This is a genomic window from Hungatella sp. (assembly GCF_046966825.1).
In genome coordinates, this window is record NZ_JBKVCZ010000036.1 from 1 (window position 1) to 51,804 (window position 51,804).

Consider the following 51,804-nt stretch of genomic DNA (forward strand, 5'->3'; position numbering starts at 1 on the left):
GCCCGACCTACACCCTTAGCAGGGGCGCCTCTTCGGCCTCTTGAGTATTTCTCCGTAGTTCTTAAATTCCATATGATTGCTTCATAAAACATCTCTGTTTTCAGACGCATTGACAATTATACTAGAGAAAAATTGAAATGTCAACAAATATTTTATCAGAAATTAACCTAGATTGCTGTTAATTTTTTCCTGGATTCTGTTATGTACAATATCTGCTATCTCTTTCGTTTTTAACCCCATATATTGTTCCGGATAGATGGGGTCCAAATAATGGACCTGCACCTGTTCTTTCTTAATAGAAGAGATATCAAAGGGTTTGAAACTGTTAATCAGCGCCACCGGCACGATGGGACAGCGGGCATTGACTGCACTTTTAAAGGTGCCGGCTTTGAAATCCAGGATGTTATTCTCGTCACGGCTTCTGGTTCCTTCCGGAAATATGACAAAATTTCCGCCCAGCTTTACACGCTCCGACATCTGGTTGATAACTTTTAGCGAAGCTTTGATATCGGAACGGTCCATGGAGATTCCATCCAGAGCGGCCAGAACCTGTTTTACCAGCACCCAGTTTTCCGCTTCTTTCTTAATCACCACACTCATGGGCTTGGGACAGGTATCAATGATAGCTAGCATATCAAACAATCCCTGATGATTTGGAAACAGAATAAAGCCGTCTTCTTTTGGAAGATTCTCCGCTCCATATCCCCGGACATCCACCCTGCCCCCTACATTGATCTTCTTTACCATCTTTCTGATATAGTCATATCGCTCCTGTAACGAATAGCGTTCTTTCTGTTTTCCCATTTTATCAATGTGAAAGAACCATATGGGCGCCTGGAACAAATGCCTGATTACCATATATACAATTCGATTCATGATTTCCTCCATCCAATCCGTATTATCTAATCACCATTATTTTTGATATTCTAATATGGCTGTCTCATACAGATTATTGCCCTCGGTATCAATCACCACAATGACAGGAAAATCTTTTACCTGCATTTTGCGGATTGCCTCGGTTCCCAAATCATCATAGGCAATCACTTCACTGGAGAGAATTCTTTTTGACAGGATGGCTCCGGCTCCTCCTACCGCTGCGAAATACACACTTTTGTTTCTAATGATGGCTTCTATGACTTCCGGACTTCTCTTTCCCTTTCCCACCATTCCACGAAGTCCCAAATCCAGCAGCGCCGGCGTATACTTATCCATCCGGCTGGATGTGGTAGGCCCGGCGGAGCCGATAGGGCGTCCTTCTCTGGCCGGTGTGGGTCCGAGATAATAAATCACATTGTCTTTCAAATCAAAAGGCAGCTCTTCCCCCCTGTCCAGCGTCTCCTGCATTCTCTTGTGAGCCGCATCTCTTGCACTGTATATGGTACCTGTGAGATACACATAATCTCCGGCTCTTAAAGATTCTGCTTCTTCTCTGCTAAATGGTGTATTCATATATCTGTCCATAACCATTCCTTCTTTCCGCATTTTATCTCTAAATTTTGTCTCTATAATACTCTGTGAATATGACGATTGACATGACAGCAGATGTTGACGGCTACCGGAAGACCGGCTATATGGGTCGGATATGTCTCAATATTGACAGCAAGCGCTGTGACAGTTCCTCCAAGTCCTCCCGGTCCGATACCAAGACGGTTAATCTTTTCCAGCATTTCCTCTTCCAGTTCCCGGACATAAGGCACGGACGGCTTTTCTTCCAGATTTCTGGTCAGCGCATGCTTGGCCATGACTGCACATTTTTCAAAGGTCCCACCAATTCCCACTCCCACTATCATAGGCGGGCACGCGTTTGGACCTGCATCTTTTACCGCAGTCAAAATGGCTTCCTTCACACCTTCCAATCCATCCGCCGGTTTCAGCATGAATACGCGGCTCATATTTTCACTTCCAAATCCTTTGGGAGCCACAGTGATATCTACCTGGTCTCCCTCCACAATCTCATAATGTATCACAGCCGGTGTGTTGTCATTGGTATTGACTCTGTCAATCGGGTCACGCACTACGGATTTTCGAAGATAACCTTCCCGGTATCCCTGGCGGACTCCTTCATGAATGGCTTCGGATAAACTGCCACCTTCTATATGTACTTCCTGTCCCACTTTTATAAATACAACCGCCATTCCCGTATCCTGACAGATCGGTATCATATCTTCCCCGGCAATCGCCAGATTTTCTTTTAATTGTCCCAGGACCTGTCTTCCCAGCGGCGACTGTTCTTCCTCCACCGCCCGCTCAAATACACAGGCCATATCATCCGAGAGATAGTGATTGGCTTCGATACACATCTCTTTTATATTTGCCGTAATGTCTTCCGTACTGACTGCTCTCACCCTGTTCTCCTCCTTAGGTAATGCTCTTCTTTTCTTATCATAATGGATTCATCATATGAAAGCAAGTAAAAACCTTGACAAATCCTTTCCAATGGTATATAACTGTATTATAACAGTAATACAATAATACAGGAGGTGTAACATATGGCATGGCAGTTTGAGCACGACCGGCCAATTTATACCCAATTACTGGAGCAGATCCGCATGTTGATTATATCAGGTGTCTATCCGACTGGAAGCAGACTTCCATCCGTACGGGACCTGGCTGCCGAGGCGGCAGTGAATCCCAATACCATGCAGAAAGCACTCTCAGAATTGGAGCGAAGTGGCCTTATCTATTCACAACGAACATCTGGGCGATATATAACGGAGGATGCTGGGATGATACAAACATTAAAAGAAGATATTGCAAAAGAAAAGATTAAGGATTTATTGAAAGCCTTAGAGCAGCTTGGCTTTGAGCCTGAAGAGACAACTATATTACTACAAGAAACCATAAAGGAGATGAAATCATGACACCTGTTCTGGAATGTAACCATGTAAGCAAATGGTTCGGTTCTACCAAAGCACTATCTGATGTCAGTTTTCAAGTGGCGCCCGGAAGAATTATAGGGCTGTTAGGACCAAATGGAAGTGGAAAATCCACTTTAATCAAACTTGCCAATGGATTGCTGGTTCCGGATGAAGGAAATTTATCCGTTGCAGGACTGCCCATCGGCCCGGAATCAAAGGCAATTGTATCTTATCTGCCTGACAAAAATTATTTGAGCAACTGGATGAAGGTATCCCAGCTGATAGACTGTTTTAACGATTTCTATTCTGATTTTGACAAAAATAAGGCCTATGAGATGCTGGAGAGACTGGATATCAAGCCGGACACCAAGTTTAAGACCATGTCAAAAGGTACCAAAGAGAAGGTGCAGCTGGTTCTGGTCATGAGCCGCAAGGCCAGCCTATATCTTCTGGATGAACCAATTGGCGGGGTGGACCCGGCCGCCAGAGATTATATTCTCAACACCATACTGACCAACTATAATGAAGAAGGCTCCATTGTCATCTCAACCCACTTAATCTACGATATCGAGCAGGTTCTGGATGACGTTATCTTCTTAAAGAATGGAAAAGTTGAGATGATATCTTCTGTGGATGAAATCCGCACCCAGTATCAGAAATCCGTAGATGAATTATTCAGGGAGGTATTCAGATGTTAACAAAACTATTAAAGAAAGATTTTCAAGCGACAGCCAGAACCTTTCTCCCGATGATTTTAGGATTTGTGATTGTCAGTATTCTGGCTAAGATTTTATTTGAAGTTGGAATTATGTCGGCCCTTTACAATGACAGCTATGTCAGTGACACCAACGAATTTATGGTGGTTTCATCCGTAATATTTTTAGTACTCTATTTTATTTATATCGTGGCATTTTTTATCATGACCTTTGTGTTTATTGTCAGTGATTTTTATAAAACCATGGTCGGCGAACAGGCTTATTTGACCCATACACTGCCTGTCAAAGCCAATACACTGATTGCCTCCAAATTGATAATTGCTATCTTCTGGCAGTTAGTTGTCTATCTCCTGGTATTTTTATCATTCCTGTTATTCCTGGTAGGACATATGCCGCAGATACCATGGCCGGAAATGTTGACAGATTTTAATATGACACTTGGCATGACAATGGGTGAATATGCCTCCTTTATGATTGCCTGTATCATAATTGGTACCTTCAGCAGTCCATTGATGTTTTATGCATCGATTGCTATCGGTCATTTGTTTGGCAAACACAAAATCATGGGAGCTATCTTGTCCTATCTCGGCATCTATACGGTAATGCAGATTATCTGTACCGTGGTGATGATTGCTTTTGGATACTCCTTCACCAGCACACTGATTCGGACAAATGCTGTGAACACCAATTTTTACAGCTCGTTCCTCAGTTCCTATATGTGGTTTGCCATTATATTCTCAATTGTTACCAGTGTAATTTTCTATTTCATCACCAATTTTGTGATGAGCAAAAAGCTGAATCTGGAATAAAAGAAAGAGTCCCGGAGGAGAAATCAACAGTTTTTCTTCTCCGGGACTCTTTTATCCACAAATATGCTCATTATTTTAACAGTTTTCCCATCAACCATACACTGAGCATGATAATAATTAACGCGGCAAAAATTCCACTCATGCCTTTTCCCATGATCTCAAGAGAGATTAAAAAATTATTCCACATCATACATATCTCCTTTACCTGTCATATTTTCTACAAGAAACTGCTCACCAAACTGATAATCAATCCTCCTGCAACCACTGATGCTATCTGCCCAGATACGTTAGCTCCAACCGCATGCATCAAAATAATGTTTCCCGGCTTCTCCTTCTGAGCCATTTTCTGAACTACTCTGGCAGACATAGGGAAGGCGGAAATGCCGGCGGCGCCTATCATCGGGTTCATTTTTACTTTCAAAAACAAATTTAAGAACTTGGCGAACAGGACACCACCGATGGTATCAAATACAAACGCCAGCAGACCAATTGCCATAATCATCAGTGTATCCATCTCAACAAAGACATCAGCTCTCATGCTGAAAGATATGGTGATTCCAAGCAGCAGTGTAATCAGATTGGCCAGCGTGTGCTGGGCAGTGTCAGAGAGATTTTCCAGGACGCCGCATTCCCTGAGCAGGTTGCCGAACATCAGAAAACCGACAAGGGCAACGGACATGGGCGCTATCATCCCCACAATCATAGTCACTACAATTGGAAATGCGATTCTCATAGATTTTGATACATTGCCCGGTTTATACTCCATTGATATCTGACGCTCTTTTTTTGTAGTGACCAGCCGGATGGCAAATGGCTGCACAATCGGCACCAGCGCCATGTAGGAGTAAGCGGCTACCGCTATGGCTCCCACATATTTGGAGTGCAGTATCTGTGACACCAGAATAGAGGTAGGTCCATCGGCAGCGCCGATAATACCGATCGATGCGGCATCTGTCAAATCAAATCCCATCAAAGTCGCCGCACAGATAGCAAAAAAGATACCAAACTGAGCCGCGGCGCCAAATAGAAACATAACAGGCTGGGAAAGCAGCGGCCCAAAATCAATCATGGCCCCGATTCCGATAAATAACAAAATAGGCAGCGCTTCTGACGCCTCTATTCCAACATCAAACAGCCACTCAATGATTCCATTTACTTCTCCTACACCCGACAGTGTCTGATTGATAACACCTGTCAACGGTAAGTTCACCAATATCGCCCCGAACCCCATCGGCAGCAGTAAAGCCGGTTCATATTCTTTTTTCACAGCCAGCCATATTAACAAAATTCCAACTCCATACATCAATAACTGCTGCCAGGTCACTGACAAAATTCCATCCAACAAAAATTCCATCCCTTATCCTCCTTTTTAATCTATAAAAAAAGCAAGACTCCTATCACAGATGTTCTCTGCAATAAAAGTCTTGCCATTTCAATTCTCTGCGGATTATCTCTAATCGGGACTGTCGCATAAGAATCCACTTTTTGGTGGCTACTCCCTTTTACTTATAGTCTATATTATAAGGGATTTCTATCAATTATTCTGTTAAATTGTCGTTAATATTGTCTGCACCTGACTCTTCGGATGATTCCGCTTCCTCAGATTCCTCTTCGATGACCGGCTCGGACTCGCTGTTGTTGCTGCTTCCCCTTACCTTAGCAACGCTGGCAACGGAGATATCGGAATCATGGTCAATATTCATCAGTTTTACACCGGACGTGTTACGCCCAATCACGGAAATATCGCTGACAGACATCCGGATGATGATTCCTTCCGTGGTAATCAGCATGATATCATGGTCGTCATGAACCAGTTTTGCTCCTACCAGATCACCGGTCTTATCGACAATCTTGTAACAGCGCACGCCCTTACCACCACGGTACTGCGGGGTAAACTCTTCAATTGGTGTTCTCTTGCCCATACCGTTAGCTGAAACTACCAGCAGGCATTCGCCCTGGGAATCCATCTGCATGCCGATAACCTGGTCGCCCTCATCGAACTTCATACCGATAACACCCATGGAGACACGGCCTGTCACCCGGACATCCGTCTCATGGAAACGGATACACTGGCCTTTCTTTGTCACCAGGAAGATATCTTTTGTATTGTCGGTGGCTTTTACCTCGATTAACTCGTCGTCCTCTCTCAGCACAATGGCCTGAAGACCATTCTTGCGGACATTCTCATATTCCTTCATCGGGGTTTTCTTCACCATACCGTTCTTGGTCGCCATGAACAGATATTTATCCTCATGGTATTCCTTCATCGGAATGATGGCGGTTATCTTCTCACCAGGCAGCAACTGAAGCAGGTTGACGATAGCCGTTCCTCTTGCCGTTCTTCCGGCTTCCGGAATCATATAGGTCTTTAACCGGTATACACGTCCCGTATTCGTAAAGAACATGATATAGTGATGCGTGGTGGTCATAATCAAATCTTCGATGAAATCTTCCTCGATGGTCTGCATTCCCTTGATACCCTTGCCGCCGCGGTTCTGACTCTTAAAGTTATCCACAGACATTCTCTTGATATATCCAAGATTTGTCATAGCAACAATGGTGTCCTCGTCAGGAATCAAATCCTCCATGGACATGTCAAACTCGTCAAATCCGATGGCTGTTCTTCTGTCGTCACCGTATTTGTCGGATATCATGATGATTTCTTCTTTGATGACGCCTAACAGGCGGTGTTCATCTGCAAGAATTGCTTTCAAATCGGCAATTTTAATCTCCAGCTCTCTGTATTCGTTCTCCAGCTTCTCACGTTCCAGACCTGTCAACGCACGCAGACGCATATCTACAATGGCCTGGGCCTGGGCATCGGTGAGACCGAAGCGGTTAATCAATTCTTCCTTGGCCGCCTGTACATTCTTGGAACCACGGATAATCTTGATAACCTCATCAATATTGTCAAGGGCAATCAGCAAGCCTTTTAAGATATGAGCCCGCTCCTCCGCCTTATTTAAATCGTATTTGGTTCTTCTGGTGACAACTTCTTTCTGGTGCTCCAGATAATATTTGAGCATCTGGCAGATATTCAGCACCCGCGGCTCGTTGTTAACCAAAGCCAGCATGATGACACCAAAGGTATCCTGAAGCTGGGTATGTTTTAATAACTGATTTAAAATGACGTTGGCATTGACATCACGGCGGAGTTCAATGCAGATTCTCATACCGGTTCTGTCGGACTCGTCTCTCAAATCTGTGATACCGTCAATTCGTTTTTCCTTTACAAGCTCCGCGATCTTCTCGATCAGACGGGCTTTGTTCACCATGTAAGGAAGCTCCGTTACGATAATGCGGTTCTTGCCATTGGGCATCGCCTCAATATTGGTTACCGCACGCACACGGATTTTGCCGCGGCCTGTCCGGTATGCTTCCTCGATTCCCATCTTGCCAAGAATGGTGGCTCCTGTTGGGAAATCAGGTCCTTTGACAATCTCCAGGATTTCCTCGATGCTGGTCTCCCGGTTCTCTTCCACGTAATTGTCAATAATTTTGACAACGGCTTCTATCACTTCCCGCAGGTTATGTGGCGGAATGTTGGTTGCCATACCTACGGCGATACCGGAGGTTCCGTTGACAAGCAGGTTCGGGTATCTGGACGGGAGAACGGTTGGCTCCTTCTCCGTCTCATCAAAGTTGGGAACAAAATCTACGGTATCTTTTCCGATATCGGCCAACATTTCCATGGAAATCTTGCTCAAACGGGCCTCGGTATATCGCATGGCTGCCGCGCCGTCGCCGTCCACGGAACCGAAGTTGCCGTGACCATCCACAAGCGGATATCTGGTGGACCATTCCTGGGCCATGTTAACCAGAGCGCCATAGATAGAACTGTCGCCATGTGGATGGTATTTACCCATGGTATCACCGACGATACGGGCACACTTACGATGTGGCTTATCCGGACCGTTGTTCAACTCAATCATAGAAAACAGTACACGACGTTGCACCGGCTTCAAACCGTCTCTGACATCCGGCAGGGCGCGGGATGCAATTACACTCATGGCATAGTCAATGTAGGATTTCTCCATTGTTTTCTTCAAGTCTATGTCATGAACTTTATCAAAAATATTTGGTTCCATAGTTTCCTCCATTCAGTCACGCATTAAATATCCAGATTCTGTACATATTTCGCATTTGCCTCGATGAATTCACGTCTTGGCTCTACCTGGTCACCCATCAGGGTGGTGAAGGTTAAGTCAAGCTCTGAAGCTACATCTTCGTCCATATTCACGCGAAGCAGAATTCGGCGTTCCGGGTCCATGGTTGTCTCCCAGAGCTGTTCGGCATCCATCTCACCAAGTCCTTTGTACCGCTGAATCTTATTATTATTGTCACGTCCTATCTCTTTCAGGATGGAGTTTAATTCATCATCGCTGTACGCGTACCATACTTTTTTATTTCTTTCCAGCTTGTATAACGGCGGCTGGGCCAGATATACATATCCCTGTTTGATTAACTCCGGCATAAAACGATACAGGAAGGTCAAAAGCAGGGTGCTGATATGAGCGCCATCCACATCGGCATCGGTCATGATGATAATCTTGTGATAACGCAGTTTCGTAATATCAAAATCATCGTGAATACCGGTACCAAAAGCGGTAATCATGGCTTTAATCTCCGCATTGCCGTATATCCTGTCAAGTCTGGCCTTCTCCACATTCAGGATTTTACCACGAAGAGGAAGAATAGCCTGTGTCTCTCTGGAACGGGCTGTCTTGGCGGAACCACCGGCGGAATCTCCCTCAACGATATAGATTTCGCATTTTTCGGCATCCTTGCTGGAACAGTCTGCCAGTTTTCCAGGAAGTGCCATACCTTCCAAAGCTGTCTTTCTTCTCGTTAAATCTCTCGCCTTTCTGGCGGCCGCTCTGGCTCTCTGGGCCAGAATGGATTTTTCACACATGGCTTTCGCCACACTCGGATTCTGCTCCAGATAGTAGGTCAGCTGCTCGCTGACAATGTTGTCAACAGCAACTCTCGCTTCACTGGTTCCCAGCTTCTGTTTTGTCTGTCCCTCAAACTGCGGGTCCTCAATCTTGACACTGATAATCGCCGTGAGACCTTCCCGGATATCTTCGCCACTCAAACTTGACTCATTTTCTTTTAACAGTTTGTTGCTTCTTGCATAGTCGTTAAAAGTTTTCGTCAGTGCATTTTTAAAACCAGTCAGGTGAGTACCACCCTCCGGCGTATTAATGTTGTTTACAAAGGTATAAATATTTTCTGTATAGGAATCATTGTGCTGCATGGCTACTTCCACGTAGACACCTTCTTTTGTACCTTCACAGTAAATAACGCTGTCATAGAGCGGAGCTTTCCCCTTGTTTAAGTAGGACACAAACTCCTTGATACCGCCCTCATAGTGGAATGTCTTTTCTTTCTTCTCTTCCCTGTCATCTCTGAGGGTAATTTTCAGTGCCTTTGTAAGAAATGCGGTCTCACGAAGGCGCACTTTTAACACATCAAAATCATATTCCGTCTCTTCGAATATTTCTCTGTCCGGAAGGAAGGTCACTTCTGTTCCGTGTTTTGCCGGATCGCACTCCGCAATCACTTTCAGAGGATATTTTACTTTTCCTCTCTCATAGCGCTGCTGATATACTTTGCCGTCGGTATAAATTCTGACCTCCAGCCATTCTGACAGTGCATTTACAACGGATGCACCCACGCCGTGGAGGCCGCCGGATACCTTGTATCCCCCACCGCCAAACTTTCCACCGGCATGAAGAATCGTAAATACCACTTCTACCGCGGGAATTCCCGCTTTTTTCTGAATTCCAACCGGAATACCACGACCATTATCGTGAACGGTAATGGAATTATCCTCATTAATCTGAACATCAATCTCCGTACAGAATCCTGCCAGAGCCTCATCAACCGCATTATCGACAATCTCATATACTAAATGATGAAGACCTCTCGATGAGGTACTGCCGATATACATACCGGGTCTTTTCCGAACGGCCTCTAAGCCCTCTAATATTTGTATTTGGTCTGCTCCGTACTCAGCACTCATAAGTCTCCTCCTTGCATTTCCCTAAATTTAATTTTCATTGATTACCGTCCCGTCAATCACCCGGAATATCTTGTCAATCTGAAACCGGTGATTGACAAAATCATCCAGCCCCGTACAGGTAATCATGGTCTGTATATGATTAATTCCTGATAACAGGTGGTCTTGTCTGCTGCTGTCAAGCTCCGACAATACATCATCCAGTAAAAGTATGGGATAATCATGTACCAGTTTTTTAACCAGTTCTATCTCTGCCAGTTTCAGCGATAAAGCCGCTGTTCTCTGCTGTCCCTGGGAACCAAATTTGCGGATATCAATCTCGTTGATGATAAAACTGATATCATCCCGATGAGGTCCCACCAGTGTTGTCTTCTGTTTGATATCCTGATTACGGCTTTTCTTTAATGTGGCTTCAAAATCCTGAATCTGGGTATTCGGCTCATATACAAGATGCAGCTCTTCTTTATCACCTGATAGCTGTTTATGAATCTCCAAAAGCATGTCATTCAACTGATTGATAAATTCATAACGATAACGGATGATTTCTTTTCCATATTGGACCAGCTGCATATCCCATATATCGAGGGTTTCCTCATATTCAGGCCGGAACATCAATTCTTTTAACAACTTGTTTCTCTGCGCAATCACTTTGTTGTACTGCACCAGCGCGTGGACATATAACTTATTTAGTTGACATAACTCTAAATCAACAAATCGTCTTCTCTCTGCCGGTCCATTTTTAATCAGGTTCAAATCCTCCGGTGAAAAGAACACGACATTGACAATGCCAAACAACTCACTGGCCTTCCTGATGGGAATCCCATTGATGGCCACGCCTTTGGCTCTGCTTTTCTTTAAATGCATATCAATCCGGTAAGGAACGTCGTTCTTTCTGATAGTCAGCTTGATATGAGATTCATCCCGCTCAAACTGTATCATCTCCCTGTCCTTGCTGCCCCGGTGGGACTTGGTGGTGCAGCATACATAGATGGCTTCCAGGATATTGGTCTTTCCCTGGGCATTGTCCCCATACAGAATATTGGTTCCCTGATTAAAATCCATATGTAATTCGTCGTAATTTCTGTAATTCTTAAGCTCAATCGATTCAATAATCATGGATTTTATGATATCCTTCTTTACACGTTTATGACATCAGTCATGTTCATCATGATTTAATCTGGATACTTTCCCCATCAAAAGTCACAACATCGCCATCTCGTAATTTTTTACCTCTCTGGTATTCCACCTCACCGTTGACCTTTACCAGACCGTCTTCAATAGCAAACTTGGCATCGACCCCGGATTCCACCAGATTGGCAGCCTTCAGAGCCTGGCCAAGTTTGATATACTCATCTCTTAATTTGATTTCCTGCATGAAAATGTCCTTCTGTCTTTGACATATTTTATGTCAACTTATTATGTTAACTAGTTAAATTACCTGCTTTACACAGTGGCCGCGTTAAAGTTGACAGGAAGAATCAGATAAATGTACTGCTCCTCCGCATCCTTGATAAAGCATGGGGATTTTGGATTCATCATGTATAAATCAATTTCTTCATCGTCAATAATTCGAAGGGCATCGATGAGGAATTTGGGGTTGAATCCAATCATAATATCTTTTCCTGATTTATGAATCAGCACTTTCGCGTTCATGGAACCAAAGCTGGAATTTAATTTTAATTCCATCACATGGTCTAAAATATTGATAATGATAGGTTTTTTATCATTTTCCCGAATCAAAATGCTGGCTCTGTCGATACAGTCAAGGAATTCCCGCTTGTTTACGGTCACTTTCGTCTCATAATCACTGGATAACATCTGGTCAATGCGGAAATACTCTCCCTCAATCAGGCGGGAAACCACTACGGTGTTGTCAAATTCAAACAAAATGTGGTTCTTGCTGAAGAAGATGAGAACTTCTTTTTCATTGTCGCCACCCAGAATTTTACTGATTTCACCTAGAGTCTTGCCAGGAACGATGACTTTTATATCCTGATAATTATCTTTTAATATAATTTTTCTGATAGACATCCGGTGTCCGTCAAGGGAAACGACCTTTAATTCGTTGCCTTTCACTTCAAAAAGTTCACCGGTCATCATCTTGTTGCTGTCATTGACAGAGATGGAGAAGATCGTCTGTCTGATAACTTCTTTTAATGTAAACTGGGACAGACTGATATAGTTCTCTCTTTCAATGTAAGGAAGATAGGAAAATTCATCCCCATCTTTTCCCTGAATATGGAAGATAGAATTCTCACAAGTGATGGTAGTGTTGAATTTCTCGTCTGATTCAATCACAATCGGAGAATCTCCACCGGATAATTTACGGATAATCTCAGAGAGAAGTTTGGCATCCAGTGCGATTTTTCCTCTGGTTTCGATGGTTCCTTCTACGGTAGTTTCAATGCCAAGTTCCATATCATTGGCTGTTAATTTTATCTGATTGTCAGTAGCATTGATTAAGATACATTCCAGAATCGACATGGTGGTCTTAGATGGAACTGCTTTTAATACAATATTAATGCCATTCAATAAGTCGTCTTTTTTAAATAGTAGCTTCATAGTTGTTGATAACTCCTTTATGTTTTTTTGAGGGTTGCTTTAGATAAATATATAAGTAAATTCCGTAGCATTCGTAGTAGGGGCTGTTAATTTGTGTAAAAGCCTTGAAAAGCCCGAACCTGCAACGTGGAGCGCTTGTACAAAAGCATGTGGATAAGCCTCAGAATTATTTTGAATAACCGGAGTGTTATCCAAAATGTCAAATTGGCCTGAAATCGAGGGCTGATTATCCACATAAAACCAACACTTTGTCCACATAGTTTTCCGCAGTGGAAACATCAGACGCCGTTTTCTACTGCGGACTTATCTTTTTCTTTAAAATATCGATGGTGTTAGACAGGCTTTCATTGGTTTCCAGCTCGGCGGCAATCTTTTCGCGGCCGTGAATAATGGTAGTATGGTCGCGGCCTCCCAGATATTTGCCTATTACCTGAAGGGACGCGTCGGTCATGTTCTGGCAGAGATACATGACAATCTGTCTTGGGAATACCACTTCTTTGTTTCTCTTCTGGGAAGAGATGTCGAGAGGGGTGATTCCAAAATGGTCCGCTACCACCTGTATAATCAATTCCGGTGTTACTTCTTTTTTGCTGTCCGGTGAGATAATATCTTTTAGGGCTTCTTCGGCCAGCGCGATATTAATCTCCTTGTTGTTGTCAAGCTTGGAAAGAGCTACGATTTTCGTCAGGGCGCCTTCCAATTCACGGATGTTGGACTTGATGTTGGTGGCAATGTATTTGATTACTTCGTTGTCAATGTTGTAGCCTTCCAGTTCTTCTTTTTTGCGGAGAATGGCCATTCGGGTCTCGTAATTTGGAGACTGGATGTCCACCGTAAGGCCCCACTCGAAACGGGAACGGAGACGTTCTTCCAGAGTCTCAATCTCTTTCGGAGGTTTATCCGAGGAGATGATAATCTGCTTTTTGGCTTCATGCAGCGCGTTGAAGGTATGGAAAAATTCTTCCTGCGTACTCTCTTTACCGATGATAAACTGGATATCATCGATTAACAGAACATCGTTGTTGCGGTATTTTTCCCGGAATTCCGTGGTGGAAATATTGTTTTTGTTACGGATGGCGTCAATCAGCTCATTGGTGAATTTTTCGGAAGTAACGTATAAAATCTTCGCCGCCGGATTATTCTTTAATATAAAATGAGCGATGGAATGCATCAAATGGGTCTTGCCAAGTCCCACGCCTCCATAGATAAACAGCGGGTTGTAGATTTCACCAGGAGATTCCGCCACAGCAAGGGATGCCGCGTGTGCCAGATTGTTGTTGGCGCCTACGACGAAGGTATCAAAGGTATACCTTGGGTTTAAGTTCGCATTCTGCAAGGCCGTTGGACTGACATATTCCTGTTTCGTCTGAATCAGCTGTTTTGACTGTCTGGCTTTCGTGTCTTCCTCCAGAATGAAATTGACATCACAGGTGATTCCCGTTACTTCTTCTATGGATACTTTTAATAAAAGTGTATATTTTCTTTTCAGATAAGATAAGAAATTGGCGTCCGGAACGATGACTTCCAGGGTGTTGCCCTCCAGGGAAGAAACCTTGAGGGGAAGCAGCCAGGTGGTGAAGGACACATTGGAAATATCATGTTCTTCTTTTAAATAAAGAAGGATATCGTCCCATTTTTCTATCAATTGCTCGAGCATAATCAGTCTCCTAATCTTGTTAAATGGTTAACAGGCACATTAACCCAATCTAAATTCTATTTTATACTAATTCTAAGGAATTTTCAATGGCAATGTGGATAAGTATGTGAAAAACATGTGAAGAGAGACTGGATAACTGTGGAATAATCACAGTTGGGACTAGTTATTCACAGGTTAAGAATTTATGGAATACCAGTTATTCACAGGGGAAAAACTTTGAATTATAAATGTTTTTTTGCAGAAGGCTGTGGAAATGCACACGGTTTTCCATATAGTTATCCACAAGTTATCAACAAATTGGGGATAACATTATGTAAATTAACATTTTTGGTGATTTTTATTGACGCGGGCTGTTGATTTCTATATAATCCAAACGTAACGAATATTGCATTGTATCTTTTTTTAAAGAACAGTAGCAGGAGGTAGAAAAATGAATAAGAGAGTAAGGGACACTCGTTGGTTAACCAGTGTTGCACTTATGGCGGCCATTGTGATTTTATTGGCGAACACGCCGCTTGGCATGATTCAATTGCCGGTGATTAAGGCAACAACTGTACACATTCCCGTGATTTTGGGCGCTATTTTGCTGGGGCCATTGGCGGGGAGTATTCTGGGAGGAGTATTTGGCATCTGTTCCATGATAAGCAATACCACGGCTCCCACTTTGTTGTCGTTTGCGTTTTCCCCATTTATGAGTATGACGGGAATTCAGGGAGCGGCGAAGGCGGTATGGATTTCCGTGGGATGCAGAATTTTGATTGGACTGATATCCGGGTGGCTGTGGATACTTCTGAAAAAATGTAAGGTAAACACCATGATTGCGCTGCCGATTACGGGTTTTGCCGGTGCGATGACGAATACGGTGTTTGTCATGGGAAGTATTTATTTTCTTCTGGCAAAGGAGTATGCGGCGGCAAAGAGTGTGGCAATCGACGCAGTTTGGGGTCTGGTACTCGGAACAGTGACGGCATCGGGAATTCCGGAGGCCATTGCTGCGGCTGTTTTGGTGGCATTGATTGGAAAGGTTTTATTGAAGGTTGTAAAATAGCTGGTGATAAAATACTAAATATAGTTGTTAAATTTCATAAGACATACATATTATAGGGATGGCAAAAAAGCTGTCCCTATTTTTGCAAGTTTTCCTTGACTTCACAGGATTTTTTCTATATAATTGGGTGGATGTTTAATTAGAATAGTCTTAATATGCTTATGCAAATAAGTTATTATAAAAGAGGAGGTGCCCGCATTATGAAAATGACATTTCAGCCTAAGAAGAGACAGAGAGCGAGAGTTCATGGATTCAGAGCTAGAATGAGCAGCCCAGGCGGAAGAAAAGTGTTAGCCGCAAGAAGAGCAAAAGGAAGAGCGAAATTATCAGCTTAATGAATCAGGCCGCAAGTGATTGTGGCCTTTTTTATACGCTCCGTTTGTGCTCGGCGCAGGAATTTGCATTGGATAGGGAGCATGCATGAAACGTTTTCATTCGATTAAAAAAAACAGTGATTTTCAGGTGGTTTACAGGACCGGGAAATCTTACGCCAACAAATTGTTGGTGATGTATGTGATTCGCAGGGACGAGCAGGAGACGAGAATCGGAATATCCGTTAGTAAAAAAGTTGGAAACAGTGTTGTAAGACATCGTGTGACAAGATTGATAAGAGAGAGTTTTCGGTTAAACAGAGCAGAGATTGAGACTGGATTAGACATCGTAGTGGTTGCAAGACCGGCAGCCAGAGATTCGGATTACAAAATGATTGAAAGTGCATTTGTGCACTTGTGCGGACTGCATAACATTAAAAAAGAATTGAAGTGATAAGATGATTAAAAAATTTATGATTCTGCTTATCAGGGGGTATCAGATTTTTCTATCTCCATTAAAAGTAAGATATCACTGTATTTACACACCTACGTGTTCTCAATACGCCATTGAGGCACTGCAAAAGTATGGTGTGTTGAAAGGCACATGGCTGGCTGCAAGGAGGATACTGCGGTGTCATCCCTGGGCTGAAGGCGGTTATGACCCAGTTCCGTAAATGAGGAAAGTTCCCTTCGACTCTAACTTGGGGAACAGTTGAGGAGGTAGTACTTTGGAGTTTTTGGTTTTGACTAAAACAAGTGGTTTTTTAGGTCCGATTGCAGAACTTTTAGGACTTATTATGGAGGGGCTTTTTCGATTTACCAGTTCATTCGGTATTTTGAATATTGGTTTATGTATCATTCTGTTTACTCTGGTTACCAAGTTATTGATGTTCCCGCTTACGATTAAGCAGCAGAAATCAAGTAAATTGATGTCGGTAATGCAGCCGGAGATTCAGGCGATTCAGAAGAAATATAAGGGCAAACAGGACCAGGAATCTATGATGAAGATGAACGTGGAGACCAAGGCTGTCTATGAGAAGTACGGCACTTCCATGACTGGCGGCTGTCTTCCTATGCTGATTCAGCTTCCGATTATGTTTGCGTTGTACCGTGTGATGTACAATATTCCGGCGTATGTTTCCACTGTGCGCCATTACTTTGATTTGATTATTGCAAAACTGCCATCAGGATTTGCATCCACCGAAGTATTTACAGGTCTTGCGGAAACTCACAAGCTGGCCGGTATGGATTATTCCAATATGGACAAGGTGGTTGATCTTCTCTATAAGCTGACAGACCGTCAGTGGGGTGAGATGACAGCGGCGTTTCCTGATATTGCGACGGTTGTAACCCAGACAGGGGAAAATGCAATCGAGAGCATTAACAAGATGCAGCAGTTTTTTGGTATTAATATAGCTTATACACCACTGAATGTAATTCTTGATTTCTTTAAGGGTGGTTCGGATATCACAGTTTTTGCGATGATTACTGCGCTTTTGATTCCGATTCTTTCCGGTTTGACACAGTGGTACAGTACGAAGTTGATGACTTCCGCCCAGCCTCAGACAGCAGAAGATGCTCCTGGTGGAAATATGATGAAGACCATGAATACTACCATGCCTTTGATGTCAGTGGTATTCTGTTTCTCCTTCCCGGTTGGTATCGGTATCTACTGGGTAGCCAGCAGTGTGTTCCAGGTGATTCAGCAGGTTGGTGTAAATGCATATCTGAATAAGATTGATATTGATGATTTGATTAAGAAGAATGTGGAGAAGGCCAACAAGAAACGGGCGAAAAAAGGTCTTCCACCTACAAGGATTACCCAGAATGCTTCCGCTACTCTGAAGAGTATTCAGGCGGCAGAAGAGAAGGAAGAGGCGGCCAGAGCACAGAAAATCGAGAAGTCCAAACAGATTATGAAGGATTCCACGGAATACTATAATATGGATGCGAAACCCGGAAGTCTGGCTTCGAAAGCGGCTATGGTGCAGAAGTATAACGAGAAGCACAACAAATAGGAGGGGTGACCTATGAATACGATTACAGTTTCTGCTAAAACACTGGATGAGGCAATTACGAAAGCGTTAATAGAATTGGGAACCACCAGTGATAATTTGGATTACACTGTCATTGATGAGGGCAGCGCCGGATTTCTTGGCATTATTGGCGCCAAACCGGTAAAAATCAGTGCGAAGAAAAAGAGGGAGTTAGATACCCTCGATGATTTCCTGGACAAAGACCAGGAGGCAAAGAAACAGCAGGAAGCAGCGAAGAGAGAAGCAAAGGCAGCTCAGAAGGCGGCAAAACCGGTTGAGAAAAAACCGGCGAAGCCTGTTCGGGAAAATAAACCTGTCAAGGAAGAGAAGGTTTATAAAGAAGAGAAAGTTGTAAAAGAGGAAAAAGCTGCTCCGGTAGAAAATCAGGAGAAACCTGTGGTGTCCTCCAAAAAATCAGTGGATGGCACAGTCTATGAGGAGACAGCTAAAAAGTTCCTGGTGCAGATGTTTGCAGCTATGAATATGGAAGTGGAGATTACAGCTTCCTATCATGAGGGTGATAAAGAGTTGTATGTGGATATGTCCGGCGCCGATATGGGAATTCTGATTGGCAAGAGAGGACAGACACTGGATTCCTTACAGTATCTGGTAAGCCTTGTTGTGAATAAGGACTGCGACGGTTATGTTCGTGTGAAACTGGATACGGAGAATTACCGGGCAAGAAGAAAAGATACGCTGGAGACATTGGCAAAGAATATTGCTTATAAGGTGAAACGGACGAGACGTTCTGTTTCTCTGGAGCCTATGAATCCTTATGAGAGAAGAATCATTCATTCCGCGTTGCAGAATGATAAATTCGTGATTACCCGCAGTGAGGGGGAAGAGCCATTCAGACATGTGGTCGTTTCCTTAAAGAGAGAGAATCGGGAAAACAGGGATAAGAATAATTAACTGACATAGTAATATAGATTGGAAGGGGCTGTCACGGTGTGGCAACCCCTGAATCTCTTTTAGAGTTTGAGGGAGAAGCATGAAGACAGATACCATTGCAGCCATTGCCACGGCGATGAGCAGTTCGGGGATTGGAATTATACGAATCAGTGGGGAGCAGGCATTTTCGGTTCTTCAGGAAATATTTCGGACGAAGCAGGGGAAAAAACTGGATAAGATAGTTTCTCATCGGGTTCATTATGGACATATCTATGATGGGAATGAGATGATTGATGAGGTGCTGGTTCTGGTTATGAGAGGACCGCACAGCTACACGGCTGAAGATACGGTTGAGATTGACTGTCACGGCGGTGTATTGATGATGAAAAAAATACTGGAGACAGTAATTAAATATGGTGCAAGACCGGCGGAGCCGGGGGAATTTACCAAGAGAGCTTTTTTGAATGGAAGGATTGATTTGTCCCAGGCGGAAGCTGTGATAGGGGTTATCAATGCCAAAAACCAGTATGCATTAAAAAGTTCGGTAAGCCAATTGGCTGGGTCTGTGTCGGATAGAATTAAGAGATTAAGAGAACAGATTATCTATGAGATTGCATTTATTGAGTCGGCTTTGGATGACCCGGAGCATATTTCGTTAGATGGGTATGGGGAGAAGCTGCTTGGCAATCTGGAACCGATGATTCAGGAGATGGAGAAGCTGGTATCATCGGCAGATAACGGGAGAGTCATGACGGAAGGTGTCAGGACAGTGATTCTCGGAAAACCCAATGCAGGGAAATCCTCTCTTATGAATGTGCTGGTTGGGGAAGAGCGGGCCATAGTGACAGATGTGGCCGGGACAACCAGGGATACGCTGGAGGAACATATCAGGCTTCAGGGAATCAGTTTGAATATTATAGACACTGCGGGAATCCGGGAGACGGAGGATGTGGTGGAGAAAATCGGCGTATTGAAGGCCAGGAACATGGCGGATGAGGCGGATTTAATTATATTTGTCGTGGACGCGTCGATACCTCTTGATGAAAATGATGAGGAGATTATCGAGTTAATCAGGAATAAAAAGGCTGTTGTTTTGTTGAATAAGACAGATTTGGAAATGACGGTGACGAAGGAATATCTGGAGGAGAAAACCGGTCATGTGGTGATTCCTGTTTCGGCCAAGGAGGAGACAGGGATAGAGCTTTTGGAGCAGGAGATTAAGTCCATGTTTTATCAGGGTGAGATAGATTTTAATGATGAGGTTACTATCACCAATGTGAGACATAAGACAGCCCTGGTGGAAGCTCTGGCAAGTCTTCGGATGGTCAGACAGAGTGTGTGTGACGGGATGCCGGAGGACTTTTATTCGATTGATTTGATGAATGCTTATGAAGTGCTGGGCTCGGTGATTGGGGAAGCAGTGGAAGAGGACCTGGTCAATGAGATATTCAGCAAGTTTTGTACCGGTAAATAGATGGAGAGAAAGAGGGATGATGTCATGCCTAATTTAGAGGAGACATATGATATTGTAGTTGTCGGGGCGGGACATGCCGGCTGTGAGGCGGCCCTGGCTTGTGCGAGGCTGGGACTGGAGACGATTATGTTTACGGTCAGCGTGGACAGTATTGCTTTGATGCCCTGTAACCCTAATATTGGCGGCAGCTCTAAGGGACATCTGGTGCGGGAGCTGGATGCGCTGGGCGGAGAGATGGGAAAGAATATAGACAAGACCTTTATTCAATCCAAAATGCTGAATGAATCCAAAGGACCGGCGGTACACTCGCTGCGCGCCCAGGCGGACAAGCAGGAATATTCCAGGAATATGAGACAGGTGCTTGAGAACACGGACCATCTGACGGTGCGGCAGGCGGAAGTGTCGGAAATTCTTGTGGAGGATGGCAGGATACAGGGAGTGAGGACCTATTCCGGTGCGGTGTATCACAGTAAGGCAGTTATTCTTGCTACGGGGACTTATCTGAAGGCGAGATGTATTTACGGGGATGTGAGCAATGCGACAGGGCCAAATGGCCTTCAGGCGGCGAATCATCTGACGGATTCTCTGAAAGCTCATGGAGTTGAGATGTTCCGGTTTAAGACAGGGACACCGGCCCGTGTGGATAGGAGGAGTATTGATTTTTCGAAGATGGAGGAACAGTTTGGGGATGAGAGAGTGGTGCCATTTTCTTTCTCTACCGATCCGGAATCAATACAGAAGGAACAGGTATCCTGCTGGCTGACTTACACGAATTCCAATACTCACGAGATAATCCGTGCAAATCTGGATCGTTCTCCACTGTTTTCCGGAGCAATTGAAGGGACGGGGCCAAGATATTGTCCTTCTATCGAGGATAAGGTAGTGAAGTTCCCGGATAAGGACAGGCATCAGGTATTTGTAGAGCCGGAAGGGCTTTATACTAATGAAATGTATCTGGGCGGGATGTCCAGTTCTCTGCCGGAGGATGTGCAGTATGCCATGTATCGCACGGTGCCAGGATTGGAGCAAGTTAAAATTGTTCGAAATGCATATGCAATAGAGTATGATTGTATCAATGCCCTTCAGCTGAAACCGACGCTGGAATTTAAGAAAATTGAGGGATTGTTCAGCGGTGGTCAGTTTAACGGCAGTTCAGGGTATGAGGAGGCTGCAGTTCAGGGATTTATGGCGGGGGTGAATGCAAGTATGAAGATACTTGGAAGAGAGCCTTATGTACTGGACAGGTCACAGGCTTATATTGGAGTTCTGATTGACGATTTGGTGACGAAAGAAAATCATGAGCCATATCGGATGATGACGTCCAGGGCGGAATATCGCCTTCTTTTACGCCAGGATAATGCAGACTTGCGGTTGAGGAAAATCGGTTATGAGATTGGACTTGTCAGCAGGGAAGATTATGAGAAGCTGGTGGAGAAAGAGAAGAATATTGAGAGAGAAGTAGACAGGCTGGAACATACCAATATTGGAGCTAATAAGCAGGTACAGGAATTTTTAGAGAGCCATGGAAGTACGGCCTTGAAAACAGGGGCAACTTTGGCGGAACTTGTCCGCAGGCCGGAGTTAAATTATTTTATGTTAACTGAAATAGATTCGGAAAGGCCGGATTTATCAGCAGATACAGCAGAACAGGTTAACATAAATATAAAATATGAGGGATACATTAAACGGCAGCAACAGCAGGTATCACAGTTTAAAAAACTGGAGAGAAAGAAGTTGGATGAGAAGTTTGATTATAATTCGGTCAAGGGATTGAGGCGGGAAGCGATTCAGAAATTGAATGCTCATAAGCCGGTTTCTATTGGGCAGGCGTCCAGAATTTCGGGAGTATCACCGGCGGATATCTCGGTGCTTCTGGTATATCTGGAACAGCAGCGCCACCAGCATCAGGAATCGTGTACGGAATTGGAGGAGGAGAATGTTCGATAAATTTACAGAGTTGATGAGAGAAGAATTATCGGAGTTTTCTATTGAATTATCGGAGCATCAATTGCATCAATTTTATCAATATTTTGAATTGTTAGTGGAATGGAATAAAGTTATGAATTTGACGGCTATCACGGAGCTGGAGGATGTGGTGACAAAACATTTTGTAGATAGTCTTTCACTGGTAAAAGCTGTGTCGGATTTGAGTGATGAGAAGATTCTTGATATGGGAACGGGAGCCGGATTTCCGGGGATTCCTTTAAAGATTGCGTTTCCTGAATTGAAGATTACGTTGCTGGATTCTTTGAATAAAAGAATCAACTTTTTAAATGAAGTGATAGGACAACTGCAGTTAGGTGAGATTCAGGCCGTCCATGGACGAGCTGAGGATTATGGAAGAGATAAACTGTATCGGGAGCAGTATGATTATTGTGTATCCCGGGCGGTGGCAAATCTTTCTACCTTATCAGAGTATTGTATGCCTTATGTGAAGATAGGAGGAGCATTTATTCCTTATAAATCTGGAAAGATAGAAGAGGAGTTGAATCAGGCAAAAGGTGCTGTGAAACTGTTAGGTGGAAAGATAGAAGAAGTTGTAACTTTTGTACTTCCAAAAACGGATGTGGAGCGGTCGTTTGTTATTGTTAGAAAGACGGAAGGAACGTCAAAAAAATATCCTCGAAAAGCAGGGCTTCCTAGCAAGGAACCATTGAAATAAGTAGTTGATAGAAATAAGAGGTAAACTAAAAGGTAGCTGGAAATAATCAAATTTCCAGCTACCTTTTTTATGGAATGTTTCACGTGAAACATTATCACTTATGTTATTACTTATTTTTTTAAGAAAAGAACATTTTAACGGTTGATACAAACTCCGCAGGCTTTTCCAACTGTGGAAGATATTTTGTATCTGGTAACAATGTATATTCAATAGCTGGATTATAGATAGTATATTCATTTAGTAAATCTTTTATATTATCCATACCGGCGCCGCCTATAATATAGATACTGTTATCAATTTTCTTAATCGCGTTAACTATATTTGCCTTAGTGTAGTTACAATGAACACTGGCATATACTGACTTGGGTGACAGGTTTAAATGGGCTGCCTCATAGTAGGAATTGACATAGCTCTCTCTGACAGAATATGGGTTATAAAAATACTGAGTAATAAAACTTTCTCTGATGGCCTGCTTGCTGGTTGCGATATGATAGAGCAAAGTACCAATAACCGGAAGGTCCAAAAATCCTTTATATAACTTTGCATATTTACCCGGAATCTGGCTGCAAGTCAGGATGCTGTCTGGGTTAATCAATAATAACTTATCAAATAACTCAGGGTTATTATTGCATGCCATGATAGCCAGAGCAGAAGAGTGGCCCGTAGATATCACATCAGTCCGATGTCCAATTTCTGATTTGACAAAGTCAGCGATTAACTGAACATACAAATAGTTGGTATAGGTAAGGCAAGGTTTCTCCGAACGCCCACAGCCAAGCAAGTCCATCGTATAAACCGTATACTCTTTACTTAAAGAAGAAACTACTTGATTCCATTCATAACCACTGGATGCCGCGTCAAGATCATGAATCAACAGCAGAGGTTTCCCGCTGCCACTTTTTGTATAATGGATATTACCAAATCTCCATCGATAACAAAAAGATTCCGGTTCCTCCAGTATGTTTTTTGAAGTAGCAGAAATCTTAATACATTTATTAATAAGTGCCGTTGCCGCAACCGCACTGCTCGATAAAATCAGCATAGTCAGTAATTTATTTTTATTAGTCATATATGACCTCCTTAAAAATCAGAGTAGCATTCCTTCTATATATAATATATCCCTATTATAATATAATACCCATCTTGTTACAACGCCAAAACCTATTAAATTATTCTTAAACTTCCCAAAATGTTTCACGTGAAACATTTTCTAAAAAATTTATACTCTTTTTCATGGAAAGACATAGGAAAAGAATAAAAAATGTGATATACTCATATTTGAATTGGAAAGGGAACGTACAATGGGAAGAATAATAGCAATAGCAAATCAAAAAGGCGGAGTTGGAAAGACTACAACTACCATAAATCTATCTGCATGTCTGGCAGAGGCGGGCCAAAAAGTTTTGTTAGTTGACTTTGACCCACAAGGGAATGCGACCAGTGGCGTTGGACTGGAAAAAGGATATATCGATAAGACTGTCTACGAACTGTTGGTAGACGAATGTCAAATTGAAGAATGCCTCGTAAAAGAAGTTCAGGAAAATCTGGACGTTCTTCCATCGGATGTAAATCTGGCGGGAGCAGAGATTGAGCTGCTTGATTTGGAAGATAAAGAATTATTACTGAAACAACAGCTGGATAAAATAAAGGACGATTACGATTATATTCTTATTGACTGTCCGCCAGCCCTCAGCTTGTTGACAATCAATGCATTGACAGCGGCCAACACCGTATTAATCCCAATTCAGTGTGAATATTACGCATTGGAGGGATTGAATCAGGTATTGAAAACTGTGGGTCTGGTACATAAAAAATTGAATCCTAATCTGGAAACAGAGGGCGTTGTATTTACCATGTATGATGCCCGGACCAATCTTTCCCTGGAAGTAGTGGAAAGTGTTAAGAGTACATTGAATCAGAATATATATAAGACCATTATTCCGAGAAATGTGCGTTTGGCGGAGGCCCCTAGTCATGGAATACCTATCAATTTATATGATTCCCGGTCCACAGGCGCAGAAAGTTATCGGTTGTTGGCGGCAGAAGTGATGAGTAGAGGAGAAGATATCTGATGGCAAAACGAACAGGATTAGGGAAGGGGCTTGGAGCAATCTTTGGGGAAGATGTAATGGACAGCGCCCAGGCCGACCAATTAAAAGAGGAAAAAGGCGAGTATAAAACTGGAAGAGAGAAAACCGTCAAAGCAGGTTCCAAGGAGGAGGAAGAAACAGGGAAAGAAATAACCTTGAAACTTTCCCAGATAGAACCAAACACCGGACAGCCAAGAAAAGATTTTAATCCGGAAATGATACAGGAATTGGCTGGTTCCATTCGGCAATATGGAGTATTACAGCCTCTTCTGGTACAGAAAAAGGGCGACCACTACGAGATTATCGCCGGAGAGCGCCGCTGGAGAGCGGCAAAAGAGGCCGGTTTAAAAGAAATTCCAGTAGTTATTCGTGAATACACGAAACAGCAGACGATGGAAATTGCACTGATAGAGAATGTACAGCGGGAAGATTTAAATCCTATTGAGGAAGCACAGGCCTATCAGCAGTTGATGCAGGAGTTTGATTTGACTCAGGAAGAAATCGCCGCCAGAGTATCCAAAAACAGGGCTACCATCACCAATAGTATGCGTCTGTTAAAGCTGGACAAGAGAGTTCAGGAGATGCTGACACAGGGAATGATTTCCAGTGGACATGCCCGTGCTCTGCTGGCATTGGAGGATGGAGAACAGCAATATCAGGTGGCATTAAAGATTGCATCGGAAAGATTGAGTGTCCGTGATGTAGAAAAATTGGTGAAACAGCTGAGCAAACCGAAGAAAGCTAAGAAGGTGGAGGAAGAGGAGCGGGATTTGAGCTTTATTTTCAAAGACCTGGAAGAGCGGATGAAACAGATTATGGGCACAAAAGTTAATATAAATAAAAAAGACAGGAATAAAGGTAGAATAGAGATTGAATACTATTCAGAGGCGGAACTGGAGCGTCTGGTGGAATTAATCGAATCCATAAGATAGAACCTGGAAGTGAGGAAACAAGATGGAAAACAGCATGCTGAGCAGCTGGTCAATTGACCCGGCTTTTATCATTTTAGGATTGGGAGTTGTAACACTGATACTGTTGGTGATTACCATTGTATGTGTGGTGCAAATCAGAAAGTTATATCGAAGATATGATATCTTTATGAGAGGGAAAGATGCGGAAACATTGGAGGATACCATCTTTGGACTTATCGATGAGCTGAAGGAGATGAAGGCGGAGGACAAGGCGAATAAAGAGGCAATTCGGGTTCTTACTAGAAATGTGAGAGGAACTTATCAGAAATTCGGCATGGTGAAGTACAATGCATTTAAGGGAATGGGCGGCAATTTGAGTTTTGCGTTTGCCCTGCTTGATTTGAACAATACGGGATTTGTGTTGAATTCCGTACACAGCAGAGAGGGATGTTACCTGTATATCAAGATTGTGGAGAAAGGTGAGACGGAGGTACTTCTCGGCAGTGAAGAGAAAGAAGCGTTAGAGCAGGCACTTGGCTATTAATGTTATTAATTTATTGACAACAAAATAACGAAAAAAATAGTCTAGACTTCTTGACGTTAGCACATTAACTTGTTATAATTTTTTACAATGACACAAAAGGGTAATTAGAGTTCTGTTCCATGTCTTCAGATACAAAGGTCAGAACTCTTTTTCATTCACAGAGAGACCCACTCCGTGAGACAGTTGGTGCCAGAACATATAAAGTTGGAATAATTTTATAGGAAGAGGAGGACATGTAATATGTCATATGTTGATGAAATCTATGCAAGAGTTGTGGAACAGAATCCGGGAGAGAATGAGTTCCATCAGGCGGTAAAAGAGGTATTGGATTCATTAAAACTTGTCATTGATGCCAACGAGGAGAAATACAGAAAGGTAGCTCTGCTGGAGCGTCTGGTTGAGCCGGAGAGAGTGATCTCATTCCGTGTGCCGTGGGTAGATGACAATGGTCAGGTACAGGTGAACAAGGCATACCGCGTTCAGTTTAACAGCGCTATCGGACCATACAAGGGAGGTCTTCGTTTTCATCCATCCGTAAATCAGGGTATTCTGAAGTTCCTGGGATTTGAGCAGACATTTAAAAACTCACTCACCGGCCTTCCAATCGGCGGCGGTAAAGGCGGTTCCAACTTTGACCCGAAGGGCAAATCAGACAGAGAGGTGATGGCTTTCTGCCAGAGCCTTATGACAGAGCTTTACAAATATATCGGTAAGGACCAGGATGTGCCAGCTGGAGATATCGGTGTTGGCGCCAGAGAGATTGGTTATCTGTACGGAGAGTATAAGAGAATCACCGGTCTTTATGAGGGGGTTCTGACAGGCAAGGGCCTTACCTACGGCGGTTCCTTGATTCGTACCCAGGCTACCGGCTATGGCCTGGTATATATTCTGGACGAGATGTTAAAGAACAACGGAAAAGAATTGAGCGGCAAAACCGTACTTGTATCCGGTTCCGGAAATGTAGCAATCTATGCAGTAGAGAAGGTACACGAGCTGGGCGGAAAAGTAGTTGCCATGAGCGATTCCAACGGATATATCTATGATAAAGATGGCATCAAGCTTGATATTGTGAAAGATATCAAGGAAGTGCGCAGAGGCAGAATCAAGGAGTATGTGGATGCGGTTCCAACAGCTGTCTACACAGAAGGAAAAGGTATCTGGACCATCCCATGTGATATCGCCCTTCCATGTGCAACCCAGAATGAGTTGAATCTGGATGATGCGAAGGCCCTGTTTGAGAATGGCTGCTTCGCAGTAGCAGAGGGCGCCAACATGCCATCTACCAGAGAGGCAACAGATTTCTTCGTGGAGAAGAAAATGCTGTTCATGCCAGGTAAAGCAGCCAACGCCGGTGGCGTGGCAACATCCGCTCTGGAGCAGTCCCAGAACAGCCAGAGACTGAGCTGGACAGCAGAGGAAGTCGATGCCAAGTTAAAGGGTATTATGGTCAATATCTTTGCAAAAGCAGATGATGCTGCAAAACGCTACGGTGTGGCGGGCAACTATGTGGCCGGCGCCAATATTGCAGGTTTTGAGAAGGTTGTGGAAGCAATGATGGCACAGGGAGTTGTGTAGAAGTTGTTTTGTAAGTTATAAAATTAACAAATCATTTTTCTCTGGTAATCTACAAGGATATAGTATATAATAATAAGAGTTGTAAGGCGGAGGACTTTCTTTCGCCTTCTACTCGTTAAATTGCAGGTTATATCAGAAGGGGAAATCATGCATAAGTTTTTGCGCACAGTTGGTTTCAGTATGTATCAGAAAAAACGGGATATTGACAAGTTGATTCAGGGACTGGCAGAAGACAGGGATAAGATGAGAATTCTGCAGCTTGATTCGGAGGAGAGTCTTTGTGAGCTCCGTGTGGAGACCGCACCCGGGATGGGTATTGCTATTGTGGGGGGACTGGACGAGAGGGACCGTTTTGACGTAGAGTACTATTATCCATATTTTGTGAGTCATGAGAGGTCATCCATAGCGGACTGCTCCATTCAGCGTCATACGGAGAAGGAGACCTATGCGGGACTGTTGGATGATTACCGGGTAGGTATTTCCCTGATTTACTATGTGGAGAATATGATGGAATATCGGACACGGGAGCTGGCTCATGAGTCCGTCGATGTGGATTACGTAAGTCTCTCGGGACTCTGTGTCAATGGCAAGGTGCTGCTGCCCATCCAGAAGACACAGAAACAGATAGAGATGGCAAAGGTGGCGTCCAAGGACCGCAACAACTTGCTGGAAGCGGCGAAAAATGGAGATGAAGACGCCATGGAGACGCTGACTATCGAGGACATCGATTTATATTCCCAGGTTTCCAAGAGAATGATAAAAGAAGATATCTATTCAATTATAGACACCTGTTTCTTGCCATGCGGGATTGAGTGTGACCAGTATTCCGTGATTGGGGATATTCTTCATATTGATGTATTCAAGAACCGGATTACAGAGGAAGAGGTCTATGATTTTACACTGGACTGCAACGATATCATTTTCCATACGGCTATCAATAAGAAGGATTTGATTGGTGAACCGAAAGTAGGCCGCCGTTTCAAGGGCCAGATCTGGATGCAGGGAACCGCGAAATTCAAATCTTGACGAAAAGCCGGATTCTGTATATAATAGGTCTGTTACATTCTATACAAGTTTCTGTAGCTCAGCAGGATAGAGCGTCCGCCTCCTAAGAGAACTTAGAGCGCTCGCTTTTTGGGGATTCGCCCCACAAAATTTAATACGTGTTTCTGTAGCTCAGCAGGATAGAGCGTCCGCCTCCTAAGCGGAAGGCCAGCGGTTCGAATCCGCTCAGGAACACCAGACAGCCCGCCGAAAGCCTTGATTTTACTAGGTTTTCGGCTTTTTTGTTTTTGGTGAACCTTTTAAAATCTGCTAATAAAATTGTGTCCTTGCTAATAAATTCGGGTCTGCTAATACGAGGTGAACGGTTTTGGGCTGTTTTTACATGAAGTTCTGTTTGCTAATAAAATGGTCTTTTTTTGATCCCATGGTAAATATTTGGGGGCTGATTTGCTAATACGATTTTTCAGCCCCTAAAATTTTTTGCTAATAAGATTATTCTTTATTAGCAGACTGGACAGACTGGATGACTTGTATTAGCAAATCAGGGTTGGCCTGAAACAGGGTTTGCAGCGCCTGTTCTATCGCGCCGGGTTGGGCGATGACGGTTCCGCCATCGTTTCCGCTTGCTTCTTCCAGGCCATTGCCAAGGAAGTCATCCATCTTATGAGCAAGCTTTTCACGGTTGTCTTGGAAGGAATGTTTGCCGTAACGTCTGGTAAGCATCTCTAAGTTTGCCCAGCCTCCGGCCTGCATGACTGAATTAAAGTCTCCCTGGGATACAAACAGCTTTGCAGTGGCGCTTGTGTGACGAAGGCTGTGAAATACAATTTCTTCCGCTTTTATTTCCGGATCGTTCATTTCTACCAGAATCTCTTTAAAGCGCTTGTTTAAATGCTCAGTCATCATTGGGCGGCCGTTTGCCTGGCAGATTACCAGATTGTAGTCTATATATCCATCGGAGCCTAATTCTGCCTTTAATTTTTCCTGCATTTGTCTTAGTATTTGTAACGAATTGAGAACCATCTGCGGGACATCTACATCTCGCGCAGAATTATCAGTTTTAGGCTGCTTTAGGACAATACAGGTTTTCGCTCCGGGAATCAGATTGGGAAACTTGAACAGTATCCTTACTTTGGGCAGTTTCAAGTTTTTCTTACTGATCCGGTCAATGGCTCTGTCAATGTGAAATATCATTTTCTCATAATGGACACGGTCCCATTGCAGCCCGCCGATTTCGCCGCCGCGAATCGTGCAGCCTATGGCAATTAATACGGCGCAGTGAATCAGGTAGTAATCGTAATTGTCAGGGCGGCAGGTATATTTTAAAACCTTTAGGATTTGGTTAGGCTCCAGGACTACCCGCTCCTGTTCTTTATGCTCTGGAAGAGTTGCATTAAGGAACGGATTTTTCTTTCTGTAGTCCCAGCGCACGGCCAGATTAAAGGCACAGCGCAGGATTTTGTGAATGTCATGGATTGTGGACGCTGTAATGTGTTCTCTTGTGGGTTTCCCCATATTTGTGGCAGGCTCCGCTTCCTTTTCTAAAAAGTCGTAATAATCATCAATCATTTTGGTTGTGAGAGAAAGAAGCTTTTTATCACCTATATGAGGATGGACATAATTCTCCAGCAGCCCTACATTGCCATCATAGGTTGAGGCAGCCCATTTTTTATATCCATACTTCTCTATGAACTCATATAGAAATTCGCTGATGGTCATTTCTTTCAGACGGTTCTTTGATTCGTCACCTGTAGTCTGCTGTGCCTGTTCATGCTCAATTTTTGCCTTCATGGATTTTGCCGCAGAATACGTCAATCCAGATTCCCATTTCTGCTGTCGTTTGTCTCCTGTTCCCTCATAGTAAACTACGGAATATGTTTTACCTCGCTTTACAATAGATGCCATACTGATTCTCCTTTTTATTTTCGGGTATCAAGCCATTCATCGAAGGAGGGTTTTGAGACTCTGACATATTTACCAACCTTGACTGTCTTAAAAAGCGACTGTTTGCAAAGGTTGTATGCCATGCTGCGGCTGATCTGCAGGATGTCTGCTATCTCTTGAACCGAGTAGGTTCGCTTTTCTGAAACGGCTTGTTTCTCATGGTTAAATTCTCCAACTGCCATGTTTACTCCTTTCTTTTGCAGTTGAAAGGGGAAATCAGCATAATCCCTGTTTGTTGCTCTCCATATATCTTATACGTGGTGAACCTACGACTTTTCAACTGCAATTAGCAAATTATTTCTAAAATAACCATTGTTGGTTGCACAGTGTTTCAGATCATTTCCTGCGCCGGTCTTCCGCCGCGTATTTGCAGGCTGCCGCTATGAGGCAATTAGGCTGCGGGCGTGCTCCATGTTGTCATCGCACACAATCCACAGCACCTGTATAACTTCTGAACTGTGCTATAAATTTGTCAAGGTACATGCCGGAAAGGGAAAGTGACTTCGCTTTTCGTGGATTTTACTGTCTCAATAAGGAAATAAGGAATTTTTAGAAGTTTTCTGCAGAAATATAAAAAGATATGGTTCATGATGATTTATTTTAGAAAAGAAAAGCCCCGGGACTATAAATATCCAATCCTTGAGTATTATTTACACTATCCAGCCAGTCTTTCCATTTTTTTATCCGGTATCTATGAATGGTTTTAAAAATAACTTGACAGTTTCATTCTATTACAGTAGAATAAAAACACATTCTATTGCTATAGAACAAGAAAGCTGGTTCATTTTATGGAAAAAAGACTATTTGATAGCGAATTAAAGGTTATGGAAACTCTATGGGAAAATGGAGAGCTGTCCGCGAAACAGATTGCTGAGCTTCTGCGTCAGCAGATTGGCTGGAGCAAAACAACTACTTATACAGTATTAAAAAAGTGTATTGATAAAGAAATAATAAAAAGAAGTGATCCCAATTATATTTGCAGTGCCTGTATTTCAAAAGAAGATGTACGCCAATATGAGACACATGAATTGATTAATAAAATGTATGACGGAGCGCCGGATAAACTAGTTGCATCCATCATTGGAAATGAAAAAATGGACAAAGATATGATTAGGCATTTGAAGGAGCTTATACAGAACTTATGAAAGCGGAGGCGCTATGGAGGGAATTATTGCCGCTCATGTTTCCGGAAGCATCATGATTTGTTTCATTTTGTTATTACGGAAACTGTTTGTTTTTCACTTTGTTGGCAGCGCGTGGGCAATTTTTTGGAAGATATTAACCTTGCGTTTGTTATGTCCTTTTACAATCCGGTTGCCAGGAATAGAGCATTTCTTTATTACAGAAAAAAAGAACAGCCATATCCGTGATACGGCTGAAAGAATTGTGCAATACGAAAATAATATACCGAATGAGTTGGCGATAATGATACCGATAATCTGGGGGATAGGCGGACTGATTTGTATGGGGAAATTCGTAATACCACATATCAAAAATCGGAAAGTATATCAGATGGCTCTGCCACTAGAGAATGAGTCGGTGGCTATCTGGATAAAACGCCAGAGTTTACGCCGTAAAATATATGTCAAAGTATCTGATCGAATAATCACTCCTTTGACATATAGCATTTGGAAACCAGTCATTTTACTGCCAAGAATGGATGGGGAAATCGACGAACTGCACCTGGAACAAATTTTAGAACATGAACTGATTCATATTAAGCGGTTTGATGTACTGTTTAAATGGTTGTTGGCTTTCATCTGTGCTGTTTACTGGGTGAATCCTTTTATATGGATCATGTATTCATTTGCTAACCGGGATATTGAACTTGCCTGTGATGAAGCGGTTTTGAAATCCAGGAGCAAGGATTATAAGAAGAGCTACATACTTACATTGATATATTTAGAAGAAAAAAGAGTTAGAGGGGATTTCCTCTGTAATTTTTTCAGCAGATATCCAATGGAAGAAAGGGTACAGATAATGATTAGAAATGGAGATAAAAAAGCGTTAAAAAACATGATACTGCCAGCTATAGCGGCTCTTTTGATAGCGCTATTCAGTATAAGCTCCATGGCGGGGGAATATGACGGAGAGTGGTCTCCCAAAAATGAAAGGAGGGATAACCGTAATTTAACAGCTACTACAACAGATATTCAGATGCAACTGCCAATATTTCAGAAAAGATTACCAGATAATTTTGGTTCTCTAAGTGGAGGTGATTTTGATATTCCCACAATCATCATTAGAAAGTCCAAAGAAAACTATTCAGCTTGCGCTGTTGATAAGAACGGGACCGTTATTTATGAGGAGAGTGGAACTACCAAAAATGTGGAAGCTACACTGGAACATATTTATAATAAACTATTCCAACGTAATTAGGAGAAACGAATATGAGGATAGGTAAACACTTTTGGGTATTAATTATTGCCGTGCTCATTTCTTTATCAGCTATAAGCAGCGTAATGGCAGAAGAAATAAATTCTAATGTAACGGATATTCCAACCTTGGAAATAACTAGGGATGAAACAGGATGTTACTCTGTACTTGCAAAGGATCATGAAGGCAGTATCATTTTTACTGAAAAGGGATTGACGGGAACAATAGAGGATATTATAGAACATTCATACAGTAATATATTCCGGGCTGCGACAAAATCATGCACCCATATTCCCTGTAACCATGAAATTGTTACCGGGGGCATAAATCATGTAATCGACTGGGATACCGATATCTGTACTATGATTACAAATGATTTTTATAGATGTGCCTGCTGTGATCAGATTCTTGGGATAGTTCCAGGAAGTACCACGGTAGTTGGAACACACCCGGCACACTAAATAATTATCGTATAGAAGATGGAAGGTGAAATATGAGAAAATTTAAAAGCAATATATTAAAAGTTTCATTAGCAATGGGTCTGTTACTGTCGAGTTCATTTCCAGCCTATGCGGTTTCTACGGATTCTACCGTAGTAGGTGGCTGGGACGAAGATACAGGGTATTTTGTAAATGCAGATGCCTATAACAAAGCTATGGAGAAAAGAGGTCTTTTACGGTCAGATCCCGTTCATGAAGGAGAAAGGCAGAGGAAGGATCAGAGCGGCAATACTTATTTCCGAGCACATGGCTGGACCAGTTGGCCTGGGGTATATCATTACACGAGAGCAAGAATGGAGACATATGGAGGTAGTATTTTAACAGATTCAGGGCGTAAATGGGGGACAAGCGAAACCCAGGCAACATCACCGTGGCATAAGTTTGATCCAGATGTCAGTGACAGGGCCAGGACATATTATGGTTCCGAGGAATAATATTCTATCCTTGAATTTTTAAGTGACTTTATAAATTTTCAAGCAAAAATCCGAATGTGAGAAAATACATTCGGATTTTTGTCACATTTACTATAACCTTTACTTAAAGATAATACCTGTGGGAGAAAATAATATGATCAAAAGCAGCCGTATTTATAATTTTTTCTTTAAAAACAGTTTTAGCGTTTTATGTATTATGTTACTTACAGTATTTATTTTTATTGTGGGAATAACATTAACCTCTCTTACGATCTCAAAACCAACTTCAGAAAATAAAGAGCATGTTTCGATTGGTGAAAAACGCTATACTTTAATAGACAATTTTCTTGACGCGGATTCCTTTCGTGAGTTTAGGCATAATGATAAAAAGGTAAATATGCTGGGGGATTTTTATAACAAGCTTACAGGCATGGATAATGCTAAATTATTATCTATGTTTAATCAGTCTGTTGTTATAGATGATTTTCAGGGGGATGAAAAATTTTATTACCACACAAAGGAATTCCGTGATAAATTCCCAGATGCTGAACTTGCAATAAAGTCAATGCAAATGAATCAATTAGCCTTTGAGCACAATAAGTTGAAGGTAAAAAAAGGAAATATGCCTATATGGAATAAGATTAGTTTTAATGATAATACATTTCCTATCTTACTGGGGTCTTCCTATGAAGGAATATACAATATCGGAGACATTGTTAAGGGGAGTTTTTATACTAAAAATATAAATTTTCAAGTAATTGGGATTTTAGAAGATAACACCCAAGTATATTATAAAACTGATCCGGCATATATGTTGGACGAATATATTATTATACCGTATCCAGCAATGGCATGGACAGTCAATCCCAATGATTTTGTGTTCGAGGGCATCCTGTACTTTGCCTTAGTTAATTCAGATATTGTGATAGATTCCGATGAAAAAAATTTTTTGACTGGTATCCGCGCTATTGCCAATTCTACAGGCTTTGTTGATTTTTCTTTAGTCGGCATTGATGATCAGATAATCAAAAACCAAGAATTGATTTTTATGATATCAGAGCATCAACGTCTTATAGGCTGTATTTTAGTGGTTATGTATATCATACTCACGGCTGTTCTATATTGTCAGCTAAAAGTACACTTAAAGAAGAATGATATTTCAGGTCAACCCGTGTTTAATGGTCCTTCTGATAGAAAAAAATTTTTTCGTAAATATAGTATGTTTTATGTGATAAGCTTTATACTGTCGTTGGTTCTGCAGTTAAGATTAATTCCACGAATATTTTTGGGTGTTTTTGCTGCTGAACTTTTGATTTTAGGTAGTGTGTATCTAATAGTGAGCCTTGCTTATTATAAAATGTTTCTAAAAGAAAATATGAAATAAGAACTGCTTATTTTAGGGTTTTAAATAAGCACAAAGTACCATTAAAAATTTAATAAAATGTTAATGTGTATGCTGTTTCCAATCCGTGAGGTTAATTCCTTTTTTATAAAAAAAGGAGTTACACATGGAAAGGGACAAATTATGCAGTAAAATTAGGGATTATAAAAATGGCAATCGGATTGCATTAAATGAGATTATCAGTCAAATGACACCATTGGTTAAAAAATTTGCACGAAAATGTTTTTTTATGGAATACGATGATGCCTTTCAAGAATTTTCAATGGTGTTAATTGAGGCAGTCTCTAAAATCCGTACATATGAAAATGACGGTCAGTGTATTGTCTATATTAACACCTGTTTTAAAAACAAATACTGTTTGTTATGTAAAAACTATTATATCTATAAAGAGATTGAAGAGTTATACGAAAACAAAGATATCCCGTCACAGATAGAGTGTTTTAGCGATATCATTTTTATTATTGATATAAGCCGATATATTAACCAGATAGAATGTGATAGCCATAAAAAAATTGCAGAGCTGTACCTTGTGGAAGGAAAAAGTGATCGGGAGATATCGGAGACCCTCTGTATTTCCAGGCAATATGTTAACAGGGTACGAAGAAGATTGCTCAATGATCTGCGGACAGAATACTTTATGCAAAAATAGTTAGGGCGGTTCCATTATCGGAAACCGCCCACTATTTATTATGCTACTATTGCCACTTTAGCTGCGGCTCCCAGTACAGCTTTAGTTGCTGCAATGAGCCCGCTGATACCACCTGCAAGCAATAGTGCTTTAAATGCTATTGCAAGTCCGATAACCGCAGCTACACCTACCACCACATTAATTTCTTTACGATATTCGGTTACGAATTCCTCGACAAGTTCAAAAAAACGTGCTCCTGCAGAGTCATCTGATTTCAAACAAAGTGTGTATTTGAAAACAAAATTAACAGGTGGATACCCATCGGCAATTTGTACTTCTTTTTTAACCGCATATGAAATATAAAACCAGGTTCCATCTGCCTCTGTTCTGATTCCGCTTGCTACGACAGACGCACCAGTATCGAGAGACATATTGATATCGAAAACAATATCTGCCAAACTCTGGGCATCTTCAAGTCCTGATTCCTCAAAAGTAAGTGTAAGAGCTTCTGAAAGAGCAATCTCCTGGGACATTGCAATACCGCCCTCCACATCGAAGGTAACAGCATTCGGATTATTGATGCTGTTGTCAAAGATAGTTGTATCAGCACTTGCCTCAACAAGGGCTTTGCCATTAGGAGGCATGGGGATTGTAGCTTCGTAATTCAAAGTAATCTGCTCAGAGGGAAGTATGATATAACATGCATCCAGGAACTCCCTATAATGATCAACCAAAATTTCATTGATTTCTTCCTCTGTCGGAGGGGCAGGAAGTTCAATGGCTTCTCCTCCATTATCGCCATAACCATCTATCGTGGAATGATTGCGGTTATAAGTTCTTTGTTCCACCGCGTCTATTGTGGTATTTCCTTCAATCGTGGTGACATAATTTTCATCTCCATCAACGACAATCCCAGTATGAGCCACCCGGCCCAGTTCATCGTTGTAGAAGAAAATGACATCGCCTTTTTTGGGAATATAACCGCTGTTTCTCTTGTGATATTTCTGGCGGTTCTTGTACCATGTCATTCCAGACGGACACCATGCAAATTTGGGCACAAGGGTGTCGAGAACGCCTGCCTGGTATGCACAGTAAGAAACAAACATGGCACACCACGGACTTCTATTCATCTCATACCACTGTCCATAAGGCGTGATGTTATTTGCATTGTCTTCTGCAAATCCCCAGGCCAGCTCATGTTTTACCACATTCAGCAGTTTTTCTACACCGGTTCCTGGCACGTCAACCCGGTAAACTTCAAACAACTTTCTCCATGTGCCTCCGCCAACAATTCCGTCAGCTTCCAATCCATGCGTTGTCTGGAATGAGAGTGCAGCATTATGGGTTTCCTGTGAGAAAATACCATCAATCGGAATCTGGTAGCCCAATTCATTGAAAAGCCTCTGAAGGTAACGGGTCAAAGAACCATTAGAACCTAATTTCAAGGTAGAGGAAACTGTCCCGCCGCCTGCGGTTCCACCCAAAAGCAGAGCTTTAGTGGCATTGCCGATCATGCCGTCTGCTACCAGGTTATGATCTGTCTGGAACTGTAATACTGAGTTATAAACTTTTTCAGTTGCAATTCCATCTACAAATCCTACATCATAACCGCGGTTAACAAGTGCAGTTTGAAGCGGCCGGATTTCATCACGCATCTTTTCCCAGGTAACTGTATCAACCATTCCGTCAGCTGTCAGCCCTTTGCGGGTTTTGTAGCGGTCAACTGCAGATTTAGTTCCCGGTCCGTAAACTCCGTCCGTACCGTTTGGGTTGATACAACTGATTCTTAGCGCATACTGGAAATATAAAACTCTGGGTCCCCTGGACCCTGTTTTTAATGGCAATGCGTCGGTAGCGCCGTCTTCCACATCACTGAATAAAAGCTCATAAGTGGCAGGTCCTACCTGTCCATCGGCTGTAAGCCAGTTAGCCTCCTGGTATTTTTTTATTGTCTCAACCAACGCGGAGGTTGCCAATCCATCAACAATCGCAATACTGTAATTTCGTTCAAGCAGACGGCTCTGGATATCCGTAATTTGTCCTTTTAAAGTATTCCAGGTTGTGGTGTCTGCAATCCCGTTGTCCGTAATTCCGTATTTTGCCTGAAATTTTTTTACTGCCTCCGCAGTTCCGGAACCAAAAACTCCGTCCAGCGCGCCTGGACTACAGCACAAGATTCTAAGTCCGTACTGAAGGTAAAGAACGTAGTCTCCCCTGTCCCCAATCGACAAAGGCAGCATGGATTCATCGCCGCCCCCCTGATCTTCATTAAACAGCCTTGCGCGGGTCGCGGCCCCTACCATGCCATCTGCTGTTAGATCCCTGCTGCTCTGGAAACGAATGACTGCGTTATAGGTACTGTCCTTTGCAATACCGGTAATGGCTCCGGTATAGAACCCTTTGTTTTTTAATGCCTGCTGGATTGGTTTGATTTCTGCAAGCAGACAATTCCAGGTATCATTGCCAACAATTCCGTCAACTGTCAATCCCCACTCTTCCTGGAATTTCTCCACGGCGGCCTGTGTTCCGGGACCAAATGCTGAATCAATACTGCCTGGATTACAGCACATAATTTTAAGACCCTGCTGTAAATATTTTACCTGAATTCCTGTGTCTCCATTTTTTAGTAACATAAAACGTCCTCCATTCAAATTATTTGAATTTGCAAATTCATATAATAAAAAATAAAAAGGACGTTATTTGTAAACCGAAGTTTAATAAAACAATGTGGTTGGATTAGAAAATCGCAAAGAGAGCCGTTTTAATTCGCTAATCGGACTTTTCTTTGAGGACAGCTTGAATAGTATCGAGTTTTTCATTTACTGTATTTACGATGGAAAGCTTTACCGTAAGCTGTGTCAATAGTTCCTGGTACTTTCGTTCACGGGCTTCCTGTAATTCGTCTAACTTGTCATTCTTTTTTATGGTATATAGCAGCAGAAAAACAAATAATACTGCCCAAATTCCCTGGGACTGCACCAGATTGACGATTAATTCTTCCAATATTCAACATCTCCTTTCTGTAAGTTTATAATCTAATAAGAGCAAAAATATAGATTATGGAAACCGTACATGAAATTATTTAAGAGAAAAAATATTAGCTGAATATAACATCACTGGTGATCTGATGGCAGTGCCTGATTATTACCACCTGCCTGCCCCATTAAATTTCTATTAATTATAGGGATAGGGTCTTGCTATTTTATGTATTATCCGGTATGATAAGACAAATTTTGAAAATAGAGGACTTTATGGACACCGCCATGGATGACGCTGCCCGGTTACCCGATTTAAGTGTATATCTTATGACATTATATACGCGCGGCCTGCGTCTTTTTGAGATGCTGGGTCGCGCTTTTTCTCTGTTTTCCGGTAACAAGGGGATGAATTTACAAACAACAAGGAGACGCTTATGAAGAGAAGCAGGCTATGGCTCTTATTTCCCATACTGTCAGTATTTATGATTATTTTTGCTTTCTGGCTTTCACGTCAGGAAGGGAGCTACAAACAGACCATAGAGCTTTCATTTGAACCTGTCCAGGATACGTTCACAATAGAGCTTCAGGCCGAAGAAAAATATATGGAGCCTCATGTGAGCCATGGGGACGCAGAGTTAATGTGGGAAAGTGCAACGGGAAATGGGAAAAGCTATTTAAGAATGAAAGGAAAACTCCCGGAGCATCGGCTTGGAAAGCCTGTTGCGCTGCGTATCGAGAGCGACTCAGGAAATAGAATCAGGGAAATGGAAATACTGTCCGTCAGCGGGATATCTGCGGCCGGCTGCCATATTGATGTGGTGAAAGACGATACCTGGCCGCTCTATGTTGGTTTTTCCATCGCCTTAATTGCCGCCATGGCGGTTTTGCTGGCCGGAAGCTTTGGAGTGATAAAGAAGAGGAAGAAGTTTGCTTATGCGTTAGAACTGGCGGAGGGATTGAGGGATGATCCGTCAGCCGGGGACTGTTTTAAGGAGGGACAAAGATACTTTCTTGCAGTTGAGAGAATGTGTATTGTGGATACTCTATCGGGGATGCTTTTCGTATGGATTTCGGTCCTGTGGGTTTACCGGCGGTCTTACAGTCCGGGCTGGTCTCGGGCAATCAGCTGGTTTCTGCTTGCAATGGCCGCATTTTTCATAATTACTTATTTTCTTCGGATTTACAGAAACCGGATAATGCTGCGCCCGCTGCTCTGCGAAAACCGTCCTTTAAGCGCTTCTGCGGCCTGTCTGCTGTCTGGAATCAATGGAATCGGAAATATGAAGGAACGGGCGATTTCCTTGCACAATGCCGCGGTGGGATTATACCGCAGCGGCCGGGTCAGAGAGGCTCTGACACTGGAAGATCTGGCATGGAAGCTGGCAGGAAAGCATAAAGGCGCCATGCTCTGTTTCCTGCACAGCGATCTGCGCAGCGCCTGCCTGCGCTGTTTGGGAGAAGAACAAGCGGCTGAAAGAGAAGAACTAAAGCTGGAGATTATGCTTGAGGAGACGCCGTGGCTCTGTAAGAATAAAGATATTCAGATGCGTTCACTGTCCGCAAAGATTCGCGGTCTGATAAGTGGAGGTGATTTGGAGCAGGCTGAAATAGAAGGGAACTATTATTTAGACCGCTGCCACAATGATTACCACCGCCTTCCTATGTTGGCTATGATAGCAGAGGTGAAGGAAATGCTTGAAAAGCCCCTGGAAGCGGCTGACTTGCGGAAACGTCTGCTCAGTTACAGTCCTGAAAATCATGAGGTCTTAAAGGCTATGGCCTACGGACCCTGCACTTATTCATATACCAGGCTGAAGGCGCATGACTTTACCGGAATTATATTACGAGCGGCTTATGTGCTGGCTGTCATGTTCTTTCTGTTTCAACTGGCAGACGGGGCAACTCACTCCAAAGGACAGGAAGACAGTCCTGTTTACACAGAAACGGAAATGTCCTCGTCTGCCGGGATAGACAACCGGGAAACTACACCGTCTGCTCTGAAAGAAACGGCGTCCGGGGAACCTGCGGAATCCTTAGTTAGAAAGGCGGCGGATTTTTCCATCACCTACCCGGAGAACTGGGACGGACTCTATGTTGAGAAGCCTTTGGAAGGGGGCGGAATTTCAGTTTTCCAAAAAAGTTCTTTTGAACAGAACGGGGACGGGCTGCTGTTCTCGATCCGTATTTTTAATAATGGTGATTATGTGAATGAACCAGACTATGAGATCTTAGGCTATGACGGAGCGAATGTATATGCTATGAGCTTGCCTACGGATGTGACCTTTCTTTTAGAAAATGAACAGGTACAGCATGAGTATGAACAAATGGTGTGGGACATTGAACCGGTTAAGTACAGCTTTCGCATAGATTCCGATTCAGCCCGGTATGACGGCAGCGAATTTATATTTCCAAACAGCAGCGATGCCGCTCTGAACGAGGCTAATTTGCTGAATTTATCCGCGCAAAGGCTGCGGATTGCGAAAAACGAGATTTACGCGCGGCACGGGAGGCGCTTTACGGATATGGAACTGCAGCAATATTTTAATAGTTGTAGTTGGTATGAGGGTAAAATTGAGCCTTCTGAGTTTACAGACGACCTTTTAAACGAACTGGAGAAGAAGAATGTACAGTTGATTCAGAAGCAGCAGGAACGTATGGAGTAGCGGATAGTTATAAGAAAATATCAAATCTACAGTAGGCGCTATTTCATAAAATAAATAAGCATGGGAATATACAAAAAGGAGTTTCTATGAAAGTGAAAAAAGTTTTGGGGATTATAATGGGTATATTGGGAACTATTTTGGTAATTATTGAGATTCTATTGAAAATGAAAGAAAGTATGTCCATATCTGTTATAGGCGGTGCAGATGGGCCAACTTCTATATTTTTAGCTGGCCGAATAGGCGGGAATATATCTATTTTAATAATTATTTTGGGAGTGATTCTTATGGTTATAGCAGGATTCATTCTTTTTAAGCGTAAGCACTGACTTCCGATGCTCTTTCTTCTTAATAGGTTTGTTTGATATAATTGGCTTAATCAGAAATAGCGGAGGTGGTGTAATATAAATGAATGGTTCTGTACTGATACAATCCTTAAAACAGTTATGGGGTATTATTGTTCTGGAATATAAATATCACGGCGATCTTCCCAGTATTGAAAGCTATCATCCGCAGGTGAAATATGCTTTGCCCTTTAGCGGTGAGTGGGTAGTTGTAAATGGCGGGGTAACTGAAAAAACCTCTCATTCCTGGGAGATACCAACGCAAAGATATGCTTATGATTTTGTTATCCTGGATGGCGCCGGCAGCAGCTTTCAGGGAGAAGAGACAGAAGCAGGTTCCTTTTATTGTTATGGCAGGGATATTTTAGCTCCGGCAGACGGCACGGTGGCGGAAATTTGTACCGGGAATCCGGATAGCAGGATCACGAAGAACAGGGCCGCCTCATGCAATGCCCGTGATATTCGGGGAAATTACGTTCTGATTTGTCATTCTGATGGTGAATACTCCTTGCTGGCCCATCTTAAACCTGACAGTATACGGGTGTCTGTGGGGCAATCCATAAAAAGGGGAGAGAAGATCGCTGAATGTGGAAATTCGGGGAATACCTCGGAGCCACATCTCCATTTTCAGGTACAGTTGGGAAAAAGCTTTTATTCCTCTCCCGGGCTTCCGGTTGAATTTGAAAATATCAAAGTGAAGAAAACTTTGAATTATGAGAAGTTTGATGATAGATATTTGAAGGAATATAGTGAAAATTATTATCCGCCGTTTATTGGAGTTGGGCAGACGGTCTATAATGTTAATACCGAAGGTTGGAACCGTGATTCGATTATTTAATAGGGGAATCAAACTTCATAGAAGGCAGGTCTGACAGGGTAACTAAATAGCGCTGTAGGTTAAGAGGAGGACTTTATGAAACAATTTGTACTGTATGCATTACTAAAGGCATTTGTGATTTCTGTTGGCTTTGATTTGGTGTGTCTGATTTATGGGGTAGTATCCGGCAATCCTTACAGAATAACCTTAGCGGGTGGAGTAATATGTTTCCTGGTATTGTTCTTTGTTGAACTAATTGAGTGTTTATGGAAGAGCCGAAAAAAGTAACAGGTTTTATAATTTGATAGCCGATTTCTTCGAGATGATTGATATGAGGTAAAACAATATGGAGTTTAGAAGATTAACAGACAGCAATCATGCCATGTATCATCAGGCGATGGATCTATACCAGGCCAGCTTCCCGATTCATGAGCAAAGGGAAAGTCATGTACAAACCTGTATTATGGGAAATGAAGCATATCATTTTAATTTGATTTATGAGAACGATATGTGGGTCGGTATGATTCTCTGGTGGGAGACGGCAGAGTTTATCTATGTAGAGCACTTTTGCATCCTGCCGAAAATGCGCGGTAAAAAGTATGGGCAGAAGGCATTGGAGCTTTTAGACGGGGAGCGAAAAACAGTCATTCTTGAAATCGACCCTCCTACTGATGATGTATCCGTTCATCGCAAGCAGTTCTATGAGCGTTCGGGATACCAGGCCAACAGGTATTCTCATGTTCACCCGCCCTATAAGAAGGGCTTTAAAGGGCATGACCTTGTTGTGATGTCCAGTCCGGATCAACTGTCGGAAGCAGAGTATCGCGCTTTTAACAGTTATTTAAGTGCGGTAGTCATGAAAAGTTAAAACCTGGCAATCAGGCAGTAAGACACCATATAACAGTTTTTATAGGGCCTTACCGCCTTTTTATTTTTACGAATCAGAATATGTCTATAAGTTCTGTTCTAAAAACTGTATACATGCCTGCTCCATCTGCTTCAGACCAATCGCTTCCATTGGAAAATGACCGGCGCCTTCCAGGATTACAGTCTGTTTTTTACAAGCCAGGCGATTGTAAAAGAGATTGCTTAGCTTTATATCTGTCCAGCGGTCATCTCCAGGATGTGACAGTAAAACCGGACACGCTGTAAATTGTTCAGGTTCTATTCTTATTTCAGGATTGAGCATGGAATATATAAAGTTTATCGGGACTCTCACGCCAGAGGATTTCTTATCTTTCATAAGAATCCGGGCTACCTCTTTCTGATTGACTATGGCTTTCATATTTCCGATCCACTTCATTGGAATTTTTACTCTGCCGGCAAAAGTGTGCATAGCTGTCATAAGGGGCTTCGCCATAAGCCCCAATAATGGATTTCTAGCTGAGTTCCTGGTGACGGTTTTCTCCCGCTGATCGAGAATACAGGAGACAATCAACCCTCGGATATTTTGACTTTTACAAGCAATCTGATAAGCTAACATTCCTCCGGCGCTAAATCCAAACAGGAATATGGGTAAGCTCTCATTACTCTGATAATATTTTACTATTTCTACGCTGCATGAAACCCAGGTGTCATACGTTATGTCCTTTATATAGCAGGTACAGCCGTATAAAGGTAAATCCGGGCAGATTACCTCAAACCCGGCTCTTGCCAGTGGCAGGGCGATGCAGGAAAGTAATCGTCCATTTCCCCCAACCCCATGAAACAGTATCAGCCGGCCCTTGGACACAACTGGCTTGTAGTGGTCGATATGTATGTCCATGCCAAGGATCGGTATAAAATACTCTTCAGGCAGATTGTTCGTAGTTAACCGATTGCTTTTAGGTAAATATGGTTGAAGCATTCTCCAGAACGGATCGCAATGATAAGTTTGTATGTTTGTTTCCTCCTTTAAATTAACTGTCCCACTTGTGGCACTTATGATTTTATAGTACAATAAGAATCCAGTCAACTATGTTAAAGCAAGTTCCACATTTAACGTAATATGTGGCAGGAGGCATTATGAAAGCGCTGAAAGAAAACCCGATTGCAGCCCAATCAAAGCAAATGATATTAAAAGCATTGCTGGAGTTAATGGAGTGTAAAGCCTATAACAGCATTTCCATCAAGGAACTGGCGGAGTGTGCCGGGCTTGACAGAAAAACCTTCTATCGTAACTTTAAGTCGAAGGAGGAGGTGTTGTATTTACGTCTCCATGAATTGTGTCAGTTATATATAAAGGAATTGAAAAAGCTACCGCAGTTCACCTCATATACGGTATCAAAGGCATATTTTCTTATCTGCCGGCAGAATGCGGATTTTTTTATGCTGTTGAAAAAGAATGATCTGCTTCCTTTGGCATTACTTAAATTCAATGAGTATTTAGAGGAATTGATTACTTTATTCCTCGACGATCCTGTATACAGGAAGAAATCTCAATACGAGATTTACTACCAGGCAGGTGGGTTCTGGAATGTCACGATTCGGTGGCTGGAAGAAGGCGCAAAAGAAAGTCCGGAAGAAATGGCACAGATGATAGGCGCTATCATGCCGCCGCTTAAAGTTGAGGAGTAAGAAAAGCCTGATTAATGAAAAAACAGGGGATAGTCTGAAGCATTTACGCTTTGAAACTATCCCCTTAGTGCTTAAACCCTAAACTGAATGATACACTTTAATAATGTTATACTAAGTTCCTGGAACAAATCTTCATCGTAGCTGCCGTCAATAATTGAATTTTTGATAAGCAGCGGCCGGTACATCTCCAAAATTTCAGCGATAGCCGGCTCATTTCCTGCTTTTGCCTGCTTCAGAAGTTCCATAAAATCCATTTCTGCCTTCTCCCATCCTCTGTTTGATTTTTTGAATCGTGCGGTAATAAATAGCGGCTGCGCCTTTATAAGTGATTCCTAACTCTGCGGCAAGCTCCTCAAAGCTCTTATCCTCCAGGGCGTGTGAAAGAAAAACGTGCCGCTCACGGTCTGTTATCTGTTTCAGCGCATAAATAAGCGAATCATTTTCCAACTGCATAGGAAGCGGCAAATTATGATACACTTGCTCGTCATATTCTAAATCCCAGGCTTCGTCCTCCATAGAACATTCCATACGGAGTTTCCTGTTTCTTTGGTTCATGTAATCTTTTCGGCGTCTGTTTACAGCCGTTACCAGATATGATGTAAAACGGTTCTGCAGTTTCTCTGCTTCTCCCTGTCCATTATTTCTCTGCCACATGGCGTTTCCTCCATTTTCAAGAATTGTTGTGCGATTCTTGAAAAATGGAGGTCCGCGGCAGCGGGTGGGGACTTTAAAACAAAGAAAGCAGCCATGAGTACGCCAATATGCGTAAACGGCTGCTTTTCTGACTGATACATTGAGAAGTTCAATAGTTAGCCCATCACTTCTTAAAAGTGGTGGTATCCGTATAAATACAGATACTTTTTCTTGAAGTAATCTAAAAAGTCCTATTGGGTCAAGTATCCTGAAAGCTGTGTGTCGTGGAGCTGTATGGCTTTTGAACAGCTCAATGTTGTGGATATATCTATCCATAACATTGCTCCTAGCCCGCAGCTATGCGGACGGCACACAGGCGGCGTCTCATCCTTTTTCTTGGATTTGGCAGCACGAGCTGCCACCCTGCCGATATATTTTTTGTTGTTTTTAAAGCGAGACGGGACTTCCTGCAAAAGAACAGGGAGATCCCGGCATTTTATAAATGACAAGTCCCCCTATTGACATTTCCGTATTCTATTGTGGTATTCTGACTGTGTCTGCTCCTCCCCAGTTATATTTAAGCTGCCATAAGTAAATTTTATTAGGAAAGTGTTAGATAAACGTGAGTTAATTGTGAGTAATGTATAAGACCGTTCGACAAATTTTGCACGTCAGATATTTGGGTCATGAAAATGAATAAATATAAAGACAGTCTAAAGTTTTTATAAACAAACAAATTTTGGCTTGCGATTCCACCCTCCGTCCCGTATAATAGGCGCAATATCTGTTTTACGGAAAGGAGGAATACGATACCATGGACAACGCCGCAGGCGACGCTGCCCCTTGTACATACGCTCAAAACATGAATTGTTATGATACTACGCACGTCTTGCGCCCTTTTGCGTCCAAGAGGTGCTTTTTTCGTGGTAAAAGCATCTGCGGTATTTCGATGGTCAACTTATGAACCGATTATTTCAGTATTTGAAAGGTCTTCCCCCGGGACGTTTGATAACTTTGGGGTTTGCAGCGGTGATCTTATTTGGAACCTTTCTGCTGCTGTTGCCGGTGTCTGTGAATCCGGGCATGAAGGTAGAGGTAATTGACGCCCTCTTTACATCTACAAGCGCAGTCTGCGTGACAGGTTTGATTGCCATAGATACCGCCGACCATTTTACCGCATTTGGACGGGCTGTGGATGGCCGCTGATCCAGATTGGAGGACTGGGGGTTACCTCTGTCGGCGTGGGTTTCATTTTAGCAGCCGGTAAACGGGTAGGCTTTAAGGGCAGGGCGCTGGTGAAGGAAGCATTAAATGTGGACAGCTCCAAAGGTGTAATACGGCTGGTTAAGGCGATCCTGCTTATGACGCTGTTATTTGAAGCGATGGGAGCAGCCTTGAGCTTTATCGTATTTGTACAGGATTATCCGCCTTTAAAGGCTATGGAAATCAGTATCTTCCACTCGATTGCGGCCTTTAATAATTCCGGATTTGATATCCTGGGAGGGCTGCAGAACCTGATACCATATCAGACGGACGTATTGCTGAATCTGGTGACCTGCGGTCTGATTATTTTTGGCGGTCTTGGTTTCCTGGTTATTCTTGATGTTTTGAAAATGAGGTCTTTTAAAAAGCTCTGTCTCCATTCAAAGGTTGTTATTACCACGAGCGTGATTCTTCTGGCGGCTGGCACGCTGCTTTTAAAAGCAACCGAGGATATATCATGGCTGGGAGCATTTTTTCAGAGCGTTTCGGCACGAACGGCAGGATTTTCTACATATCCGATTGGAGAGTTTTCTAATGCAGGATTATTTACGCTGACAATGTTAATGTTTATCGGAGCGTCTCCGGGATCAACGGGCGGCGGTATCAAAACCAGTACCTTTTTTGCCCTGTTAGTATCCGTGAGAAGCCTTATGACAAAAAAGCATTACGGAGCGTTTCACCGGAGTATACCGGCAGAAGGAATTTCCAAGGCTTTTATGATTGCGTTTCTGTCTTTTCTGGTAGTGTGCGGCGGAACCTTTCTGCTCTGTGTATTAGAACCGGGATATAGTTTTATACAACTGATGTTTGAAGTGACCTCGGCCTTTGGCACGGTTGGGCTTTCTACTGGAATCACGCCGGAACTGGGAAGTATCAGCAAACTGGTGATAATTCTCATCATGTTTATCGGCAGACTGGGAGCCTTTACGCTTGCTTCCATGTGGGTATGCAGGCAGATGCCTCATGCCAGGTATATAGAAGAATCAATTATTATAGGTTAAGGAGATACAAATGAAAAATACGAAGCACACCACATTTGGAGTGATTGGACTCGGGCGTTTTGGAACAGCGCTGGCGAAAAGCCTGGCGGAAGCCGGCAAAGAAGTAATTGTGGTTGACTGTAATGAGAGTAAGGTCCGGGAGCTGCGGCACTATACGGAACATGCATTTGTCGCGGAGGATTTGACAAAGGAGACTCTGGAAGATATCGGAATTCAGAATTGTGATACGGTCATTATCTGTATTGGGGAAAAAATCGACACCAGTATCCTTACCACCTTAAATGTGGTAAGCCTGGGGATTCCCCAGGTGATTGCCAAGGCAATCAGCCGGGATCAGGGCGCTGTGCTTGAAAAAATCGGGGCGGAGGTCGTCTATCCGGAAAGGGATATGGCTTTGAGGCTTGGGAAACGGCTGGTATCCAACAATTTTCTGGATTACATTTCGCTGGATAATGAAGTGGAGATACAGCAGATTCCCGTTGCGTCTAAAATGGTGGGAATGACTGTGCAGGAGTTTAATATCCGGCAGAAATATGGGCTGAATATTATTGCGATTGAGCGGGGGCATGTGACGGATATCGAGGTGTCACCGCAATACCGTTTTGGAAATGACGATATTATCGTAGTAATCGGAAGGGTTGAAAAAATCAAACGGTTTGAATCGGACATAGAAGATTAAATGTGTAAGGAAGGCTGGAATATCAACCTATGCAGACAGAAAGACTGCCAACGGCTTCCCAGGGGGGAGGAGAGTATACCGCTGGCAGTCTTTTTCTATTCTAATCTGGTGTGAAAAGCAGAGTTAGAATCTAATCAAAATTAACATCTCCAACAGGAAGGGCTATATTTTTACCTTTCCTTAGAATACAGCTATATGTAAACATTCCCAGGCACCCGACCGCGAACAGTATTCCTATTGGATAGGCTACGGAGGTAGAAAGACGCATCCCTTCTTCCGCCATCAGAATATAGGTACAGGATACGGCTGACATAAAGGTTGCCGGTAATGCTGTCACAAGATAAGCTCTTCCGCGTTTTAATAAATACACGCTGGCTGCCCAGAGAGCGATCATAGCCAGAGTCTGGTTACTCCAGGAGAAATATCTCCAGATAATCTGTACGTCTATCTGGGTGAGGAAGGCTCCTACACCTAACAGAGGAACTGTCAGGACCAGGCGGTTTTTAATGGGCTTCTGATCGTAATTAAACCAGTCTGCCAGGGTAAGCCGGGCGCTTCGGTAGGCGGTGTCTGCTGAAGATATAGGACAGGCGATAACGCCAATCATTGCGATAACCGCGCCTATCGGTCCCAGCAGGGTAAAGCAGATTTCATATACCACGGACGCCTGCCCCTGTCCGAGAGCGGCCAGCAGCCCGCCGGTGCCGTTATAGAATGCGGCTCCCGCAGCAGCCCAGATCAGAGCGATAATGCCTTCTGCGACCATGGCGCCATAGAATACGTTTCTTCCGCTCTTTTCACTTCTCATACACCGTGCCATCAGCGGAGACTGGGTGGCATGGAAGCCTGAAATGGCTCCGCAGGCTACAGAGATAAACATAACCGGCCATATGGGAGTCCCGTTGGGGTGAAGGTTCTGCAGGGTGATTTCAGGTATCGTATAATTGCCGCTGAATAAAATCATTCCGCCAACGCCAAGTGCCATCACAATCAGGCAGATCCCGAATATAGGATAGATTTTTCCAATCAATTTATCAATGGGTACAAAGGTTGCAAAAAAGTAATAGACGAGAACAACAATCAGCCAGAAATTCATATCCAGCACTTCCGGAGTCAGCATAGCCAGCAGGTTGGCGGGACCGGTCGAGAAGCTGACGCCTACCAGTACCAGGAGAACAACGGAGAATACGCGCATGACCTGTTTCATTCCGTTTCCCAGATACATGCCGGTTAACTCGGATACGCTGGCTCCCTTGTGGCGCATGGACATCATGCCGATCATGTAATCATGGACTCCGCCGCCCAGAATGGTTCCCAGGGTAATCCACAGGAATACGGACGGTCCCCAGGCGGCACCGGCTAAAGCTCCAAAGATAGGCCCCAGCCCGGCGATGTTTAAAAGCTGAATCAGGAAAATACGGGCGGTTCCCATGGGAACATAGTCAGCGCCATCTTCCATGGCGATTGCCGGCGTGCGGCGGTCATCCGGTCCAAATACTTTTTCGGCGAATTTACCATAAACAAAGAAACCGCCGACTAACAGGAACAGACAGATAAAGAAACTGATCATACGTTACGCCTCCTTTTTTTGATTTATTTTATGGTCTTATTATACAGAAATCATAGAAAATGAAAATATTTTTTGTGGGAAATGTGAAGTTCGACGAGCGAACAGCAGACTTCGGCGCAGAAAAAGGGCTGAAAAAAGGACCGTCATCAGGAAGGCGGTCCTCAAATCTTCATTCTCTGCCGAAAGGCTTTTGTTTTTTCCCTTCCTATGGGAAATATCTCGGAGCCACAGCCCTTCAGTTTCAAAGCCAGTCCATTGTTGGCCCAGGGGAAAACTTCGGAGACAAATGCAAGGTTGACAAGATAGCTTTTATGAATTCGGAAAAAACCGAGGTGAGAAAGCCTCTTTTCATAATCTCCAATCAGGATATTTTCCGCATAGCCGTCTGTCACGGTATGTATCATGCAGCCGCGGCCGCTGGTTTCAATATAGATAATGTCTTTGGTGTCCGTAAAAATCACCTTGCGGTTAAATCTGATGGCGATTTTATTTTCCATCGGGTCTGAAACGGACAGGCTTGCGCCGGGGACAGCCATACACTTTTTCAGGACGCTCCGCAGGCGGTCCGGCTCAACCGGTTTTAAGATGTAATCGGCAGCACCCAGTTCAAAGGCTCTGACTGCATATTCAGAGTAGGCGGTGGCAAAAACAACCGGTACGTCCGGAAGAATTTTCTGCATGGCAGCGGCCAGGGTGGTGCCCTCCATGTCGTTTAAATTGATATCCAGGAAAGCCAGGCAGATATCCGGAGTCGAAAGAAAAAGCTCCAGAGCCGCGGCTCCGCTTGCCGCTTCCAGAATCTCAGCTTCCGGCAGGATATCGGTTATCAGAAAAGCCAGTTCGCTCCGCGCGGGGCGTTCGTCATCGAC

General features: G+C 43.0%; 50 protein-coding genes, 1 tRNA gene and 1 pseudogene. 32 read left to right on the forward strand and 20 right to left on the reverse strand.

All coding sequences use genetic code 11. From position 1 onward, the window contains the following. Positions 1–162: 162 nt before the first annotated feature. Genes ACLTD4_RS13250 through ACLTD4_RS13260 form a run of 3 tightly spaced genes read right to left on the reverse strand, consistent with a single transcriptional unit; the run spans position 163 to position 2,345 of the window. On the reverse strand, positions 163–876 hold the full coding sequence (locus tag ACLTD4_RS13250; protein ID WP_006778061.1) for a lysophospholipid acyltransferase family protein: 714 nt from the start codon (positions 874–876) through the stop codon (positions 163–165). Between the two features lie 36 nt (positions 877–912). Further along, positions 913–1,461, reverse strand: coding sequence for a Fe-S-containing hydro-lyase (locus ACLTD4_RS13255; protein ID WP_006778062.1), 549 nt, complete (start codon positions 1,459–1,461; stop codon positions 913–915). 41 nt (positions 1,462–1,502) lie between these two features. Next, entirely contained in the window at positions 1,503–2,345 is an 843-nt protein-coding gene (locus ACLTD4_RS13260) for a fumarate hydratase (RefSeq protein ID WP_006778063.1), read from the reverse strand. A 144-nt stretch (positions 2,346–2,489) separates the two neighbouring features. Between ACLTD4_RS13260 and ACLTD4_RS13265 the strand changes: the two genes are divergently transcribed. Genes ACLTD4_RS13265 through ACLTD4_RS13275 form a run of 3 tightly spaced genes read left to right on the forward strand, consistent with a single transcriptional unit; the run spans position 2,490 to position 4,383 of the window. Beyond that, a complete protein-coding gene (locus tag ACLTD4_RS13265) occupies positions 2,490–2,861 on the forward strand; it encodes a GntR family transcriptional regulator (protein ID WP_006778064.1) in 372 nt (123 codons plus the stop codon). Further along, on the forward strand, positions 2,858–3,556 hold the full coding sequence (locus ACLTD4_RS13270; protein ID WP_006778065.1) for an ABC transporter ATP-binding protein: 699 nt from the start codon (positions 2,858–2,860) through the stop codon (positions 3,554–3,556). Before ACLTD4_RS13265 ends, ACLTD4_RS13270 begins: the two co-directional genes overlap by 4 nt. After that, on the forward strand, positions 3,550–4,383 hold the full coding sequence (locus ACLTD4_RS13275; RefSeq protein WP_006778066.1) for a hypothetical protein: 834 nt from the start codon (positions 3,550–3,552) through the stop codon (positions 4,381–4,383). Before ACLTD4_RS13270 ends, ACLTD4_RS13275 begins: the two co-directional genes overlap by 7 nt. A 217-nt stretch (positions 4,384–4,600) precedes the next feature. Here ACLTD4_RS13275 and ACLTD4_RS13280 read toward each other — a convergent pair whose 3' ends face one another. The 7 genes from ACLTD4_RS13280 to dnaA all read right to left on the reverse strand — a co-directional run bounded on the left by ACLTD4_RS13280 (position 4,601) and on the right by dnaA (position 14,624). Further along, entirely contained in the window at positions 4,601–5,737 is a 1,137-nt protein-coding gene (locus ACLTD4_RS13280) for a sodium ion-translocating decarboxylase subunit beta (protein ID WP_006778068.1), read from the reverse strand. Positions 5,738–5,921: 184 nt separating this feature from the next. Then, positions 5,922–8,471, reverse strand: coding sequence for a DNA gyrase subunit A (gene gyrA, locus ACLTD4_RS13285; RefSeq protein WP_006778069.1), 2,550 nt, complete (start codon positions 8,469–8,471; stop codon positions 5,922–5,924). A gap of 23 nt (positions 8,472–8,494) precedes the next feature. Then, positions 8,495–10,408, reverse strand: coding sequence for a DNA topoisomerase (ATP-hydrolyzing) subunit B (gene gyrB, locus ACLTD4_RS13290; protein WP_006778070.1), 1,914 nt, complete (start codon positions 10,406–10,408; stop codon positions 8,495–8,497). A gap of 27 nt (positions 10,409–10,435) precedes the next feature. After that, complete coding sequence (gene recF / locus ACLTD4_RS13295; protein WP_006778071.1) at positions 10,436–11,521, reverse strand: DNA replication/repair protein RecF; 1,086 nt, start codon at positions 11,519–11,521, stop codon at positions 10,436–10,438. Positions 11,522–11,570: 49 nt separating this feature from the next. After that, the gene (locus ACLTD4_RS13300; RefSeq protein WP_006778072.1) at positions 11,571–11,780 is read right to left on the reverse strand and encodes an RNA-binding S4 domain-containing protein; all 210 of its coding nucleotides are present in this window, start codon (positions 11,778–11,780) and stop codon (positions 11,571–11,573) included. Positions 11,781–11,848: 68 nt separating this feature from the next. Further along, complete coding sequence (gene dnaN / locus ACLTD4_RS13305) at positions 11,849–12,967, reverse strand: DNA polymerase III subunit beta (protein ID WP_006778073.1); 1,119 nt, start codon at positions 12,965–12,967, stop codon at positions 11,849–11,851. 292 nt (positions 12,968–13,259) lie between these two features. After that, the gene (gene dnaA, locus ACLTD4_RS13310; RefSeq protein ID WP_006778074.1) at positions 13,260–14,624 is read right to left on the reverse strand and encodes a chromosomal replication initiator protein DnaA; all 1,365 of its coding nucleotides are present in this window, start codon (positions 14,622–14,624) and stop codon (positions 13,260–13,262) included. Between the two features lie 430 nt (positions 14,625–15,054). On the opposite strand from dnaA, the gene ACLTD4_RS13315 reads away from it, so the two are divergent. From ACLTD4_RS13315 to rsmG, 9 genes are all read left to right on the forward strand, one after another. Continuing rightward, on the forward strand, positions 15,055–15,672 hold the full coding sequence (locus tag ACLTD4_RS13315) for an ECF transporter S component (protein WP_006778075.1): 618 nt from the start codon (positions 15,055–15,057) through the stop codon (positions 15,670–15,672). Positions 15,673–15,872: 200 nt separating this feature from the next. Further along, the gene (rpmH, locus tag ACLTD4_RS13320) at positions 15,873–16,007 is read left to right on the forward strand and encodes a 50S ribosomal protein L34 (RefSeq protein WP_006778076.1); all 135 of its coding nucleotides are present in this window, start codon (positions 15,873–15,875) and stop codon (positions 16,005–16,007) included. An 85-nt stretch (positions 16,008–16,092) separates the two neighbouring features. Continuing rightward, complete coding sequence (gene rnpA, locus ACLTD4_RS13325; RefSeq protein ID WP_006778077.1) at positions 16,093–16,437, forward strand: ribonuclease P protein component; 345 nt, start codon at positions 16,093–16,095, stop codon at positions 16,435–16,437. 4 nt (positions 16,438–16,441) lie between these two features. Beyond that, positions 16,442–16,657, forward strand: coding sequence for a membrane protein insertion efficiency factor YidD (gene yidD, locus ACLTD4_RS13330; RefSeq protein ID WP_080568754.1), 216 nt, complete (start codon positions 16,442–16,444; stop codon positions 16,655–16,657). Positions 16,658–16,711: 54 nt separating this feature from the next. Beyond that, entirely contained in the window at positions 16,712–18,001 is a 1,290-nt protein-coding gene (locus tag ACLTD4_RS13335) for a YidC/Oxa1 family membrane protein insertase (RefSeq protein WP_006778078.1), read from the forward strand. A 12-nt stretch (positions 18,002–18,013) separates the two neighbouring features. Beyond that, the gene (jag, locus tag ACLTD4_RS13340; protein ID WP_006778079.1) at positions 18,014–18,931 is read left to right on the forward strand and encodes an RNA-binding cell elongation regulator Jag/EloR; all 918 of its coding nucleotides are present in this window, start codon (positions 18,014–18,016) and stop codon (positions 18,929–18,931) included. A 79-nt stretch (positions 18,932–19,010) separates the two neighbouring features. Further along, positions 19,011–20,384 (forward strand): tRNA uridine-5-carboxymethylaminomethyl(34) synthesis GTPase MnmE, encoded by a 1,374-nt coding sequence (gene mnmE, locus ACLTD4_RS13345; protein WP_006778080.1) that lies wholly within the window; start codon positions 19,011–19,013, stop codon positions 20,382–20,384. Positions 20,385–20,408: 24 nt separating this feature from the next. After that, the gene (gene mnmG / locus ACLTD4_RS13350; RefSeq protein WP_006778081.1) at positions 20,409–22,331 is read left to right on the forward strand and encodes a tRNA uridine-5-carboxymethylaminomethyl(34) synthesis enzyme MnmG; all 1,923 of its coding nucleotides are present in this window, start codon (positions 20,409–20,411) and stop codon (positions 22,329–22,331) included. Then, positions 22,321–23,046, forward strand: a complete 726-nt coding sequence (gene rsmG / locus ACLTD4_RS13355) for a 16S rRNA (guanine(527)-N(7))-methyltransferase RsmG (protein WP_006778082.1) — start codon at positions 22,321–22,323, stop codon at positions 23,044–23,046. Before mnmG ends, rsmG begins: the two co-directional genes overlap by 11 nt. A 118-nt stretch (positions 23,047–23,164) precedes the next feature. Here rsmG and ACLTD4_RS13360 read toward each other — a convergent pair whose 3' ends face one another. Then, a complete protein-coding gene (locus ACLTD4_RS13360; protein ID WP_006778083.1) occupies positions 23,165–24,115 on the reverse strand; it encodes an alpha/beta hydrolase in 951 nt (316 codons plus the stop codon). 232 nt (positions 24,116–24,347) lie between these two features. On the opposite strand from ACLTD4_RS13360, the gene ACLTD4_RS13365 reads away from it, so the two are divergent. The 6 genes from ACLTD4_RS13365 to ACLTD4_RS13390 all read left to right on the forward strand — a co-directional run bounded on the left by ACLTD4_RS13365 (position 24,348) and on the right by ACLTD4_RS13390 (position 29,408). Continuing rightward, positions 24,348–25,118 (forward strand): ParA family protein, encoded by a 771-nt coding sequence (locus ACLTD4_RS13365; RefSeq protein ID WP_006778084.1) that lies wholly within the window; start codon positions 24,348–24,350, stop codon positions 25,116–25,118. Then, positions 25,118–26,068: a ParB/RepB/Spo0J family partition protein gene (locus tag ACLTD4_RS13370; protein WP_006778085.1), complete on the forward strand. Its 951-nt coding sequence runs from the start codon at positions 25,118–25,120 to the stop codon at positions 26,066–26,068. The genes ACLTD4_RS13365 and ACLTD4_RS13370 overlap by 1 nt, the downstream gene beginning before the upstream one ends. A 22-nt stretch (positions 26,069–26,090) precedes the next feature. Then, a complete protein-coding gene (locus tag ACLTD4_RS13375) occupies positions 26,091–26,591 on the forward strand; it encodes a DUF4446 family protein (protein WP_006778086.1) in 501 nt (166 codons plus the stop codon). Between the two features lie 240 nt (positions 26,592–26,831). Then, positions 26,832–28,166: an NADP-specific glutamate dehydrogenase gene (gene gdhA / locus ACLTD4_RS13380; RefSeq protein WP_006778087.1), complete on the forward strand. Its 1,335-nt coding sequence runs from the start codon at positions 26,832–26,834 to the stop codon at positions 28,164–28,166. A gap of 147 nt (positions 28,167–28,313) precedes the next feature. Then, on the forward strand, positions 28,314–29,192 hold the full coding sequence (locus ACLTD4_RS13385) for a DUF3881 family protein (RefSeq protein WP_006778088.1): 879 nt from the start codon (positions 28,314–28,316) through the stop codon (positions 29,190–29,192). A gap of 139 nt (positions 29,193–29,331) precedes the next feature. After that, a tRNA-Arg gene (locus tag ACLTD4_RS13390) sits at positions 29,332–29,408 on the forward strand. A gap of 255 nt (positions 29,409–29,663) precedes the next feature. Here the strand turns inward: ACLTD4_RS13390 and xerC are convergent. Continuing rightward, positions 29,664–31,076: a tyrosine recombinase XerC gene (gene xerC, locus ACLTD4_RS13395; protein ID WP_006778089.1), complete on the reverse strand. Its 1,413-nt coding sequence runs from the start codon at positions 31,074–31,076 to the stop codon at positions 29,664–29,666. 14 nt (positions 31,077–31,090) lie between these two features. Then, positions 31,091–31,297, reverse strand: coding sequence for a helix-turn-helix domain-containing protein (locus ACLTD4_RS13400; RefSeq protein WP_006776437.1), 207 nt, complete (start codon positions 31,295–31,297; stop codon positions 31,091–31,093). Positions 31,298–31,903: 606 nt separating this feature from the next. On the opposite strand from ACLTD4_RS13400, the gene ACLTD4_RS13405 reads away from it, so the two are divergent. The 6 genes from ACLTD4_RS13405 (at position 31,904) to ACLTD4_RS13430 (ending at position 36,455) form a co-directional block, all read left to right on the forward strand. Continuing rightward, entirely contained in the window at positions 31,904–32,260 is a 357-nt protein-coding gene (locus ACLTD4_RS13405; RefSeq protein ID WP_006776439.1) for a BlaI/MecI/CopY family transcriptional regulator, read from the forward strand. Positions 32,261–32,273: 13 nt separating this feature from the next. Then, positions 32,274–33,494, forward strand: coding sequence for a M56 family metallopeptidase (locus ACLTD4_RS13410; RefSeq protein ID WP_006776440.1), 1,221 nt, complete (start codon positions 32,274–32,276; stop codon positions 33,492–33,494). Between the two features lie 11 nt (positions 33,495–33,505). Next, on the forward strand, positions 33,506–33,952 hold the full coding sequence (locus tag ACLTD4_RS13415) for a hypothetical protein (RefSeq protein ID WP_006776441.1): 447 nt from the start codon (positions 33,506–33,508) through the stop codon (positions 33,950–33,952). 32 nt (positions 33,953–33,984) lie between these two features. Then, the gene (locus ACLTD4_RS13420; RefSeq protein ID WP_006778090.1) at positions 33,985–34,425 is read left to right on the forward strand and encodes a hypothetical protein; all 441 of its coding nucleotides are present in this window, start codon (positions 33,985–33,987) and stop codon (positions 34,423–34,425) included. A 133-nt stretch (positions 34,426–34,558) separates the two neighbouring features. Next, positions 34,559–35,788, forward strand: a complete 1,230-nt coding sequence (locus ACLTD4_RS13425) for a hypothetical protein (RefSeq protein ID WP_006776443.1) — start codon at positions 34,559–34,561, stop codon at positions 35,786–35,788. Positions 35,789–35,912: 124 nt separating this feature from the next. Beyond that, positions 35,913–36,455 (forward strand): sigma-70 family RNA polymerase sigma factor, encoded by a 543-nt coding sequence (locus ACLTD4_RS13430; RefSeq protein ID WP_006778091.1) that lies wholly within the window; start codon positions 35,913–35,915, stop codon positions 36,453–36,455. A gap of 38 nt (positions 36,456–36,493) precedes the next feature. Here the strand turns inward: ACLTD4_RS13430 and ACLTD4_RS13435 are convergent, their stop codons facing one another. Further along, positions 36,494–39,067, reverse strand: coding sequence for a peptidoglycan-binding protein (locus ACLTD4_RS13435; protein WP_006776966.1), 2,574 nt, complete (start codon positions 39,065–39,067; stop codon positions 36,494–36,496). Between the two features lie 136 nt (positions 39,068–39,203). After that, positions 39,204–39,437: a BhlA/UviB family holin-like peptide gene (locus tag ACLTD4_RS13440; protein ID WP_006776967.1), complete on the reverse strand. Its 234-nt coding sequence runs from the start codon at positions 39,435–39,437 to the stop codon at positions 39,204–39,206. Positions 39,438–39,846: 409 nt separating this feature from the next. Here ACLTD4_RS13440 and ACLTD4_RS13445 point away from each other — a divergent pair, with 409 nt between their 5' ends. The 5 genes from ACLTD4_RS13445 (at position 39,847) to ACLTD4_RS13465 (ending at position 44,101) form a co-directional block, all read left to right on the forward strand. Next, positions 39,847–42,075 carry a YARHG domain-containing protein gene (locus ACLTD4_RS13445; RefSeq protein ID WP_006771615.1) on the forward strand — a complete coding sequence of 743 codons (2,229 nt, stop codon included), beginning with the start codon at positions 39,847–39,849 and terminating at the stop codon, positions 42,073–42,075. Between the two features lie 86 nt (positions 42,076–42,161). After that, positions 42,162–42,401, forward strand: coding sequence for a sodium ion-translocating decarboxylase subunit beta (locus ACLTD4_RS13450; protein WP_006771614.1), 240 nt, complete (start codon positions 42,162–42,164; stop codon positions 42,399–42,401). A 79-nt stretch (positions 42,402–42,480) separates the two neighbouring features. Continuing rightward, on the forward strand, positions 42,481–43,254 hold the full coding sequence (locus tag ACLTD4_RS13455) for a M23 family metallopeptidase (RefSeq protein WP_006771613.1): 774 nt from the start codon (positions 42,481–42,483) through the stop codon (positions 43,252–43,254). A gap of 75 nt (positions 43,255–43,329) precedes the next feature. After that, positions 43,330–43,521 carry a hypothetical protein gene (locus ACLTD4_RS13460; protein ID WP_006778092.1) on the forward strand — a complete coding sequence of 64 codons (192 nt, stop codon included), beginning with the start codon at positions 43,330–43,332 and terminating at the stop codon, positions 43,519–43,521. Positions 43,522–43,579: 58 nt separating this feature from the next. Then, the gene (locus ACLTD4_RS13465; RefSeq protein ID WP_006771612.1) at positions 43,580–44,101 is read left to right on the forward strand and encodes a GNAT family N-acetyltransferase; all 522 of its coding nucleotides are present in this window, start codon (positions 43,580–43,582) and stop codon (positions 44,099–44,101) included. Between the two features lie 84 nt (positions 44,102–44,185). Here ACLTD4_RS13465 and ACLTD4_RS13470 read toward each other — a convergent pair whose 3' ends face one another. Then, on the reverse strand, positions 44,186–45,187 hold the full coding sequence (locus ACLTD4_RS13470) for an alpha/beta hydrolase (protein WP_259952511.1): 1,002 nt from the start codon (positions 45,185–45,187) through the stop codon (positions 44,186–44,188). 50 nt (positions 45,188–45,237) lie between these two features. On the opposite strand from ACLTD4_RS13470, the gene ACLTD4_RS13475 reads away from it, so the two are divergent. Then, a complete protein-coding gene (locus ACLTD4_RS13475; RefSeq protein ID WP_006771610.1) occupies positions 45,238–45,789 on the forward strand; it encodes a TetR/AcrR family transcriptional regulator in 552 nt (183 codons plus the stop codon). A 71-nt stretch (positions 45,790–45,860) separates the two neighbouring features. On the opposite strand, the gene ACLTD4_RS13480 is transcribed toward ACLTD4_RS13475, so the two are convergent. Further along, positions 45,861–46,043, reverse strand: coding sequence for a helix-turn-helix domain-containing protein (locus tag ACLTD4_RS13480; RefSeq protein ID WP_006778094.1), 183 nt, complete (start codon positions 46,041–46,043; stop codon positions 45,861–45,863). Beyond that, positions 46,000–46,758, reverse strand: coding sequence for a sigma-70 family RNA polymerase sigma factor (locus tag ACLTD4_RS13485; RefSeq protein ID WP_412331355.1), 759 nt, complete (start codon positions 46,756–46,758; stop codon positions 46,000–46,002). The genes ACLTD4_RS13480 and ACLTD4_RS13485 overlap by 44 nt, the downstream gene beginning before the upstream one ends. Before the next feature lie 624 nt (positions 46,759–47,382). Here ACLTD4_RS13485 and ACLTD4_RS13490 point away from each other — a divergent pair. Together ACLTD4_RS13490 and ACLTD4_RS13495 are read left to right on the forward strand one after the other, a co-directional pair. Then, positions 47,383–48,686: pseudogene (locus ACLTD4_RS13490) on the forward strand (TrkH family potassium uptake protein). A gap of 10 nt (positions 48,687–48,696) precedes the next feature. Further along, a complete protein-coding gene (locus ACLTD4_RS13495) occupies positions 48,697–49,365 on the forward strand; it encodes a potassium channel family protein (protein ID WP_006771605.1) in 669 nt (222 codons plus the stop codon). 130 nt (positions 49,366–49,495) lie between these two features. Here the strand turns inward: ACLTD4_RS13495 and ACLTD4_RS13500 are convergent, their stop codons facing one another. Further along, positions 49,496–50,935, reverse strand: a complete 1,440-nt coding sequence (locus ACLTD4_RS13500; protein ID WP_006771604.1) for a carbon starvation protein A — start codon at positions 50,933–50,935, stop codon at positions 49,496–49,498. Between the two features lie 161 nt (positions 50,936–51,096). Further along, a partial coding sequence (locus ACLTD4_RS13505; RefSeq protein ID WP_412331356.1) for a LytR/AlgR family response regulator transcription factor occupies positions 51,097–51,804 on the reverse strand: 708 nt, incomplete at its 5' end.

Coding starts and splice junctions, on each gene's coding strand:
- ACLTD4_RS13455 (WP_006771613.1), top strand. CDS start 42,481: ATGAATGGTTCTGTACTGATACAATCCTTAAAACAGTTATGGGGTATT.
- ACLTD4_RS13270 (WP_006778065.1), top strand. CDS start 2,858: ATGACACCTGTTCTGGAATGTAACCATGTAAGCAAATGGTTCGGTTCT.
- rsmG (WP_006778082.1), top strand. CDS start 22,321: ATGTTCGATAAATTTACAGAGTTGATGAGAGAAGAATTATCGGAGTTT.
- gdhA (WP_006778087.1), top strand. CDS start 26,832: ATGTCATATGTTGATGAAATCTATGCAAGAGTTGTGGAACAGAATCCG.
- ACLTD4_RS13485 (WP_412331355.1), bottom strand. CDS start 46,758: ATGGATAGATATATCCACAACATTGAGCTGTTCAAAAGCCATACAGCT.
- ACLTD4_RS13495 (WP_006771605.1), top strand. CDS start 48,697: ATGAAAAATACGAAGCACACCACATTTGGAGTGATTGGACTCGGGCGT.
- rnpA (WP_006778077.1), top strand. CDS start 16,093: ATGAAACGTTTTCATTCGATTAAAAAAAACAGTGATTTTCAGGTGGTT.
- ACLTD4_RS13375 (WP_006778086.1), top strand. CDS start 26,091: ATGGAAAACAGCATGCTGAGCAGCTGGTCAATTGACCCGGCTTTTATC.
- ACLTD4_RS13315 (WP_006778075.1), top strand. CDS start 15,055: ATGAATAAGAGAGTAAGGGACACTCGTTGGTTAACCAGTGTTGCACTT.
- ACLTD4_RS13500 (WP_006771604.1), bottom strand. CDS start 50,935: ATGATCAGTTTCTTTATCTGTCTGTTCCTGTTAGTCGGCGGTTTCTTT.
- mnmE (WP_006778080.1), top strand. CDS start 19,011: ATGAAGACAGATACCATTGCAGCCATTGCCACGGCGATGAGCAGTTCG.
- dnaA (WP_006778074.1), bottom strand. CDS start 14,624: ATGCTCGAGCAATTGATAGAAAAATGGGACGATATCCTTCTTTATTTA.
- gyrA (WP_006778069.1), bottom strand. CDS start 8,471: ATGGAACCAAATATTTTTGATAAAGTTCATGACATAGACTTGAAGAAA.
- mnmG (WP_006778081.1), top strand. CDS start 20,409: ATGCCTAATTTAGAGGAGACATATGATATTGTAGTTGTCGGGGCGGGA.
- gyrB (WP_006778070.1), bottom strand. CDS start 10,408: ATGAGTGCTGAGTACGGAGCAGACCAAATACAAATATTAGAGGGCTTA.
- ACLTD4_RS13465 (WP_006771612.1), top strand. CDS start 43,580: ATGGAGTTTAGAAGATTAACAGACAGCAATCATGCCATGTATCATCAG.
- ACLTD4_RS13255 (WP_006778062.1), bottom strand. CDS start 1,461: ATGGACAGATATATGAATACACCATTTAGCAGAGAAGAAGCAGAATCT.
- ACLTD4_RS13385 (WP_006778088.1), top strand. CDS start 28,314: ATGCATAAGTTTTTGCGCACAGTTGGTTTCAGTATGTATCAGAAAAAA.
- ACLTD4_RS13265 (WP_006778064.1), top strand. CDS start 2,490: ATGGCATGGCAGTTTGAGCACGACCGGCCAATTTATACCCAATTACTG.
- ACLTD4_RS13445 (WP_006771615.1), top strand. CDS start 39,847: ATGAAGAGAAGCAGGCTATGGCTCTTATTTCCCATACTGTCAGTATTT.
- ACLTD4_RS13365 (WP_006778084.1), top strand. CDS start 24,348: ATGGGAAGAATAATAGCAATAGCAAATCAAAAAGGCGGAGTTGGAAAG.
- ACLTD4_RS13480 (WP_006778094.1), bottom strand. CDS start 46,043: ATGGATTTTATGGAACTTCTGAAGCAGGCAAAAGCAGGAAATGAGCCG.
- ACLTD4_RS13435 (WP_006776966.1), bottom strand. CDS start 39,067: ATGTTACTAAAAAATGGAGACACAGGAATTCAGGTAAAATATTTACAG.
- ACLTD4_RS13475 (WP_006771610.1), top strand. CDS start 45,238: ATGAAAGCGCTGAAAGAAAACCCGATTGCAGCCCAATCAAAGCAAATG.
- ACLTD4_RS13410 (WP_006776440.1), top strand. CDS start 32,274: ATGGAGGGAATTATTGCCGCTCATGTTTCCGGAAGCATCATGATTTGT.
- ACLTD4_RS13250 (WP_006778061.1), bottom strand. CDS start 876: ATGAATCGAATTGTATATATGGTAATCAGGCATTTGTTCCAGGCGCCC.
- rpmH (WP_006778076.1), top strand. CDS start 15,873: ATGAAAATGACATTTCAGCCTAAGAAGAGACAGAGAGCGAGAGTTCAT.
- ACLTD4_RS13370 (WP_006778085.1), top strand. CDS start 25,118: ATGGCAAAACGAACAGGATTAGGGAAGGGGCTTGGAGCAATCTTTGGG.
- yidD (WP_080568754.1), top strand. CDS start 16,442: ATGATTAAAAAATTTATGATTCTGCTTATCAGGGGGTATCAGATTTTT.
- recF (WP_006778071.1), bottom strand. CDS start 11,521: ATGATTATTGAATCGATTGAGCTTAAGAATTACAGAAATTACGACGAA.
- ACLTD4_RS13460 (WP_006778092.1), top strand. CDS start 43,330: ATGAAACAATTTGTACTGTATGCATTACTAAAGGCATTTGTGATTTCT.
- ACLTD4_RS13405 (WP_006776439.1), top strand. CDS start 31,904: ATGGAAAAAAGACTATTTGATAGCGAATTAAAGGTTATGGAAACTCTA.
- ACLTD4_RS13430 (WP_006778091.1), top strand. CDS start 35,913: ATGGAAAGGGACAAATTATGCAGTAAAATTAGGGATTATAAAAATGGC.
- ACLTD4_RS13275 (WP_006778066.1), top strand. CDS start 3,550: ATGTTAACAAAACTATTAAAGAAAGATTTTCAAGCGACAGCCAGAACC.
- ACLTD4_RS13415 (WP_006776441.1), top strand. CDS start 33,506: ATGAGGATAGGTAAACACTTTTGGGTATTAATTATTGCCGTGCTCATT.
- ACLTD4_RS13280 (WP_006778068.1), bottom strand. CDS start 5,737: ATGGAATTTTTGTTGGATGGAATTTTGTCAGTGACCTGGCAGCAGTTA.
- dnaN (WP_006778073.1), bottom strand. CDS start 12,967: ATGAAGCTACTATTTAAAAAAGACGACTTATTGAATGGCATTAATATT.
- ACLTD4_RS13300 (WP_006778072.1), bottom strand. CDS start 11,780: ATGCAGGAAATCAAATTAAGAGATGAGTATATCAAACTTGGCCAGGCT.
- xerC (WP_006778089.1), bottom strand. CDS start 31,076: ATGGCATCTATTGTAAAGCGAGGTAAAACATATTCCGTAGTTTACTAT.
- ACLTD4_RS13360 (WP_006778083.1), bottom strand. CDS start 24,115: ATGACTAATAAAAATAAATTACTGACTATGCTGATTTTATCGAGCAGT.
- jag (WP_006778079.1), top strand. CDS start 18,014: ATGAATACGATTACAGTTTCTGCTAAAACACTGGATGAGGCAATTACG.
- ACLTD4_RS13400 (WP_006776437.1), bottom strand. CDS start 31,297: ATGGCAGTTGGAGAATTTAACCATGAGAAACAAGCCGTTTCAGAAAAG.
- ACLTD4_RS13450 (WP_006771614.1), top strand. CDS start 42,162: ATGAAAGTGAAAAAAGTTTTGGGGATTATAATGGGTATATTGGGAACT.
- ACLTD4_RS13420 (WP_006778090.1), top strand. CDS start 33,985: ATGAGAAAATTTAAAAGCAATATATTAAAAGTTTCATTAGCAATGGGT.
- ACLTD4_RS13425 (WP_006776443.1), top strand. CDS start 34,559: ATGATCAAAAGCAGCCGTATTTATAATTTTTTCTTTAAAAACAGTTTT.